This window comes from Streptomyces sp. NPDC092370 (assembly GCF_044755265.1).
Lineage (GTDB): Bacteria > Actinomycetota > Actinomycetes > Streptomycetales > Streptomycetaceae > Streptomyces.
In genome coordinates, this window is the sequence record NZ_JBIVQO010000013.1 from 208,600 (window position 1) to 265,795 (window position 57,196).

General features: G+C 71.4%; 50 protein-coding genes, 1 tRNA gene and 1 pseudogene (2 of these 52 running past the window's edge). 39 read left to right on the forward strand and 13 right to left on the reverse strand.

Annotated features, from left to right (window positions below; translation table 11 throughout):
* Together ACIQHQ_RS31605 and ACIQHQ_RS31610 are read left to right on the forward strand one after the other, a co-directional pair.
* Positions 1-1,161: the 3' portion of an FAD-binding protein gene (locus tag ACIQHQ_RS31605; RefSeq protein WP_402618423.1), read on the forward strand. It extends 501 nt beyond the left edge of the window; the window shows 1,161 of its 1,662 coding nt (coding positions 502-1,662); the start codon falls outside the window, past its left edge; it ends in the stop codon at positions 1,159-1,161.
* Positions 1,158-2,480: an activator-dependent family glycosyltransferase gene (locus ACIQHQ_RS31610; RefSeq protein WP_402618426.1), complete on the forward strand. Its 1,323-nt coding sequence runs from the start codon at positions 1,158-1,160 to the stop codon at positions 2,478-2,480. Before ACIQHQ_RS31605 ends, ACIQHQ_RS31610 begins: the two co-directional genes overlap by 4 nt.
* On the opposite strand, the gene ACIQHQ_RS31615 is transcribed toward ACIQHQ_RS31610, so the two are convergent.
* Positions 2,429-3,199, reverse strand: a complete 771-nt coding sequence (locus tag ACIQHQ_RS31615) for an SDR family NAD(P)-dependent oxidoreductase (RefSeq protein WP_402618429.1) — start codon at positions 3,197-3,199, stop codon at positions 2,429-2,431. The two genes, ACIQHQ_RS31610 and ACIQHQ_RS31615, sit on opposite strands and share 52 nt — an antisense overlap.
* A gap of 186 nt (positions 3,200-3,385) precedes the next feature.
* Between ACIQHQ_RS31615 and ACIQHQ_RS31620 the strand changes: the two genes are divergently transcribed.
* From ACIQHQ_RS31620 to ACIQHQ_RS31630, 3 genes are read left to right on the forward strand one after another with little or no spacing between them, the layout of a single operon-like run.
* Positions 3,386-4,873 carry an MFS transporter gene (locus ACIQHQ_RS31620; protein ID WP_402618432.1) on the forward strand — a complete coding sequence of 496 codons (1,488 nt, stop codon included), beginning with the start codon at positions 3,386-3,388 and terminating at the stop codon, positions 4,871-4,873.
* An 18-nt stretch (positions 4,874-4,891) separates the two neighbouring features.
* Entirely contained in the window at positions 4,892-5,857 is a 966-nt protein-coding gene (locus ACIQHQ_RS31625) for a DMT family transporter (protein WP_402618435.1), read from the forward strand.
* A 37-nt stretch (positions 5,858-5,894) separates the two neighbouring features.
* Positions 5,895-6,185, forward strand: coding sequence for an antibiotic biosynthesis monooxygenase family protein (locus ACIQHQ_RS31630; protein WP_402618437.1), 291 nt, complete (start codon positions 5,895-5,897; stop codon positions 6,183-6,185).
* A 168-nt stretch (positions 6,186-6,353) separates the two neighbouring features.
* Here ACIQHQ_RS31630 and ACIQHQ_RS31635 read toward each other — a convergent pair whose 3' ends face one another.
* Positions 6,354-7,472, reverse strand: coding sequence for a P450-derived glycosyltransferase activator (locus tag ACIQHQ_RS31635; RefSeq protein WP_402618440.1), 1,119 nt, complete (start codon positions 7,470-7,472; stop codon positions 6,354-6,356).
* Between the two features lie 186 nt (positions 7,473-7,658).
* On the opposite strand from ACIQHQ_RS31635, the gene ACIQHQ_RS31640 reads away from it, so the two are divergent.
* The 7 genes from ACIQHQ_RS31640 to ACIQHQ_RS31670 all read left to right on the forward strand — a co-directional run bounded on the left by ACIQHQ_RS31640 (position 7,659) and on the right by ACIQHQ_RS31670 (position 16,940).
* Positions 7,659-8,675 (forward strand): thiamine pyrophosphate-dependent dehydrogenase E1 component subunit alpha, encoded by a 1,017-nt coding sequence (locus ACIQHQ_RS31640; RefSeq protein WP_402618442.1) that lies wholly within the window; start codon positions 7,659-7,661, stop codon positions 8,673-8,675.
* A 12-nt stretch (positions 8,676-8,687) separates the two neighbouring features.
* The gene (locus ACIQHQ_RS31645; RefSeq protein WP_402618444.1) at positions 8,688-9,725 is read left to right on the forward strand and encodes an alpha-ketoacid dehydrogenase subunit beta; all 1,038 of its coding nucleotides are present in this window, start codon (positions 8,688-8,690) and stop codon (positions 9,723-9,725) included.
* Between the two features lie 30 nt (positions 9,726-9,755).
* Complete coding sequence (locus tag ACIQHQ_RS31650; RefSeq protein ID WP_402618446.1) at positions 9,756-10,760, forward strand: ATP-binding cassette domain-containing protein; 1,005 nt, start codon at positions 9,756-9,758, stop codon at positions 10,758-10,760.
* Positions 10,757-11,584 carry an ABC transporter permease gene (locus tag ACIQHQ_RS31655; protein ID WP_402618448.1) on the forward strand — a complete coding sequence of 276 codons (828 nt, stop codon included), beginning with the start codon at positions 10,757-10,759 and terminating at the stop codon, positions 11,582-11,584. Before ACIQHQ_RS31650 ends, ACIQHQ_RS31655 begins: the two co-directional genes overlap by 4 nt.
* A gap of 73 nt (positions 11,585-11,657) precedes the next feature.
* Positions 11,658-12,713, forward strand: a complete 1,056-nt coding sequence (locus tag ACIQHQ_RS31660; RefSeq protein WP_402618451.1) for an alpha/beta hydrolase — start codon at positions 11,658-11,660, stop codon at positions 12,711-12,713.
* Positions 12,714-12,753: 40 nt separating this feature from the next.
* On the forward strand, positions 12,754-15,657 hold the full coding sequence (locus ACIQHQ_RS31665) for a DEAD/DEAH box helicase (protein ID WP_402618454.1): 2,904 nt from the start codon (positions 12,754-12,756) through the stop codon (positions 15,655-15,657).
* On the forward strand, positions 15,654-16,940 hold the full coding sequence (locus tag ACIQHQ_RS31670) for an SWIM zinc finger family protein (protein ID WP_402618457.1): 1,287 nt from the start codon (positions 15,654-15,656) through the stop codon (positions 16,938-16,940). Before ACIQHQ_RS31665 ends, ACIQHQ_RS31670 begins: the two co-directional genes overlap by 4 nt.
* A 61-nt stretch (positions 16,941-17,001) precedes the next feature.
* On the opposite strand, the gene ACIQHQ_RS31675 is transcribed toward ACIQHQ_RS31670, so the two are convergent.
* The 4 genes from ACIQHQ_RS31675 to ACIQHQ_RS31690 all read right to left on the reverse strand — a co-directional run bounded on the left by ACIQHQ_RS31675 (position 17,002) and on the right by ACIQHQ_RS31690 (position 21,001).
* Entirely contained in the window at positions 17,002-18,447 is a 1,446-nt protein-coding gene (locus ACIQHQ_RS31675) for a PDR/VanB family oxidoreductase (RefSeq protein WP_402618459.1), read from the reverse strand.
* Positions 18,448-18,819: 372 nt separating this feature from the next.
* The gene (locus ACIQHQ_RS31680; protein WP_402618462.1) at positions 18,820-19,689 is read right to left on the reverse strand and encodes an NmrA/HSCARG family protein; all 870 of its coding nucleotides are present in this window, start codon (positions 19,687-19,689) and stop codon (positions 18,820-18,822) included.
* 34 nt (positions 19,690-19,723) lie between these two features.
* Positions 19,724-20,563 (reverse strand): NAD(P)H-binding protein, encoded by an 840-nt coding sequence (locus tag ACIQHQ_RS31685; protein WP_402618465.1) that lies wholly within the window; start codon positions 20,561-20,563, stop codon positions 19,724-19,726.
* A gap of 3 nt (positions 20,564-20,566) precedes the next feature.
* A complete protein-coding gene (locus ACIQHQ_RS31690) occupies positions 20,567-21,001 on the reverse strand; it encodes a SnoaL/DnrD family polyketide biosynthesis methyl ester cyclase (protein WP_402618467.1) in 435 nt (144 codons plus the stop codon).
* 252 nt (positions 21,002-21,253) lie between these two features.
* Here ACIQHQ_RS31690 and fabG point away from each other — a divergent pair, with 252 nt between their 5' ends.
* The 7 genes from fabG to ACIQHQ_RS31725 all read left to right on the forward strand — a co-directional run bounded on the left by fabG (position 21,254) and on the right by ACIQHQ_RS31725 (position 28,338).
* On the forward strand, positions 21,254-22,039 hold the full coding sequence (gene fabG, locus ACIQHQ_RS31695; RefSeq protein ID WP_402618470.1) for a 3-oxoacyl-ACP reductase FabG: 786 nt from the start codon (positions 21,254-21,256) through the stop codon (positions 22,037-22,039).
* A gap of 21 nt (positions 22,040-22,060) precedes the next feature.
* Positions 22,061-22,219, forward strand: a complete 159-nt coding sequence (locus ACIQHQ_RS31700) for a hypothetical protein (protein ID WP_402618473.1) — start codon at positions 22,061-22,063, stop codon at positions 22,217-22,219.
* A 561-nt stretch (positions 22,220-22,780) separates the two neighbouring features.
* Positions 22,781-22,963: an acyl-CoA carboxylase epsilon subunit gene (locus ACIQHQ_RS31705; protein ID WP_402618587.1), complete on the forward strand. Its 183-nt coding sequence runs from the start codon at positions 22,781-22,783 to the stop codon at positions 22,961-22,963.
* A 352-nt stretch (positions 22,964-23,315) separates the two neighbouring features.
* Entirely contained in the window at positions 23,316-24,890 is a 1,575-nt protein-coding gene (locus ACIQHQ_RS31710) for an acyl-CoA carboxylase subunit beta (RefSeq protein WP_402618476.1), read from the forward strand.
* 144 nt (positions 24,891-25,034) lie between these two features.
* A complete protein-coding gene (locus ACIQHQ_RS31715; protein ID WP_402618479.1) occupies positions 25,035-26,102 on the forward strand; it encodes a glucose-1-phosphate thymidylyltransferase in 1,068 nt (355 codons plus the stop codon).
* Positions 26,099-27,073 (forward strand): dTDP-glucose 4,6-dehydratase, encoded by a 975-nt coding sequence (gene rfbB / locus ACIQHQ_RS31720; RefSeq protein WP_402618482.1) that lies wholly within the window; start codon positions 26,099-26,101, stop codon positions 27,071-27,073. Before ACIQHQ_RS31715 ends, rfbB begins: the two co-directional genes overlap by 4 nt.
* A 266-nt stretch (positions 27,074-27,339) precedes the next feature.
* On the forward strand, positions 27,340-28,338 hold the full coding sequence (locus tag ACIQHQ_RS31725) for a YdcF family protein (protein ID WP_402618485.1): 999 nt from the start codon (positions 27,340-27,342) through the stop codon (positions 28,336-28,338).
* Positions 28,339-28,790: 452 nt separating this feature from the next.
* On the opposite strand, the gene ACIQHQ_RS31730 is transcribed toward ACIQHQ_RS31725, so the two are convergent.
* Positions 28,791-29,030: a hypothetical protein gene (locus tag ACIQHQ_RS31730; protein WP_402618487.1), complete on the reverse strand. Its 240-nt coding sequence runs from the start codon at positions 29,028-29,030 to the stop codon at positions 28,791-28,793.
* A gap of 204 nt (positions 29,031-29,234) precedes the next feature.
* Between ACIQHQ_RS31730 and ACIQHQ_RS31735 the strand changes: the two genes are divergently transcribed.
* Both ACIQHQ_RS31735 and ACIQHQ_RS31740 read left to right on the forward strand, forming a co-directional pair.
* Positions 29,235-30,281: a DivIVA domain-containing protein gene (locus ACIQHQ_RS31735; protein WP_402618490.1), complete on the forward strand. Its 1,047-nt coding sequence runs from the start codon at positions 29,235-29,237 to the stop codon at positions 30,279-30,281.
* A 115-nt stretch (positions 30,282-30,396) separates the two neighbouring features.
* Positions 30,397-31,236, forward strand: a pseudogene (locus ACIQHQ_RS31740) (IS5 family transposase).
* A gap of 19 nt (positions 31,237-31,255) precedes the next feature.
* Here the strand turns inward: ACIQHQ_RS31740 and ACIQHQ_RS31745 are convergent.
* Entirely contained in the window at positions 31,256-31,585 is a 330-nt protein-coding gene (locus tag ACIQHQ_RS31745; RefSeq protein ID WP_402618493.1) for a hypothetical protein, read from the reverse strand.
* A gap of 276 nt (positions 31,586-31,861) precedes the next feature.
* Between ACIQHQ_RS31745 and ACIQHQ_RS31750 the strand changes: the two genes are divergently transcribed.
* Together ACIQHQ_RS31750 and ACIQHQ_RS31755 are read left to right on the forward strand one after the other, a co-directional pair.
* Positions 31,862-32,551: a response regulator transcription factor gene (locus ACIQHQ_RS31750; protein WP_402618496.1), complete on the forward strand. Its 690-nt coding sequence runs from the start codon at positions 31,862-31,864 to the stop codon at positions 32,549-32,551.
* Positions 32,548-33,876, forward strand: a complete 1,329-nt coding sequence (locus ACIQHQ_RS31755) for a sensor histidine kinase (RefSeq protein ID WP_402618498.1) — start codon at positions 32,548-32,550, stop codon at positions 33,874-33,876. Before ACIQHQ_RS31750 ends, ACIQHQ_RS31755 begins: the two co-directional genes overlap by 4 nt.
* 6 nt (positions 33,877-33,882) lie before the next feature.
* On the opposite strand, the gene ACIQHQ_RS31760 is transcribed toward ACIQHQ_RS31755, so the two are convergent.
* Positions 33,883-34,725, reverse strand: coding sequence for a CAP domain-containing protein (locus ACIQHQ_RS31760; RefSeq protein WP_402618501.1), 843 nt, complete (start codon positions 34,723-34,725; stop codon positions 33,883-33,885).
* A gap of 571 nt (positions 34,726-35,296) precedes the next feature.
* Between ACIQHQ_RS31760 and ACIQHQ_RS31765 the strand changes: the two genes are divergently transcribed.
* From ACIQHQ_RS31765 to ACIQHQ_RS31785, 5 genes are all read left to right on the forward strand, one after another.
* Positions 35,297-35,854, forward strand: a complete 558-nt coding sequence (locus ACIQHQ_RS31765; protein WP_402618504.1) for a hypothetical protein — start codon at positions 35,297-35,299, stop codon at positions 35,852-35,854.
* A gap of 242 nt (positions 35,855-36,096) precedes the next feature.
* Positions 36,097-37,389, forward strand: coding sequence for a helix-turn-helix domain-containing protein (locus tag ACIQHQ_RS31770; protein ID WP_402618506.1), 1,293 nt, complete (start codon positions 36,097-36,099; stop codon positions 37,387-37,389).
* A 342-nt stretch (positions 37,390-37,731) separates the two neighbouring features.
* Positions 37,732-38,769 carry an SPFH domain-containing protein gene (locus ACIQHQ_RS31775; RefSeq protein WP_402618509.1) on the forward strand — a complete coding sequence of 346 codons (1,038 nt, stop codon included), beginning with the start codon at positions 37,732-37,734 and terminating at the stop codon, positions 38,767-38,769.
* Positions 38,766-39,665 carry a hypothetical protein gene (locus ACIQHQ_RS31780; protein ID WP_402618512.1) on the forward strand — a complete coding sequence of 300 codons (900 nt, stop codon included), beginning with the start codon at positions 38,766-38,768 and terminating at the stop codon, positions 39,663-39,665. Before ACIQHQ_RS31775 ends, ACIQHQ_RS31780 begins: the two co-directional genes overlap by 4 nt.
* A 530-nt stretch (positions 39,666-40,195) precedes the next feature.
* Positions 40,196-41,665, forward strand: a complete 1,470-nt coding sequence (locus ACIQHQ_RS31785) for an SAVED domain-containing protein (RefSeq protein WP_402618515.1) — start codon at positions 40,196-40,198, stop codon at positions 41,663-41,665.
* Positions 41,666-41,680: 15 nt separating this feature from the next.
* Here the strand turns inward: ACIQHQ_RS31785 and ACIQHQ_RS31790 are convergent, their stop codons facing one another.
* On the reverse strand, positions 41,681-41,824 hold the full coding sequence (locus ACIQHQ_RS31790; protein ID WP_402618518.1) for a hypothetical protein: 144 nt from the start codon (positions 41,822-41,824) through the stop codon (positions 41,681-41,683).
* A 396-nt stretch (positions 41,825-42,220) separates the two neighbouring features.
* Here ACIQHQ_RS31790 and ACIQHQ_RS31795 point away from each other — a divergent pair, with 396 nt between their 5' ends.
* From ACIQHQ_RS31795 to ACIQHQ_RS31810, 4 genes are read left to right on the forward strand one after another with little or no spacing between them, the layout of a single operon-like run.
* Positions 42,221-43,198, forward strand: coding sequence for a hypothetical protein (locus ACIQHQ_RS31795; RefSeq protein WP_402618521.1), 978 nt, complete (start codon positions 42,221-42,223; stop codon positions 43,196-43,198).
* Entirely contained in the window at positions 43,195-43,779 is a 585-nt protein-coding gene (locus ACIQHQ_RS31800; RefSeq protein ID WP_361017946.1) for a hypothetical protein, read from the forward strand. The genes ACIQHQ_RS31795 and ACIQHQ_RS31800 overlap by 4 nt, the downstream gene beginning before the upstream one ends.
* Positions 43,773-45,053 carry a HesA/MoeB/ThiF family protein gene (locus ACIQHQ_RS31805; RefSeq protein ID WP_402618525.1) on the forward strand — a complete coding sequence of 427 codons (1,281 nt, stop codon included), beginning with the start codon at positions 43,773-43,775 and terminating at the stop codon, positions 45,051-45,053. The genes ACIQHQ_RS31800 and ACIQHQ_RS31805 overlap by 7 nt, the downstream gene beginning before the upstream one ends.
* Complete coding sequence (locus ACIQHQ_RS31810) at positions 45,050-45,526, forward strand: Mov34/MPN/PAD-1 family protein (RefSeq protein WP_402618527.1); 477 nt, start codon at positions 45,050-45,052, stop codon at positions 45,524-45,526. The genes ACIQHQ_RS31805 and ACIQHQ_RS31810 overlap by 4 nt, the downstream gene beginning before the upstream one ends.
* 267 nt (positions 45,527-45,793) lie before the next feature.
* Here the strand turns inward: ACIQHQ_RS31810 and ACIQHQ_RS31815 are convergent, their stop codons facing one another.
* Together ACIQHQ_RS31815 and ACIQHQ_RS31820 are read right to left on the reverse strand one after the other, a co-directional pair.
* Complete coding sequence (locus tag ACIQHQ_RS31815; RefSeq protein ID WP_402618530.1) at positions 45,794-46,759, reverse strand: ATP-binding protein; 966 nt, start codon at positions 46,757-46,759, stop codon at positions 45,794-45,796.
* Between the two features lie 101 nt (positions 46,760-46,860).
* The gene (locus ACIQHQ_RS31820) at positions 46,861-48,951 is read right to left on the reverse strand and encodes a Mu transposase C-terminal domain-containing protein (protein ID WP_402618533.1); all 2,091 of its coding nucleotides are present in this window, start codon (positions 48,949-48,951) and stop codon (positions 46,861-46,863) included.
* 511 nt (positions 48,952-49,462) lie between these two features.
* Between ACIQHQ_RS31820 and ACIQHQ_RS31825 the strand changes: the two genes are divergently transcribed.
* The 4 genes from ACIQHQ_RS31825 (at position 49,463) to ACIQHQ_RS31840 (ending at position 52,010) form a co-directional block, all read left to right on the forward strand.
* A complete protein-coding gene (locus tag ACIQHQ_RS31825) occupies positions 49,463-49,750 on the forward strand; it encodes a helix-turn-helix domain-containing protein (protein ID WP_402618535.1) in 288 nt (95 codons plus the stop codon).
* The gene (locus tag ACIQHQ_RS31830) at positions 49,747-51,303 is read left to right on the forward strand and encodes a helix-turn-helix domain-containing protein (RefSeq protein ID WP_402618537.1); all 1,557 of its coding nucleotides are present in this window, start codon (positions 49,747-49,749) and stop codon (positions 51,301-51,303) included. The genes ACIQHQ_RS31825 and ACIQHQ_RS31830 overlap by 4 nt, the downstream gene beginning before the upstream one ends.
* Positions 51,303-51,875, forward strand: a complete 573-nt coding sequence (locus tag ACIQHQ_RS31835) for a transcriptional regulator (protein WP_402618540.1) — start codon at positions 51,303-51,305, stop codon at positions 51,873-51,875. Before ACIQHQ_RS31830 ends, ACIQHQ_RS31835 begins: the two co-directional genes overlap by 1 nt.
* Positions 51,876-51,936: 61 nt before the next feature.
* Positions 51,937-52,010 (forward strand) — tRNA-Met (locus tag ACIQHQ_RS31840).
* Positions 52,011-52,439: 429 nt separating this feature from the next.
* Here ACIQHQ_RS31840 and ACIQHQ_RS31845 read toward each other — a convergent pair.
* Entirely contained in the window at positions 52,440-52,835 is a 396-nt protein-coding gene (locus ACIQHQ_RS31845; RefSeq protein ID WP_402618543.1) for an HNH endonuclease, read from the reverse strand.
* 241 nt (positions 52,836-53,076) lie between these two features.
* Between ACIQHQ_RS31845 and ACIQHQ_RS31850 the strand changes: the two genes are divergently transcribed.
* The 3 genes from ACIQHQ_RS31850 to ACIQHQ_RS31860 all read left to right on the forward strand — a co-directional run.
* Positions 53,077-54,903, forward strand: coding sequence for an ATP-dependent nuclease (locus ACIQHQ_RS31850; RefSeq protein WP_402618546.1), 1,827 nt, complete (start codon positions 53,077-53,079; stop codon positions 54,901-54,903).
* A 373-nt stretch (positions 54,904-55,276) separates the two neighbouring features.
* Positions 55,277-56,446: an exonuclease SbcCD subunit D gene (locus ACIQHQ_RS31855; RefSeq protein ID WP_402618549.1), complete on the forward strand. Its 1,170-nt coding sequence runs from the start codon at positions 55,277-55,279 to the stop codon at positions 56,444-56,446.
* A 1-nt stretch (position 56,447) separates the two neighbouring features.
* Positions 56,448-57,196: the 5' end (the start) of an AAA family ATPase gene (locus tag ACIQHQ_RS31860; protein ID WP_402618552.1), read on the forward strand. Its footprint extends 2,254 nt past the window's final position; 749 of the gene's 3,003 nt are visible here — the first part of the coding sequence; its start codon is at positions 56,448-56,450; its stop codon lies off the right edge, out of view.

The window sequence follows — 57,196 nt, forward strand, 5'->3', positions numbered from 1 at the left end:
GCGACCGTGGGCATGGGCGGCCACATCGCCGGCGGCGGCTACGGCGCACTCTCACGCGCCTTCGGCCTGGCCGCGGACCACCTGTACGCCGTCGAAGTGGTCGTCGTCGACGCCGCCGGCCGGGCCCGCGCGGTCGTCGCGACCCGGGAGCGAAAGGACCCGCGCCGCGACCTGTGGTGGGCCCACACCGGAGGCGGCGGCGGCAACTTCGGCCTCGTCACCCGCTACTGGTTCCGCTCACCGGACGCCCCCCGCCACTGCTCCGACCCGTCCCGGCTGCTGCCCCGCCCGCCCGGCGACGTCCTGGCCGGCATGGTCCGCTTCCCGCGCGAGGGCATGGACCGGGCCTCGTACCGCCGCCTGATCCGCAACCACGGCCGCTGGCACGAGCACAACAGCGACGCCGGCTCTCCGTACGCCGGACTGTACAGCGGGCTGGTCTTCTACGGCCGCCCCCAAACCGGCGACCCCGGCCCGGCGGCCAACTGCTACGCCTACATGGACGGCACCCGGCCGGACGCCGAGCGCCTGCTCCGGGACTACCTGCGCGCCGTCACCGACGGCGTGGGCGGGTCCCCGCAGACCTCCGAGATCAGCAGCAAACCCTGGCTCACCGCGGCCGAGTACCTGGCCGGAGCACAAGACAGCGACGTCGGCCGCCACAAGCTCAAGTCGGCGTACCTGCGCCGCGGTCACAACGACGCCCAGGCCGACATCCTCTACACCTACCTCAACAGCACCGGCAACCGGCACGACCTCGCCAACGTGACCTTCCAGTCCTACGGCGGCCGGATCAACACGGTCGCCGACGGCGCCACCGCCTCCCCGCACCGCGACTCGGTCATCAAGGCGATCTACATGAACACCTGGCAGGACCCCGACGCGGACGCCGCGGCCGTCGACTGGCTGCGCCGCCTTTACCGCGACGTGTTCGCGGCGACCGGAGGCGTCCCGGTACCGGGACGCCGCGACACCGACGGCTGCTACATCAACTACCCCGACATCGACATGGCCGACCCGCGGTGGAACACCTCCGGGGTGCCCTGGCACCACCTCTACTACAAGGACGCCTACCCGCGGCTCCAGCGGATCAAGGCCGCCTGGGACCCCCGCGACGTCTTCAGCCACACGCTGTCCATCAGGGCGGAGCACGTCCGATGAAGGTCCTGTTCGTCTCCTTCCCGCACAACACCCACTACTTCTCGATGGTGCCGCTGGCCTCCGCGCTGCGGACCGCCGGCCACGAGGTCCGGGTGGCCAGCCACCCCGACCTGACCGACCAGATCACCGCGGCCGGCCTGACCGCCGTGCCCGTCGGCGTCACCGGCTGGTACGTCAACGACCCGTGGGCGCCCGACCTCCTCGGCCAGATCCTCGAAGAGGGTTCCGCACTCGTGCAGGGCTTCGACTTCACCGGCGAGGACCGCTCCCAGTGGACCCACGAGTCGCTGCTCGCCCTGGAAGCCGTCGCGGTGCCCGCCCTGTACGCCTCGGTGAGCAACGACCCGATGCTCGACGACCTCGTGGCCTACGCCCGGCACTGGCGCCCCGACCTGGTCGTCTGGGAGCAGCACACCTTCGCCGGCCCGGTCGTCGCCCGCGCCGCGGGAGCCGCGCACGCCCGCCTGCTGCACGGCATGGACATCACCGTCCGGGCCCGGCAGCAATTCCTCCGCCTGAACGCGGCGCTGCCACCCGGCACCGCCCAGGACCCCACCGCGGAGTGGCTGGGCCGGGTGATGGACCGGTACGAGCCCGGACTCGGCTTCGACGAGGAGATGGTCACCGGCCAGTGGACCGTGGACATCACCCCGCCCAGCTCCCGCTTCGACCTCGGCCTGCCCACGGTCGGCGTGCGCTACATCCCGCACAACGGCGCCAGCGTGGTACCGGACTGGCTGCGGGCACCGGCCGAACGGCCCCGCCTCTGCCTGACCCTGGGAGTCTCCGGCGAGATCGACCACGCCTCGTTCTCCTTCGCCGCGGTCCTCGACGCGCTCGCCGACGTGGACGCCGAGATCGTCGCCACCCTCGGCGCGCAGGCCCGTGAAGACCTCGGCACCGTCCCCGGCAACGCCCGTCTGGTCGACTTCGTACCGCTCAACGACCTGCTGCCCACCTGCTCGGCGGTCGTCCACCACGGCGGCATCGGCACCCGCTCCACGGCCGAACTCCACGGCGTGCCCCAGATCCTGCTCCCCTACGGCTGGGACACGGTCGCCAAAGCCCGCCGGGTGGAGGAGCTGGGGTACGGGCTGTGCCTGCCCGCCCACGAGCTGACCGTGGACGGGCTGCGCGCCGCGGTTGTGCGGCTGCTGGAGGAACCCTCCTTCACCGAGGCGGCCGCGAAGACACGCGCCGAGATCCTCGCCGAGCCGACGCCGAACGACATCGTGCCGGTCCTGGAGCGGATGGCGGCCTCGGCCCGTCAGACGACCGAGGCGCCACCGTCGACCGCCACCACCGCGCCGCTGATGTAGCCCGCCTCGGGCCGTGTCAGCCGGACGATCCACCACGCCACGTCCTCGGGCCGGCCCACCCGGCCCGAGGGCGTGCGGGCAGCCGCCTCCGCCTGGTGGCGGGCGATGTCCTCGGCACTCCAGCCCATGCGCTCGCCGATCCCCGTGTCGGTCTCGCCCGGGGCGACGCCCACGGCCCGGACGCCGCGCGGCGCGAGCTCCACCGCCCAGGTGCGGACCAGGAAGTCCAACGCGACCTTGGTGGCCCCGTACACGGACAGCCCGGGAAACGCCCGGCGGCCCAGCACGGCCGCGGTGCCCACACACACCACCGTGCCGCCGGCCGCCTCCAGGGCAGGCAGCGCCGCCTGCGTCAGGAACAGCGGCGCCAGGAGGTTCGTCTCCACCTGGGTCCGCGCGTGCCCGCGGGTGAGGGACCCGGCCGGCTCGGGCAGCACGACCGCGGCGTTGTGCACGAGCACGTCGATCCGGCCGGAGGACTCCACCGCCGCGGCCACGATGCGCTCCGCGGCGCCCGGCGCCGTGATGTCGGCCGTCAGGGTCCGGATCCCGACGTGCCCGGCCGCCGTCTCCGCGAGGGTCTGCGCGGTGCGCCCCACGACCAGGACCTCGGCACCGCCGGCGGCGAAGGCCCGCGCGGTCGCCCGCCCGATGCCCGTACCGCCCCCGGTGACGACGACCGTGCGCCGTGCCGCACCACTGCTGAGGGAATGCGTCATACCCGCGGACGCTAGCCACCCGCACTCGAAGGCGGCTCTAGCGCCCGTTGGGAAGGTGGCCGGGCCGAAAGCGCCGGCCGGACCGCACCCTCGCACGGCCGGTTCCCCCAGATCCCCGGCACCCGTTCCACCCACGCTCCGCCGATTCCGGGCGGACCCCTGTAGCACCCTTCCAGGAGGCAAGGCATGTCCGTGCACACGTCGGAACTCTCGGCGCCCCGGCCGTCACCGGCGGCACCCAGGCGCGGTGCGGTACGTGCGGGCACCGCCCTGGCACTGCTCGCCGGCTGCAACGCGATGGTCCTGCTCGACGAGTCGATGGTGCAGATCGCCCTGCCCGGCATGAGCCAGGGCCTCGGCCTCACCCCCGTCGGCCTCGGCTGGGTCATCAACGCCTACCTGCTGGCCTTCGGCGGACTGCTCCTGCTCGGCGGACGCATGGGCGACCTGCTGGGCCGCCGCAAGGTCTTCCTCACCGGCGTCGCCCTGTTCACGGTGGCCGCCGCGCTGCGCGGCGCCGCCACATCCGGAGACCTCCTGATCGCCCTGCGGGCCCTCCAGGGCGTCGGCTCCGCCCTCGCCACGCCCAGCGCGCTGGCCCTGGTGCTGAGCATGTTCGGCGAAGAGAGCGCACGCAAGCGGGCGATCGCCCTCTACCTGGCGGTCGGCGCCGCCAGCACCGCCGGCGGGCTGCTGCTCGCGGGCACGCTCTCCTCGCTCAGCTCCTGGCGATGGGTGCTGCTGCTGAACGTGCCGCTCGGCCTGCTGATCCTGCTGCTGGTGCCGCTGGTGATCGACGAGACCCGGCCGAGCCGCGGCCGGTTCGACCTGACGGGGGCACTGGTGTCCACCGCGGGCGCCGTCTCCCTGGTGTTCGGCCTGACCCGGGCCGCCGAACACCCCTGGACGGACGTGACGGTCGCCGGCCCGGCCGCCGCCGGCCTGGCGCTGCTGCTCCTCTTCCTGGTCATCGAACGGCAGGCCCAGCAGCCCATCGTGGTACTGCGGCTGTTCAGCGACCGGAACCGTACCTGGGCGTACGTCGGCACCTTCGCCGTACAGGGCGCCCTGATCGGCACGGGCTTCTTCCTCGTCCAGTTCTTCCAGCAGTTCGCCGGCTACAGCCCCCTGCTCTCAGCCGTGGCCCTGACCCCGGTGGCCGCCGCGATGATCACCATGTCCGGTGCGGCGGTCTGGCTGGAGCGGCAGCTCGGGCCGCGCAAGCTGCTGCTGGCCGGCGCACTGCTGCTGATCACCTCGAACGTCTGGCTGTCCCGCCTGACCCCGGACTTCGGCTACTGGGGGAGTGTCCTGCCGGCGCTGCTGCTGTTCGGTTCCGGCATGGCCTTCTGCGTCGTCCCGTCCGCCATCCTCGCCACTTCCGGGCTGCACAGCGACGAAGCCGGCGCCGCCTCCAGCGTGCACAACGCACTGCAGACGGTCGGCGCCTCGCTGGGACTCGCGATCCTGGTGACCGTCGGCACCCACGCCGGCCGCGGCGCCGAACAGACCCTGCCGGCCGGAGCCTCGCCCGAGCAGGCCATGGGCCACGTGTTCGTGCAGAGCATGTCGGCCAGCTTCCTCGCCGGCGCCGGTTTCGCCGCGGCCGCCTTCCTCGCCGCCTTGTTCATCCGACCTCCCGGTGCCGCCGCCGCGCGCACCTCGAACTCTTGACAGACAGGAGAAACAACCGTGCGGTTCGGTTCCATGGCACGCTTCGGCGCCGTCGGCCTGATGTGGGGCATCAGCTACTTCTGGATCAAAATCGTCTTCCAGGGCCTGAACTCGGCACAGTTCAGCTTCTTCCGGATCCTGGTCGGCGCCGTGGCCATGCTCGGCGTGCTGCTCTTCAGCGGCACACGGCTGCCGCGCCGCCCCGCCACCTGGGGCCAGCTGGTCCTCATCGCCTTCCTGGCCAACGCACTGCCCGTACTGCTGGTCGAGCTCGTGGACGACGCCCTGGGCGCCGACGCGGGCATGGTCTCGGTGTTCAACGCGAGCGTGCCGCTGTGCGTGGTCGTGCTGTACCTGGTGCGCCGCCGCACCGGCCGCATCCCGGCCACCCTGGCGGCGGGCCTGCTCGTCGGCTTCGCCGGCGTCCTAATCCTGTACGCGCCCTGGAACGCCGGTGCCCAGTGGCTCTCGGCGGCCGCGGCCGTCAACGCCGTCGCGGCACTGGCCTACGGCTGGTCCATGCTGCTGATGGAGAAGCTGATGAAGCCGGCCGCCGAGGACGGCCAGGACATGCACCCCCTGGTGCTGGCCACCTCGCAGGCGGTCATCGGCGTCGGCTGGGCCGCGGCCAACCTGCCCAGCGGCGGCTTCGACCGCGCCCCGCAGTTCTCCGCGGCCGTCATCGGAGCCCTCCTCGTGCTCGGCATCCTCAACACCGGCCTGGTGTACATGTGCTTCGCCTGGCTGATCCGCGACGAGGGCGCGGCCAAGGCCTCCAGCGTGCTGTACGTCGTGCCCGTCGTCCTGACCGTGGGCATGGTGCTGCTGGAGAACTACCGGCTCACCGGGCGCGAGGTGCTCGGAATGGCGATCATCCTGGCCGGCGTGGCGCTCGCCCGGATCCCGCAGCGCGGCGCCACCGGCCCCGCCGTCGGCGGCCGCCCGGCGCGCTCCGTGGCCGAGCCGGCCCCCGCGGCCCGCTGACCCGGCCGGCCACCCCTACCGAAAAAGGGACCACACCTTGATCACCTTCATCAACCGCTTCACGGTCACCGGACCGACCGAGCAGTTCGAGCAGGCCTTCGACGAGACCTCCGTGTTCTTCACCGCCCAGCCGGGTTTCATCCGCCACCGCCTGATGCGCCACACCGACGACCCCCACGTGTACGCCAACCTCGCCGAATGGGAGGACGAGGAATCCTTCCGCAAGGCCCTGCGGCACCCCGAGTTCGCCGCCCACCGCGCGGCACTGAAGGCGCTCAGCACCAGTGACCCCAACCTCTACACCCCGCTGTACGAACGCTCCGCCTGAGGCCGCCCGGCGGGCCCCGGCAACCGCACACGAAAGACGCTCGGCCGGGAAACCCCGGCCGAGCGTTTTCTTCCCCACCGCCAACGGCCCGGTCACACCGCCCGCGTGCTGCCGCGACCTCGCGCATCCGCCCCCGGACGGCCCCTCGGCACGTGCCCGGGGCGGAGGTCAGAACAGGACCGGGACCTTCAGCAGGCCCCCCGTCACCGGCGTCCGCGGGCACCGCACCGCGGGGCCGGCCGCCCGCATCCGGGGACGGGCCGCGGCGAGCGCCGCCACCACCGTCTCGGCGACGATCTCGGCGAAGGGCTCCAGCGACACCCCGTACGGCGTGGGGACCAGCGGCCGCGGGCCGCCGGCCGCCCCGGCCCGGTCCGGGTCGAAGACGTCCGGCCGGTCGAAGACCTCCGGGTCCCGGTTGGCCGCACCGATCAGGACGGCCACCTGCTCCCCGGCCGCGATCGGCTGACCGGCCGCCTCCGTGTCCGCCGCCGCGGTGAACACGTGCACCTTCACCGGCGGGTCATGACGCAGCGTCTCCGCCACCACCGCGGCCGCCCCCTCCCGCCCCCGGCCGGCGAGCCACGCCCACCGCCCCGGCCCGGCGACCAGCGCACCCAGCGCCCCGGCGACGAGCTCCCGCGCGGCACGCACCTCCACCACAGCCCGCACCACGGCCGCCTCGCCCAGCAGCCCGCGCAGGGCGGCGACGGCGTCCGACAGCCGGGCGGCGTCCTCGTACGACGGCGGTGCCAGTGCCGCATCGAGCGCGGGGGCGGCCGCCGCGCAGGCCCGGGCCAGCCGCTCACGGTCCGCCCCGGCCAGACCGTGCAGGTCCGCCAACACCTCGACAGGGACCCGGGCGCAGACCTCGCCGACCAGGTCCACCTCCCCGCGCAGCCCCGCCAGGATGCGCTCACAAGCCCGCCCCGCCAGGGCCCGGACCCGGTCGGCTGCGGGCCGGCCCGCAGGATCCGGGGCGGGCAGTTGCCGGTCCCAGGCCACGGCCACCTGCGGCTGGGGCACAGCCGCGGACAGCGGGCCGCCGTCCGCCACCGGCAGGGCCAGCAGCTCGGCGGCCGTGGCGTACCGGGCGCTCACCCAGGTGCCCAGGCGGCTGCGCCACAGCGGCCCCGCCTCCCGGTTGCGGGCGTACGCCTCCCGCGGATCGGGGCCGTGGTGCCCACGCAGCAGCGCGGCGTACGGGTCGCCCTGCACCCCGTACAACCAGTGGATTCCCTGTACGAGCTGGAGCCGACGGCCCAGCTCCTTCTCCGCCACAACCATCTGGGGCTCCCCTCTTCCTCTCAGGCGCGTCCGCGCCGCGAGCACGGCGCAGGCTATGCGGGCACGGCGGAGGATCGGTCGAGCGCGGACCTCACCCACCGCTCCGCTCCGGCTCCAGAAGAGCTCCACCGGGCGCGGGGACGATCACCACTCGGTTGTCCCGTCGACCCGGAGGTGACGTCGGCCGTGCCGAACCCCAACACAACCGAGGATCCGGTGGCGAATGCGGCCGCGCTGCTTCGCAGCATGGTGCGCATCCGCTGCATCGAGGAGGAGCTGGCAGACCTCTACCGCGACGAGCAGGAGATGCGCACCCCGGTGCACTTCTCCGTCGGCCAGGAGGCCGCCGCCGTCGGGGTCTGCGCCGCCCTGCGCGAGGACGACCTCGTCTACACCGGACACCGCAGCCACGCCGCCTACCTCGCCAAGGGCGGTGACCTCACCGGCATGGTCGCCGAGCTCTACGGCAAGCAGACGGGCTGTTCGGCCGGGCGCGGCGGCTCCGTGCACCTGACCGACCGGGCCGTCGGCTTCGCCGGATCGGCCGCGATCCTCGGCGAAATGATCTCCGTGGCCACCGGTGCCGCCTGGGCCATGGCCACCCAGGGCTCCTCGCGGGTCGTGGTCACCTTCTTCGGGGACGGGGCATCCGAGGAGGGCGTCTTCCACGAATCCCTCAACTTCGCCGCGGTCCACCGCATCCCGGTCGTCCTCGTCTGCGAGAACAACTCCTACTCGATCTCCTCCCCACTCTCCGCCCGCCAGCCGGCGAACTCCGCGACCACCGGGATCACCGAGCGGGCCCGGGCGTACGGGATCGCCGCCGAGCGCGTCGACGGCAACGACGTCTCCCTCGTCCACGAGGCCACCTTGCGGGCCACCGCCCACTGCCGAGCCGGCCTGGGCCCCTACCTCCTGGAACTGGACACCTACCGCTGGCGCGAGCACGTCGGCCCGGGCTTCGACACCGGCATCGACCGCCCCGGACCCGAGGTCCGGGACTGGCTGGAGCGCTGCCCGGTCCGCCGGAGCACGGCGGCACTGCGCGCCGATGTACCGGACATCGAAGAGCACATCGCCCGCTGGGACGAGGAGTTCCGCGACGAGACCCGGCTCGCGGTCACCGCCGCCAAGGCAGCGCCCTTCCCCCACGTGGACCGGCTGACCGACGGAGCCTACGGGCGCCCGGCCGACGCGAGCTGACAGGAGATCACGATGAGCCGGAAGCTCACGTACTGGCAGGCCATCGCCGAGGGCACCGTCCAGGCGATGGAGGCCGACCCGAGCATCATCATCGCCGGGCAGAACGTCGACGACCACAAGGGCTCCTACGGCACCACCCGCCCGGCCTTCGAACGCTTCGGCGCACAGCGGGTGATCGACACCCCCAACAGCGAGAACGCCGTCGCCGGCATCTGCATCGGCGCCGCCGACCAGGGCCTGCGCCCCCTCGTGGTGCACACCCGGGCCGACTTCATGTTCCTGGCCATGGACGCGATGATCAACCTGGCCTCCAAGTGGCGCTACATGTACGGGGACAAGGGCGGCGTGCCGGTCGTCATGCGCGGCGTCGTCGGCCGCGGCTGGGGCCAGGGCGCCACCCACTCGCAGAGCCTGCACGCGACGTTCGGCCACTTCCCCGGCCTGTACGTCGCCGCCCCCGCCTGCCCGGCCGACGCCAAGGGCCTGCTGGCCTCCGCCCTGCGCACGGACACCCCCGTGGTGCTGATGGAGAACCGCTCGCTCTACCCGGTCGAGGGCGAGGTGCCCGAGGAACTCACACCCGTGCCCTTCGGGGTGGGCCGCATCGCCCGGCACGGCACCGACGTGACCGTGGTGGCCGCATCCCTGATGGTCCACGAGGCCGAACGCGCCGCCGACCTGCTCGCCGAGCAGGGCGTCAGCGTCGAGGTGGTGGACGTGCGCAGCATCCGGCCGCTGGACGAGGACATCATCTGCGAATCGGTCGCCCGGACCGGCCGCGTCGTGGTGGCCGACACCAGCTGGGCACGCTACGGCTTCTCGGCCGAGGTGGCCGCCGTGATCGCCGAACGCATCCCGGGCGAGCTGCGCGCACCGGTCCGCAGGATCACTCCCCCCGACTGCCCCGCCCCGGTGTCCTGGCCACTGGAGGAGGCGTTCCACCCCAGCGCCGCGAAGATCGCCGAAGCCTGCCTCGGCCTGGTGGGCTGGGACGGGACGACCGTGCCCGCCCTGACCGGGGTGGACGCCGGGTTCATCGGACCGTACTGATCCGGACCCCTCCAACGAAAGGAACGAGACGTGAAATCGAGCAATCCGGCCGTGGCCGCCGAAGGGCTCCGCAAGAGCTACGGCACGGCCCAGGTGCTCGACGGGCTCGATCTCGTCGTACCGCAGGCAACGGTGTGCGGGCTCCTGGGACCCAACGGTGCCGGCAAGACCACCACCGTCGGCATCCTCTCCACCCTGCTGTCCCCGGACCAGGGCCGCGCCGAGGTCGCCGGCTTCGACGTCACCCGGCAGGCGGCCCAGGTCCGCTACCGCATCGGACTCGTCGGCCAGCACGCGGCCGTCGACGAAGTCCTCAGCGGCCGCCAGAACCTGGTGATGTTCGGCCGGCTCTACCACCTGTCCCCGGCCCTCGCCCGCCGCCGCGCGGACGAACTGCTGGAACGCTTCCGCCTCACCGACACCGGAGGCAAACCGGTGAAGGACTACTCCGGCGGCATGCGCCGCCGCCTGGACCTGGCGGCGAGCATGGTGCTGGCCCCACCCGTACTGTTCCTCGACGAGCCGACCACCGGCCTCGACCCGCGCAGCCGCAACGAGGTCTGGGACGCGGTCCGTGCCCTGGTCGACGGCGGCACCACCGTGCTGCTCACCACCCAGTACCTGGAGGAGGCCGACCAGCTCGCCGACAGCATCTCGGTCATCGACACCGGGAAGGTCATCGCCGAGGGCACCCCGGAGCAGCTCAAGGCCCGCATCGGCGGCGACCGGATCGACATCGTGGCCCGCCGCGCCGACCAACTGGGCAACGCCGCCGCCGCCGTGGCCCGCATCGGCGAGTCGGACCCGGTCATGAACGAGGACACCCGGCAGGTCAGCGTCCAGGTCCGCGACCGCGCCACCGCCCTCGCCCACATCGTGCGCGCCCTGGACTCCGCCGGCATCGACGCCGAGGACATCGCCCTGCGCAGGCCCACCCTCGACGAGGTGTTCCTCCACCTCACCGGAACCGACCGGTCCTCACGGGCACACGCGGACGCCGGGCAGAAGCCGAAACCGGAGGTCGTGAAGGTATGAGCATCACCATCCCGGAGCCCCCCACCAGCCCGCTGTCGCGGCTGCGCTGGGCGCTCGCCGACGGCTGGACCGTCACTCTGCGCGGACTGACCCACTGGACCCGCGAACCCGGCACGGTCATCAGCGCAATGCTCTTCCCCGTGATGATGGTCCTGATGTTCGGCTACTTCTTCGGTGGCGCGATGCAGGTCCCGGGCGGCGGCGACTACCGCGAGTTCCTCATCCCGGGCATGTTCGTCATGACCATGGTTTTCGGGATGGGCGAGACGGTGGCCGCCGTCGCCGCCGACAAGAACCGCGGCGTCACCTCCCGCTTCCGCGCCATGCCGATGGCGCCCTCAGCCGTCCTCGTCGGCCGCTGCGTCACCGACATGCTCAACTCGGTGCTCGGCCTGGCCGTGCTGTTCGCGGTCGGCCTCCTCATGGGCTGGGACGCGCACGGCACCGCCGGCGAGACCGTGGGCGCGGTCGGCCTGCTCCTGCTGCTGCGCTTCGCCCTCACCTGGGTGGGCATCTACCTCGGGCTGCTCATGAAGGGCCCGGAAGGCATCACCATGGTGCAGACCCTCGAATTCCCCGTCGGCTTCCTGACCAGCGCCTTCGTCGCACCGGCCACGATGCCGGGCTGGCTCGGCACCCTCGCCGAGTGGAACCCGCTGTCCTCCACCGTCGCGGCCACCCGTGAACTGTTCGAGAACCCCGGCTGGGGCGGCGACTCCTGGATCGCGCAGCACGCCACCCTGATGGCCCTCGTCTGGCCCGCCGTGCTGTTCGCGGTCTTCTTCCCGCTGGCCGTCAACCGCTACCGCAACCTGACGAACTGACGCGGCAACGGGCCGGCCGCACGGCCGGCCCCCCCGCCCGCAGCACCCGCATCGACCTTTCCAGGAGAACCAGATGGCCCTGCGTCCCCGAGCCCTGGCGGCAGCCGCTGCGGCCGCGCTCATGCTGTCCCTGTCCGCAAACCCCACGGCCGCCGCCACCGCAGCGTCCGCCCACTCCGGCGGGCCGGCCAGGGCGAACTGCACGCCCTTCACCTCCCGGGTGGCCCCCACCGAGGACACCCCCGCCGACCAGTCGATCGCCGGCACGCTGTGCACCCCGCGCGGCACCCGCGCCGGCACGGTCCAACTGCTGGTGCACGGCGGCACCTACGACCGGGACTACTGGACCGTGCGAGGCCGCACCAACGGCCCCACCTACGTGGAGGCCGCCACCCGGGCCGGACACGCCACGCTGGCGTTCGACTGGCTGGGCACCGGCGCCAGCTCCGCTCCGCACAGCTCCCGCTTCACCGACACCACCCACGAGTGGGTGACCCTCCAGCTCATCCGCACCCTGCGCGAGCGCGGCTACCGCAAGGTCGTCCTGGTCGGCCACTCCCTGGGCGCGACGGTGTCCCGCATGGTCGCCGTCAAGCACCCCGACGCCGTCGACGGACTCGTCCTCACCGGCGAGGGCGCCCCGCCCAACCTGGCGGCGTTCGAGGAGATGTTCCACCTGTACATGCCCGCCGGACAGCACCCGCTGCTGGCCTGGCGGCGCCTCGACGACGGCTACCTCGCCCTGCGGACCGGCGCCAAGGCCGACTGGTTCTACGACCGCCGGACCACCGAACCGCACGTCATGCTGCGCGACGAACTCACGACCGAACCGAGCCTCTACCCCACCGACCCCGCCTACGGCGGCATCTCCCTCAACGGCCGGATCCGCGTTCCCGTCCTCGTCGTCGTCGGCCAGGACGACAAACTCATCTGCGGCGGCCAGGGCACCGACTGCTCCAGCCCAGCCGCCCTGAAGGCCGCCGCCGCACCCCTGTACGGACCCCAGGCCCGGCTGGAAACCCTCCTCATTCCAGCCACCGGGCACAGCCTCAACATGCACCGCACCGCACCCGCGTGGTACGCCTATGCGCAGGACTGGACGAAACGCCGTGTGAACGGCGGACGTTGACCGGACTGCCGAACCAGGGGGCGGAACAGAAGTGGTGTGGATGTCGCGTGAGCAGGCAGGCCTGCTGGCGCAGTGCGCGGTGGTCTTCGAGGCAGGCGATCCGGCGCGGACCGGGAAACTCGCGTTCCGGTATCCCGACGTCACGGCCGGCCACGACCCCGCCGCACTCTTACCCCTGGGCGAACCCGGCGAAGCCGATGTGGTCACCACCGACGACGGCACCCTCACGGTAGGCCGCCGCCCGGTCCTGCGGCTGACCGTCGCCGAGGCACTGCCCGCCCTCACCCTGGCCCGCCGGCTCCACACCGAAGCGACCGTCGGCGCCACCGCGGACGTCACTCCCAGTGCGTCCGCCGCGTTCTGGGGCGCCGCGACCGCCCTCGGCCTGCATCTCGCCGCCCGTGAACGGCTGCTTCCCGGTGTCTCCGCCACCGGCCACGACACCTGGCGCGCCGGCCCCCTCGCCCCGCAGGACATCCAGCGCATCCGTGCACTGGCCGCCGCGGCACCGGCCGAGGCGCTCGCCGTCCCCCTGCCCGTCCCGCCGGGCGGCCCGCTGCTGCTGCCCGACGCCGCCACCCTGCTCCGCTCCTTCGTCGACGCGGTCGCCGACACCCTGCCGCGCACCGCCGCCGCCCCCGCCGCGGCCGGCCGCCAGGCCTTCGCCGCAGTCGAACCCCAGCACATCCCCCAGCTGCGCGCCTGGGCCGAGGAGATCTCCGCCGGCATCGACTCGGGCGTACGACTGGCCCTGCGCCTGGACCTGGTACCCGCCGCCGGCGACGGCCGGGCGCCCGCCGTGCGCCTCGTACCCCAGGTCTCCAGCCGGGCCGATCCGACCCTCAGCGTCGACGCAGACGAGCTGTTCGCCTCGGCCGAGGCAGCCGGACTCGGACTGCCGGCCCAGGCCGACACCATCCTCGCCGTACGACGGGCCGCCGACGTCTGGCCGCCCCTGTCCCGCCTGCTGCCGGTGCCCTCCACCCTCGAACTCGCCGCCCGCGAGGTCCAGGACCTGCTCGGCGACGCCACCGGCCGGCTCGCCGCCCACGACGTCGAGGTGCTCTGGCCCGAGGACGCCACCCGTTCCCTCACCACCCGCGTCGTCGTCGGCGGCCAGCGGACCCCGCCCACCGACATGCGCTCCTTCTTCGGCGGCGACGGCACCGTCGACCTGCGCTGGCAGCTCGACCTCGACGGACAGGCCCTCACCGAACAGGAGATGGCCCAGATCGCCGCCGCCGAACAGCCCCTGGCCCTGCTGCGCGGGAACTGGGTGCTCATCGGCGCCGACATCGCCCGCAAAGCCCGCGAACGCGACCTCAAGCCGCTCACCGCCATCGAGGCGCTCGCCGTCGCCCTCACCGGATACACCGAGATCGGCGGCAAGCAGGTACGCGTCGCGCCCAGCACCTGGCTGCTCGCCCTCCGCCGGCGCCTGGCCGAACCCGACGACGGCACCGAAGCTCTCGAGCAGCCCGCCGCGCTCGCGGCCACCCTGCGCGACTACCAGCTGCGCGGCCTGCGCTGGATGCACCGCCTCACCTCGCTCGGCCTCGGCGGCTGCCTCGCCGACGACATGGGCCTGGGCAAGACCGTCCAGCTGATCGCGCTGCACCTGCTGCGCCAGGAGCACCCGGACAGCGCCGGCCCCACCCTCGTCGTCTGCCCCGCCTCCCTTCTGGGCAACTGGCAGCGCGAGGTCGGCAAGTTCGCCCCCGGCACGCCCGTCCGCCGCTACCACGGCCCCGGCCGCACCCTGGCCGGCGCCGACTCGGGCTTCGTCCTGACCACCTACGGCACCATGCGCCTGGACGCCGAGCGGCTCGGCGCGCACCGCTGGAGCACGGTCGTCGCCGACGAGGCCCAGCACGTCAAGAACCCGCACTCCAGCACCGCGAAGGCGCTGCGGCTCATCCCCGCCGACGCCAAGATCGCCCTGACCGGCACCCCGGTCGAGAACAACCTCTCCGAACTCTGGGCCGTCCTCGACTGGACCACCCCCGGACTCCTCGGCGGCCACAGCCACTTCCGCAGCCGCTGGATCGCCGCCATCGAGGCCGAACACAAGGAACGCGCGGAGTTCGGACCACCCCCGGGCGAGGAGGGGGAGTACGGCTCCACCGCACAGCGACTGGCCGAACTGGTCCGGCCGTTCCTCCTGCGCCGCAAGAAGTCGGACCCGGGCATCGCCCCCGAACTCCCGCCGAAGACCGAGACGGACCGCCCGGTCTCCCTCACCCCCGAGCAGCGCACCCTGTACGAGACCCAGGTCCGCGAGATCATGGCGCAGATCAAGGCCACCGAGGGCATCGCCCGAAGCGGCCTGGTCCTCAAACTGCTCACCGGCCTGAAGCAGATCTGCAACCACCCCGCGCAGTTCCTCAAGGAGACGGAGGGCACCCGGCTGGCCGGCCGTTCCGGCAAGCTGGAACTCCTCGACGAACTGCTGGACACCATCACCTCCGAGGGCGGAGCCGCCCTGGTCTTCACCCAGTACGTCACCATGGCGCGGCTGCTGGAGGCACATCTGCGCGAGCGCGGCGTCCCCACGCTGCTGCTCCACGGAGGCACCCCGGTGCCACGCCGCGAGGAGATGGTCCGCCAATTCCAGGACGGGGAGGTGCCCGTCTTCCTGCTCTCCCTCAAGGCCGCCGGCACCGGACTCAACCTCACTCGCGCCGACCACGTCGTGCACTACGACCGCTGGTGGAACCCGGCGGTCGAGGCCCAGGCCACCGACCGCGCCTACCGCATCGGGCAGACGCGCACCGTCCAGGTGCACCGGATGATCGCCGAGGGCACCGTCGAGGACCGCATCGCCGCCCTGCTCGAAGCGAAGAAGGGCCTGGCGGACGCCGTACTGGGCTCCGGGGAGCAGGCACTGACGGAACTGACCAACGACGAGCTGGCCAACCTGGTCGAGCTGAGGAGCGCGGGATGAGCGGGGACGAGACGGGCGCACGGGGCTTCCCGGCCTTCGCCGCACGCCGGGGCAGCCGGGCACGCGGCCAGTCCTGGTGGGGCAAGGCCTGGGCGGACGCGCTGGAGGACACCTCCCTGGACGAGGACGCGCTGAAGAAGGGCCGCAGCTACGCGCGGACCGGCCGGCTCGGACCGATCACGGTCAGCCCCGGACGCATCTCCACCACCGGCTACGAGGGCGACACCCCCTTCAAGACGGTGCTCACCCTGGAGCAACTCGACGAGGACGACTGGGAGCTGCTCTGGGAGAAGACCGCCGAGCGGCCGGATGCCGTCGATGAACTCCTCGCCGGTGAACTGCCGCCCGACCTGCTGGAAGCCGCCGAGGACGCACGGGTCCGGCTGCTGCCCGGCTACGGCGACCTGGAGGCGGACTGCGACTGCGACGCGTTCGAGCACCCCTGCAAGCACGCCGCCGCGCTCTGCTACCAGGCGTCCTGGCTGCTGGACGAGGACACGATGCTGCTGCTCCTGCTGCGGGGGCGCGGCGCGCAGGAGGCGCAGGAGGAACTCCGGTCCGTCCTGCTGATGCAGGCGATCACCGGCGGCCTCGGGGACGAGGACGACGCCGACGCGGCGGAGGACGAAGCGGAGGGGGAAGCGGAGGCCGCTGCAGCGCAGCTGCCGGACGGCACCCCCGCCGAGGAGGTCTTCGGCCGTGAGCCGGCGCCGCTGCCCGAGCTGCCGCCGCTGCCCGGACCGCCCCCCCGGCAGGACGCCTCCTCCACCGGAGTCGGATCCGATCCCTTGGAGCAGCTGGTCACCACCGCGGCCGTGCGCGCCCGTGAGCTGCTCGCCTACACCCACGGTTTCACCGCCGAGCCGCCGGCGCCGCTCGGCCTTTGGCGGGACTGCGTACGGATCGCGGCGACCCGCCCCGACGCGCAGGTCCTGGCCCGCCTGCGGGAGGCCTGCGGCAGCCCGGAGCAGCTGGACCGCGCTGCCGAGGCGTGGCGGCTGGGCGGGAGCGCCGGGCTGGACGTGCTGGAGGAGGCCTGGACACCGCCGCAGCAGGACACCGCCCGGGCCCGTACCGCGCTCACCGCGGGCTGGGAGCAGAACGAGCTCCCCGAGCTGGAGGTGCGGGACAACCGCTGGACACTGGCCGGCAGCGGGCTCCAGCTCCGCTACGGCCGGGACGGCCGCTGGTACCCGTACCGGCAGGAGGACGGCCGGTGGTGGCCGGCCGCCGCACCGCACCACGACCCGGCCGAGGTCCTCGCCGAGCTCCTCGACGGCTGAACCGCCGGGCGCCGTCCGCGAGGCGGGCCGGGACGGACAGGGGTCCGTCCCGGCCCGCACGCTACAGGTCCACCACGATCCGGCCGCCGCGGGCCCGCGAGACGCACGGGTACATCACGTCCGTACGCCCGCGCTCGGCGGGGGAGAGCACGTGGTCGCGGTGGTCGGGGGTACCCCGCAGCACGCGCAGCTCGCAGCTGCCGCACAGGCCGTCCTCGCAGGAGGCGGCAAGTCCGGGCGCCTCCTGCCGGAGGGCCTCCAGCGCCGACTGGTCGGCCCGGACGCTCACCACCGCACCCGTGCTGCCGAGTTCCACCTCGAACGGCAGGTTCTCGCCCACGGCCGTATCCGCGGCGGCCGTGAACCGCTCCAGGTGCAGGACTCCCGCCGGACAGGCGGTGTCCATCAGCTCCTCGACGGCCCGCATCAGCCCGTCCGGGCCGCAGCAGTACACCGCCGTGCCCGCCGGGCCCGCCGACAGGTGCGCGGCGAGGTCGGGACGGCCGGTCAGATCGCGCGCGTACACGAAGACCCGTTCCGCACCGTACCGCTCCAGCCGTGGCAGGAACGCCATGGAGGCGCGGCTGCGGCCCACGTACAGCAGCCGCCAGGGGGTGCCCCGCCGCATGGCCTCCTCGATCATGGGCAGGAAGGGGACGATCCCGATGCCGCCCGCGACGAACAGGAAGGCGGGGGCGTCCACCAGCGGGAAGTGGTTGCGCGGACCGCGCACGCAGAGGCGGTCGCCCACGGACAGGCCGTGGACCTCGACCGAGCCGCCCCTGCCCTTCGTATCCCGCAGCACCGCCACCTGATACGCCGAACCGTCCGCGGGGTCGCCGTGCAGCGAGTACTGGCGCACCTTCCCCGAGGGCAGGACGAGGTCGATGTGCGCGCCCGGACGCCATGGCTCGGTGGCCGCCCCGGAGACGGGAGCCAGCCGCAGACTCACGACACCCTCGGCCGGCCGGTCGACGGCCTCGACGGTCACCGGGACGTCCGTGGCCCGGGCCGGGCCGGCGCCCGAACCCGAACCCGAGGAGGACGGGGCAGGAGCACCCGCGAGGGCCTGCGCGTAGCGGAGCCCCCGGCGGGTACGCCCCCACGGCTTGTAGACCGAGACGACGCCCACGAACACCAGCACACCGAAGACCGGCGGCACGGTCCAGGCGAGCAGCGTCCCCTCCGGACTGGGCCGAAAGACCCCGCCCTCGGTCGCGGCCGCCTTCTCGGCGGCGGTCAGCACCAGCGGATGGGTGTACACCCAGGCGAACACCCCGACGCCCAGGGTGAGGACCCACTTCACCAGCAGCCACCAGTGGCGCAGCAGGCCCCAAGGCGTTCCGCACCCCAGCAGTACGCCGGTGGCCCCGCAGACCAGGCTGACCAGCGAGACGGTGCTCTCGTCGAAGATGTACATCGCGTAGTAGGCGCCCTCGGCCACACCGGGGTCCGATGTGAGGTAACCGATGAGCGCGAGCGTGGCCATCGACAGGGACAGGCCCAACCAGCCGACCGATGACAGGATGTGCAGGGTGAGGGTCAGCTTTCGCCCCCTGGTGCTCAGCCGGAACGGCTTTCGTGCCGCTGCGGCCGGGGCCCTGGGCGCTGGCCCCTCCTTCCCGAATGCTTCCTCGGGCTCGTCGACTCTGGATAAGGGCCGGTGCCGAGTCGGGGTTGCCAAGGCTGCCTCGCTTTCGTTTCGCGTTCCGTACCGGTTGTGCGCGTCGCGCACCTTCCGCTGGGCGGCCGGCGCGCTCGACGTCCTTTCCAGCGTCGCGGCCGTCACTGGAGTCCCGCTCGCGCGCACGCCGACAGGGCCGGAAACCGCCTTTGCGGTCTCCGGCCCGCCCGGCGCCTCCCGGCCGTCGTCCGACCGTCAGGCCGCGGGCACGGGGATGCCCTCGAGGTACGTCGCGAAGGACCGCAGCCCCGGGTGCACGGCCCGCAGCGCCTCGATGTCCGCCCGGTACCCGTGACTCTGGAACCACTCGAACATCAGGGCGATGTCGGGGGCATTGGGGATGTACGGGTTGTTCGCCACCGCGTCCAGCGGCAGCTCCTCGAACCGGGCCGGCAGGCCCGAGCGGGCCGCGAACGCCCCCGCGATCTCCGTCGCGGTCAGGGCGTCGCCGGCGATCTCCACCGCCCGGCCCACGTACGCCTCCGGCCGGTCGAAGGCCTCGGCGGCGAACCAGCCGATGTCGTCGACCGCGATGAACTGCACCCGGGTATCGGGCTTCAGCGCCAGCCGCACCACCAGCGTGCCGTCCACCCGCTCAGGCCCGTGGGTGGCGAAGTTGTCCATGAAGAACGTCGGGCGCAGCACCGTCAGCGGCACACCCGTGCCCTCCAGGTACCGCTCGATGCCCCGCTTGGAGTCGAAGTGGGGGACCCCGCTCTCCCGCTCCGCGCCACCCACCGACGAGTACACCACATGACCGATTCCGGCAGCCTTCGCGGCCCGCGCGAGCGCCCGGCCCTGGCGGACCTCGCCGCCCAGCCCGGCCGGGGTCATGAAGTTCTGCACGGCGAACAGGCCGTGAAAGCCCTCCAGCGCCGACCGCAGCGAGGACTCGTCGTCCAGGTTGCCGCAGACCAGCTCCACGCCCAGGCCCGCGAGCGCCCGCGCCCGCTTCGAGGCCGGGTCCCGCACCAGCGCCGCCACCGGCCGGCCGCGGCGGACCAGCTCACGGGCCACCGCCCCGCCCTGCAGACCGGTCGCACCGGTCACCAGGATCCTGCTCATCTGACCATTCCCTTCGGATGCGTTGCCCGGCTGCTCAACCGAACAGGGCCACGTTCTCCACGGCCCACTGGCGGTAGGGGCGCGGCTCGCGCCCGGTGAGGTCACGCACCACACCGGTGGGCCTGGCCCACGGCACCTCGGGGCTGCGCAGGGCCGCCACGTTGGTCTCGGCGGCCGCGCGGTCCCCGGTGATCCCGGCGAACACGTCCACCACCTCCTCGGGCGGCGCCACCGAGAACTCCAGGTCCCGTCCCAGCACCGCGCCCAGGATGTGGGCCTGCTCCTGGGAGGTCAGCGTCTCCGGGCCGGTGAGCAGGTACGACTTCCCGAGGTGGCCGTCCTGCGTGAGCGCGACCACCGCGACCGAGGCGATGTCGTACTCGTCGATCGGAGCCCCGGGGTTGTTGCCGATCCAGCAGCGCACCGAGCCGGTACCCCGGACCGTACCGATCCACCAGGAGGTGTTGGCGTGGAACGGGCCCGGCCGCAGGAAGGTCCACGGCACCCCGGACTCCTCGATCACCACCTCGGCCGCCCGATGCTCCTCGGCGATGCCGTGCGGCATCGGGTGCTCGATGCCGGCGGAGGACAGCAGCACGATCCGGGAGGTGCCGGCCGCGCGGGCGGCGGCCGCCACATTGGCCGCCTCACCGCCGACATCGCCGGAGAGCACCACCAGGGCTGCCGTGACCCCGTCGAAGGCGGCCGTGAGCGAGGCGGGGTCGGCGGGGCTGCCCGCCGCCACATCCACCCCTTCGGGCAGGTTCGCCTCCTCGGGGTTGCGGCTCAGCGCGCGGACCGGGTGACCCAGCGCGAGCAGCTGGTCGACGGCCTCACGGCCGACCTTGCCAGTGGCTCCGGTGACCAGGAACATGGTTCAGTCCCTCCAGCCCCGCGGCTCCGGCCACGGGGAGCCGAGCTGCCGGTACGTGCCCTGGTAGTCCGGCCAGTCCCGGTGGTCGCGGATCTTGCCGTCGACGAAGCGGATGAGGTGGATCTGCTCGCCGGAGAAGACCCGGCCGGTGGCGGCCATGCCGACGAGTTCGCCCACGTGGCGGCCGTACAGGACGAGGTACGCGCGCACCCACTCCCCGCGCTCCTCCAGCTGCACCTCCTCCAGCCGGGCCTCCTCCGAGAACGTCATCCGCAACCACTTGACGGCCATGGCGAAGGAGTCGGGACCACGCAGGTCCATGTGCTCCATCGCGGCCGGATTGAGGTAGTCCGGGTGGATGTATTCCGCCACGTCGTCGGTGTTTCCGGTGTTGTACGCCTGGATCATCCGACGCACAGCATCTAACTGACTGCTCATCTCATTCCTTCCGAAGAATGTGTCTTCAGCCCCAAGGGTTTTTCACAATATTGATGGGCTGGAAGCCGTCCCGGCAACCACCGGGAATATCCCGGAAAGGAATTCGACGGAGCGTGCAGCAGGAATCGAGTGAATTTTGAGCAAGGCTCTGCGGCCGCGCCACGGAGGGCCTCCCTCAAGCGCCGCTCGGGCAGCCGTCGAGCGCGCCGGGAAAAAGTCGGACGCATCCATGTCCTTGACGGAGGTAGACCCATGACGACACAGACCAACACGGCGGCCCTCGTCACCGGCGGCACCAGCGGAATCGGACTGGCCGTGGTGCGCGACCTCGCCCGCCGCGGTCACCGGGTCTTCCTCTGCGCCCGGACCGAGCAGCAGGTCAAGGAGACGGTGGCGGAACTGCTCGCCGAGGGCCTGGAAGCGGCCGGCGCCGTCGCCGACGTCCGCGACCCCGACTCGGTCAAGGCACTCGTCGCGGCCGCCGTCGAAGCCTTCGGCCCGATCGGCATCCTCGTCAACAACGCCGGCCGCAGCGGCGGCGGCCACACCGCCGACCTCACCGACGAGCTGTGGGACGACGTCATCGCCACCAACCTCACCAGCGTCTTCCGGCTGACCCGAGAGGTCCTCAAGAACGGCGGCATGCAGGACTCCGGCCGCGGCCGGATCATCAACATCGCCTCCACCGCCGGCAAGCAGGGCGTCGTCCTCGGCGCCCCCTACTCCGCCTCCAAGCACGGCGTCGTCGGCTTCACCAAGGCCCTCGGCAACGAACTCGCCCCCACCGGCATCACCGTCAACGCCGTATGCCCGGGCTACGTCGAGACCCCGATGGCCCAGCGTGTGCGCTCCGGCTACGCGGCCGCTTTCGACACCTCCGAAGAGCAGATCATGCAGAAGTTCACCGCCAAGATCCCGCTCGGCCGCTACTCCACCCCGGAGGAGGTCGCCGGCCTGGTCGGCTACCTGACCACCGACATGGCCGCCTCCATCACCTCCCAGGCCCTCAACGTCTGCGGCGGCCTCGGCAACTTCTGATCCGGCAAGGACGATCCCGCGGTGTCCACCGGGCGGGTGCACCACACCACCCACCAAGCGGCAACCGCCCCTGCCGGCGTGGTCCACGACCTCGCCGCCGAGGCGGCCCGGCGGCCGCCGCCCCTCCCGCCGAACGTCCGCGTCGAGCAACGGAGCCGGACGGCCCCCATGGGCGGCTGAGCACGTGGGCCACCGCCGACGGAGTTCGTCCCGCACGCCGCCCGGCTCGACCAGACCGAGCCGGGCGACGCGCGGGTGGTGGCCACGGACATGCGTACTGGTTTTCTCTGTCTGCCGCCGCAATTCCGCCCGGCACCCGCTCGAATTCCCGTGGAATTCCACTTGAATTCACACTGGTAAAAGCAGTCCGCGGGTAGGCCCGAGGCTGATGAAAGGTGATATGGGCCAGCCGTTGTGTAACGATCCGCAGGCAGAAACCGAGTCAGGATCGAGCGTTCCGGCCGAACCTGGAGCATGTGACGCCGGATGTTTCCGGAAAGTACTGCCGAAAGGGCCCGCATGAGCATCGTCGAAGAACGACCGCCGGCGTCCGGCAGCGCCCGCCCGCCCGTCCCGCGCACCCCCGCGGACGCGCCGGACCGCCCACCCCGGCCACAGCCGACCGGGCCCGCCGTTTCGACCGGGCCCGCCGTTTCGACCGGGCCCGCCGTTTCGACCGGGCCGCCCGCGCCGACCGGGCCGGCCTCGCCCGCCGGCAGGTCGGCCTCGACGGCGCTGGCGATGGCCTCGATCCGGATCTCCAGGGGGAACCCCACGTCCGAGGAGACGGCCGCCGTGGCCGCTCTGCTCGTGGCCTGCCTGCGCCGGCTCCACGAGACCGGCCCGTCCACCGAACCCCCCGCCCGCAGGCTTCCCCACCGGCCCGGGCCGGCCTACCGTGCGCCAGGCTCGTGGGCCTCCTGACGGCGGACGGCCCTCCGACCCGCCGGCGCGGCACGCGATGCGGACGTCGACCCCCGGGGATCGAGAACACGATCGCCGAGATCTTCGACCTCCGCCCGGCCGCGACCACCCGCGACCTCGAGCTGCCGCGCCCGGTCCACTCCCCAGACCGCCGCCCACGGCCATCTCGGCCCGCGAGCTGCCCGGCCCCGGCCGGGAGCGCGCCGACCGCGTCGACGCCCTGAAGAACGCGCCGGCCTTCCGGGCCCGCGAGGAGGCGGTCCGCAACACCCGCCGACCGTGGCGGAGCGCGACGTCCCTCGGCGTCGGACCCACCAGTCAGCAGACCTCCCCACAGCCCTGGAGGAATCCAGTGACCATCAGTGACGTCTCCCCGGCCCGCATCGAAGACCGTGCCGCGGAACTGGCCGAGATCAGGGCCCGGGCCGTCGCCGGGCCCGATCCCGAGGCCACCGAACGGCAGCACGCCAAGGGCAAGCTGACGGCGCGGGAACGCATCGAGGCGCTCCTCGACGAGGGCTCGTTCCACGAGATCGAGGCACTGCGCCGCCACCGCGCCACCGGATTCGGCCTGGAGGGCAAGAAGCCCTACACCGACGGGGTCGTCACCGGCTGGGGCACCGTCCACGGCCGGACCGTCTTCGTGTACGCGCACGACTTCCGCATCTTCGGCGGCGCCCTCGGCGAAGCCCACGCGCAAAAGATCCACAAGGTGATGGACCTCGCGGTGTCCGCCGGTGCCCCGCTGGTCTCCCTGAACGACGGCGCCGGCGCCCGCATCCAGGAGGGGGTCACCGCCCTCGCCGGCTACGGAGGCATCTTCCAGCGCAACACCCGTGCCTCCGGGGTCATCCCGCAGATCTCCGTGATGCTGGGTCCGTGCGCCGGCGGCGCCGCGTACTCCCCGGCCCTGACCGACTTCGTGTTCATGGTGCGCGACACCTCGCAGATGTTCATCACCGGCCCGGACGTGGTCCGCGCGGTCACCGGCGAGGAGATCACCCAAAACGGGCTCGGCGGCGCCGACGTCCACGCCGCGGTGTCCGGCGTGGCGGCCTTCGCCTACGACGACGAGGCAAGCTGCCTGGAGGACGTGCGCTACCTGCTGTCGCTGCTGCCCTCCAACAACCGTGAGACCGCACCCCGCGAGGAGAGCGACGACCCCGCCGACCGGCGCAACGACGCCCTCCTCGGCCTCGTCCCGGCCCACCCGAACCAGGCCTACGACATCCGCGCGGTCATCGAGGAGATCGCCGACGACGGCGAGTACTTCGAGGTCCAGCCGGCCTGGGCGCAGAACGTCGTCTGCGCGCTGGCCCGCCTCGACGGCCACGTCACCGGGATCGTCGCCAACCAGCCCTCCGCGATGGCCGGAGTGCTCGACATCCACGCGAGCGAAAAAGCCGCCCGCTTCGTCCAGTTCTGCGACGCCTTCAACATTGCGCTGGTCACCCTCGTCGACGTACCCGGCTTCCTGCCCGGCGTCGACCAGGAGCACAACGGCATCATCCGGCACGGCGCCAAGCTGCTGTACGCGTACTGCAACGCCACCGTCCCGCGGATCCAGTTGATCCTGCGCAAGGCCTACGGCGGCGCGTACATCGTCATGGACTCGCGCTCCATCGGCGCCGACCTCTCCCTGGCCTGGCCCACCAACGAGATCGCGGTGATGGGCGCCGAGGGCGCCGCCAACGTCATCTTCCGCCGGGAGATCGCGGCGGCCGAGGACCCGGACACCGAACGCGCACAGAAGATCAAGGAATACCAGAGCGAGCTGATGCACCCCTACTACGCGGCCGAACGCGGCCTGGTGGACGACGTCATCGACCCGGCCGAGACCCGCTCCGCGCTCATCGGCGCGCTCGCGATGCTGCGCACCAAATACGCCGACATCCCCTCCCGCAAGCACGGCAACCCCCCGGTATGACGGTACGAGGGCGAGAGGGCGGCACGTGACCACCGGGCGGCGGCGGCACCACCGGCCACGCCGTCGACCGTCCGGCCCGGCCGGCCGGCCCGGTTCGACCGACGTCCCAGCGGGGCTTGAGCCAATCCGCCTAGCGTGGGACACATGAAGGCTCTCGTCCTCTCCGGAGGGTCCGGTACCCGCCTGAGGCCCATCACCCACACATCGCCCAAACAGCTGGTGCCGGTGGCGAACAAGCCGGTTCTCTACTACGTGCTCGAGGACATCGCGGCCGCCGGCCTCACCGAGGTAGGGATCGTGGTGGGGGAGACCGCCGACGAGATCCAGGACGCGGTCGGCGACGGCTCGAAGTTCGGGCTGCGGGTGACCTATCTGCCCCAGCAGATGCCACTCGGCCTCGCGCACGCCGTACTGATCGCCCGGGACTTCCTCGGCGACGACGATTTCGTGATGTACCTCGGCGACAACTTCGTCGTCGGCGGCATCGTGGGCCTCGTCGACGAGTTCCGTGCCGAACGGCCCGACGCCCGCATCCTGCTCACGCGCGTTCCCGACCCGAGCGCCTTCGGCGTCGCAGAACTCGACGCCGAAGGCCGGGTGGTGGGGCTCGAGGAGAAACCCAAGCAGCCCAAGAGCGACCTCGCCCTCGTCGGCGTCTACCTCTTCACCCCCGCGGTCCACGAGGCCGTGCGCGCCATCAAGCCCTCCTGGCGCGGCGAGCTGGAGATCACTCACGCCATCCAGTGGCTGATCGACCACCGGCGTGACGTCCGCTCGACCACCATCCGCGACTACTGGAGGGACACCGGGAACGTCACCGACATGCTCGAGGTGAACCGGGCCGTCCTGGAAGGCATCGAGGCCCGCACCGAAGGCAGCGTCGACGAGGCCAGCGAGGTGATCGGACGGGTCAGGATAGACGCGGGCGCCCAGATCCGCGGTTCCCGCATCGTCGGCCCCGCCGTCATCGGCGCCGGCACGCTGATCAGCAACTCCTATGTCGGCCCCTACACCTCCATCGCCGATGACTGCCGGATCGAGGACACCGAGATCGAGTACTCCATCGTGCTGCGCGACGCCCACCTGGACGGAGTGCGCCGGGTCAGGGCCTCCCTCGTCGGCCGCAGCGTGAGCGTCACCCCCGCCCCACGGGTGCCCTCCAGCAACAGGCTCGTCCTCGGCGACCACAGCGAGGTGCAGATCGCGTCATGAGTGCCACGTCCCTTCTGGTGACCGGCGGCGCGGGATTCATCGGCTCGCACTACGTCCGCACCCTGCTCGGCCCGCACGGCGCCGACGACGTGACGATCACCGTCCTCGACAAGCTCACCTACGCCGGGCGCCTCGGCAACCTGGCCGCCGTGACGGGCGACAGCAGGTTCACCTTCGTTCACGGTGACATCTGCGACGCCCCGCTGGTCAACGAACTGGCCGCCGCCCACGACCAGATCGTGCACTTCGCCGCCGAGTCGCACGTCGACCGCTCCATCGCGGGCGCCGCCGACTTCCTCCACACCAACGTGACCGGAACCCACACCCTCCTCGACGCCGCACTGCGGCACGGCGTCGACACCTTCGTCCACATCTCGACCGACGAGGTGTACGGCTCGATCGACGCGGGCTCCTGGCCGGAGACAGCCCCGGTCAGCCCCAACTCCCCCTACTCGGCCACCAAGGCCTCCAGCGACCTCATCGCCCTCGCCCACCACCGCACGCACGGCCTGGACCTGCGCGTCACCCGGTGCTCCAACAACTACGGCCCCCACCAGCACCCCGAAAAGGTCATCCCGCTGTTCATCACCGCACTCCTGAACGGACAACCGGTGCCGCTGTACGGCGACGGCGGCAACGTCCGCGACTGGCTGCACGTCGACGACCACGTACGCGGCATCGAACTCGTACGCCGCGGCGGTCGCGCCGGCGAGGTGTACAACATCGGCGGGGGCACCGAACTCACCAACAACGAGCTGACCGGACTGCTCCTGGAGGCCTGCGGAGCCGACTGGGACAGCGTGCGCCACGTCCCCGACCGCAAAGGCCACGACCGACGCTACTCCGTGGACTGCACGAAGATCACCGAAGAACTCGGCTATCACCCGGCCAAGGCCTTCCCCACCGGCCTGGCGGAAACCGTCGACTGGTACCGCCACAACCGCACCTGGTGGCAGACCCCGGCGAACTGAACCCCCGCCACGGCACCGCCGCCCCTGCCGCGCACCGTCTGCCGGCCGGGCTGTAGGACCCACCGTCCATCTGTGCGTCCGCCGGGCAGCACCACCTGGCACGACACGCCGGTCCCGCCGGACGCGCACGGCCCGCCCGCGTTCGGCGCACCACAGCAGGTCTGGGAGGATGGCCGGCAGCCGTCCGTACCGGGTCCGGGAACCCCCTGGGCGGCGAGAGGCGGGCGGGTACGGGCAGCGGGCGGGAGAGCGGAGCGGTGCGGCACATGCCGGAGTACCCGGAGTACCTCGCCGCGGTCGTGTTCGCCGCGGGCGGCGTCGTCAACGCCCTGCTGGCACCGCACCGGTTCTCCACCGCCGTCCTGTTCTGCCTCGCGGTGACCTCTGCCGGGCTCGGCGTGGCCGCTCGCAGCGCGGCAGCCCACCCGGCCATCGCCACCGTCCTCGCCGTCGCCGCTCTGTTCCTGGCGCTCGCGCTGGGCCTGCTGCTGCTGGCCGACGGCGTCCTCCTGGTGCGGCGCTACGGACCCCAGGCAGCCCTGCTGGCGACCGGGGCAGCCGGCTGCGCGGTGCTGGCGGTGCTCGGCCTCGACGCGGTCTTCCACACGGTCGGCGGCGAGGCGTTCGGTGCCCTCGTGGTCGCGGTGAACGCGGCCGCGGGATACCTCACCCTGCTCTTCCTGGTCTTCGCCGGCTACGTGTTCGTCCGGGGCCGCAGCACCCCGCTGCCGGAAACCACCCATGTCGTCGTCCTGGGCGCCGGGCTCAACGGCGACCGGCCCGGCCCGCTGCTGACCCGCAGGCTGGAGCGCGCCCTCGCGATCGACGCCGCCCGCGCACCGGGCACGCCTTGTGTGGTGTTCGTCGTCTCGGGCGGCCAGGGCGACGACGAGGTCCGCTCCGAGGCGGACGCGATGGCCGACTATCTGCGCGGACGCGGAGTGCCCGCCGAGCGGATCGTGCGGGAAGACCGCTCCGTCAACACCGGGCAGAACCTCCGTTTCAGCGCGGCCCTCGTGGAGCGCACCACTCCCGGCCACCGTGCCACGGTGGTCACCAGCGGCTTTCACGTCTACCGCACGAGCCTGCTGGCCCGCCGCGTCGGCGTGCCCGTGCACGTCGTGGGCGCGCCGACCTCCCCCGCCTACTGGCTGGCAGCGACACTGCGCGAATTCGCCGCCATCCTGTGGCTGGAGCGCCTCCCCCTGATCGGACTCAGCCTGCTGCTGGCAGTTCCGGTGGCGACGGCGGTCTTCGAGCACTGAAGCGCCGGCCGCCCACGCTGCAGGGCGGAGTCCACCAACTGGTACGCCACGGTGCGCAGGCCGTCGTCATGGTGGGACGGCCCAGCCAGGCAACGAGTCTTGGTCCAGGTGCTGCCGGCGGCGAACCTGAGCGTCAGGGCCTTCGACGGCCGCCTCTTCGCAGCCCGCCAGTAACCGCAGGAGTGGGGGTTACTCGCTTCGCTGATACCGCGGGCTGCGACGGTCCGGCCGCGGGCGCGCCTTCCCCCGGCACACCCTGGACGGTGCCGCGGTCCGCGCCGCCCTCCTCGACCCTGTCGTCCGCCTCGCGCCCCTTCGGTGGCTGAAGCCGCCGTCGACCGCTGCGCGACAAACGCGGGGCGGACGTCATCGCTCCGGCCGCCGCCTTCCGCCACGCCTCATGACCCGGCCCAGCGGGCCGAGGTGAGGCACCTGCGGCACGCACGCCGATGTCAGCGTCGGAGGCGCCAGGTGCCGTAGAGGGCGGCGACTGCGCCGGTGATGACGGAGAAGCCGGTGGTGCCTGCGATGCGGTAGACGCCGGCGCACATGCCGAGGAGGGCGAAGAGGATCACCCCGTCGAGGACGGGACGGCGGCTTTCGCCCGTTTCGGCTGCGGGGTGTGGGCGTGGGGCGAGTGGGTTGGGCGGGGTGGAGTGGGGTGTCTGGTCGGTGGGTTCGATGTCGCTCATGGCATCAAGGACAGCGCGTCGGCGGGCTGGATCCCAGCGATCCGTACGACCTCGCATGGACCCGGACATGGCAGGTCAGGCGCGGCTCACACCGCACGGGAGCTGAACGGGTGGGGGTGTCCGGGAACGTTCGGCATCCTTTCGTGACCGTTCAACCGACGGCTCCTCTACCCTTGGCCATCCACAACGGGGAGGAGTCACCTGGTGGCTGAGAGCAATCCGGGGGCGGAAGGGGAGGCCGCCATCGCCGCCTACCGGGAGGCGTTGCGCGGGTTCACCGAGGCCCTGACCCTGCTGCACATTTCCTGTGGCGCTCCTTCCTACAGGGATATGGGCCGGGCGTCCGTTGCACCGAAACTCACCGGCGCGGGCATCACCGAGGCCCTCACGGGCAGGCGCCTGCCGTCCCAGGCGGCACTGCTGGAATTCGTACGGGTCGCAAGGGCTCTCGCTCCTGAACAGAGCGCCGCCACCCTGCCCACCCAGGCCGAACTGATGGAGGAATGGAGCGGCCGGTGGCAGAAGACCAAACTGCTGCAGCGCCAGGCCCAGGCACCGCTGCAGCATCTGCGGGCCACGGTGAACGACACCCTTCACGAGGCCGAGCAGGCCGCGCAAAAGACGCGCAACCAGGCACGCGAGGAGGCCGCCGGTCTCCTGGACAGCGCCCGGACGGAGGCTGAACGACTGCGCGCCCAAGCACGCGACGATGCGCACGAACTCCTCCGGCGGGCACGGCAGGACGCCGCCGAACTGAGCCGTTCAGCCAAAGAGCGAGTCAGCCCCGGCCGGAGTGTCGGCGGGGAGAGAAAGGCGGGACGGGCGCGGCGGCTGGTGGGGCGCCTGCCTCGCCGGCGTGTACTGCCCGTGGTCGTGGCGGGCACCGTGGTGCTCACGGGCAGCGCCGTCTACATCGGGGTGGACGCGTTCGGCGGGCACAGACCGGGTTCGTGCACGTCGGCTCTTGACCGGCCGTCCCGGGTGATGGTGGCCCAGGCCGGCCCCCGGACCGCCGGCGTTGTGGAGCAGGCGGCGGGGCAGCGTCTGCCGGACTCCTTCATCACCGTCCTTCCCGGAGGCGCTCCGTTCGCCGGCTCCCCGTCTGCCTCCCCGACCTTGTCCTCCTCCTCGTCTCCCGGGCCTGCCTCGCAGGCGTCATCGTCGAGCTCCCCTGCTCCTTCCGCCAGCACGTCGCGGCCCCCCACGCAAGGTGCCGCCGCGGTGTCGAAGGCGGGCGGCGGATGCGAATAGCGCCTGGCCATGGGCCGTGAACGGCGTCTGTCTGCGGCCGCACGGGGATCCATCCGGGCGGCCGACTGCCGCTGCGGGACACCGATGGTCGGGCACAGGTGCCGACCGCCCTTGAATCCCGGGGGGACCGCCCGGTGCCGCACGGCGGAAGCCGTGGGAGGCCGCGACGAACCGTGGGCGGTGACCGAGCCGCTGCTGCCGAAGTGTGAACGGCGCTTCCGGCATCCGGGACGCAAGCGGATCGATGACCGCAAGACGCTGCAGGGTGTGCTGTTCGTCCTGTACACCGTCATCCCATGGGAGCAGCTGTCGCAGGAGTGGGGGTTCGGTTCTGGCCCCACGCGCCGGCGGCGGCTGGCCGGATGGGAGCACGCGGGGGAGTGGGAGGAGGCCAGCGGGTGCTGCTGGACCGGTTGCGGGCGGCGGGCCGCCTGGACTTCTCCCGCGTCATCGTCGATGCCTCGCATGTGCCGGCAAAGCGGGGGCGTGGCAGCCCAAACGTCGGTCCGCGTCCGGTTGACCGTGCCCGGCCGGGCTCGAAGCATCACGTGCTGACCGACGCCCACGGCACCCCGCTGCGGGTTTCCCTGGCCGGCGGCCACCGCAACGACCTCACCCAGCTGTCGCCCCTGGTCGACGGGCTGCCGTCGGTGCGGGGGAGACGAGGCCGGCCCCGGCGCAAGCCTCAAGCCCGCTATGCCGACCGCGGTGACGACCACGACGTGTACCGCCGTCGGCTGCGTGAGCGCGGCAGCGTTTCGCAGATCCCCGGGCGGGGGCGTCCCCACGGCTCGGGCCAGGGCCGCAACCCGGTGGGCCGCCGAGGCCGCCATCGCCTGGCTCCACGGCCCCCGCTGTTTATCCACCCGCTGGGAGACCCCGGGACGACATGCACGACGCTCTCCTCCAGCCCGCCCACCGCATGACCTGTGCCCGCAAGATCCCGGCATCCTGAAAGGACCCCTCAGGGGGCGTCACCACGACACCTCGCGGACGTCGGCCCGGCTCTGCGGCTGGATCGTGGCGGTGATCTGCGACCGGTGGCGGCTCGCCGAGAACGTCACCGTGAGCGTCTGCGCCTCTGTCCGGCTCGTACTCACCGTGAACCCCCGGTTCGGCACCGCCGAGATCAGGCACACCGCGTCGTCGCCGAACCGCACGGTCGCCTTGCCGCCCTCGGACGGCACCGTGTAGACGCCGGCGCCGCCTTCCCGGCACCCCGAGCCGTCCGTGCCGGTCGGCGCCCCCGGGGTACTGGTGCGGGCGGTGGGCGTCGGCGGTGGCGTCGGGCTGAGATCGGTCACCGGCGCGCTGCTTTGGGGCGGCGGGCTCGGCCTGCGGCTGCTCACCGACTGACTCGGGGAGGGCTTGGCGGTGGTGGGGCTCGGCCGCGGGGGCTTCAGGGGCTCACTCGGCGCGGACTGCGCGACCGGCGCGGTCGGCCGGGTCGACCCCACCACGAAGTGAATCGTGAGGATGACAGCGGTGACACTGGCTGCCGTGCAGGCCAGCCATATGATCAGGTAGCGCAGGAGGCGGGACACGGCACCATAGTGACGGACCGGCTAACGTGCCTGCTCATGGCCTCTGTACTTGTCGTCGAGGACGACCCCGTCATCCGGGCCGCGCTGATCGAGGTCCTGACCGGGCACGGCTACGCGGTCAGGACCACCCACCAGGGTTTCGAGGCGTTGCGCGAGATCACCCAGAGCCCGCCGGACATCGTGGTGCTGGACCTGGGGCTGCCCGATCTCGACGGCCTCGACGTGCTGCGCATGATCCGGGGCATCTCCCGCGTGCCGGTCCTGGTCGCCACCGCCCGTGACGACGAGAGCGAGATCATCCGGCTGCTCAACGCGGGGGCCGACGACTACCTGGTCAAGCCGTTCTCCGGCGGCCAGCTCGCCGCCCGGCTCGCCGCCGTGCTGCGCCGATCCGTGCCCGCCGACGTAACCGCGGCCCGGCGGCCCGTCCTGCAGGTGGCAGACCTGCGCATCGACCCGACCGCGCGCACCGCGCACCTGGCCGGCCGGGAACTGCCCCTGACCCGCCGCGAGTTCGATCTGCTCGCCTACCTCGCCGCCCACGCCGACCAGGTCATCACCCGGCAGCGCATACTCGCCGAGGTGTGGCAGCAGCCGTACGTCGAGGACCAGACGGTCGACGTCCACCTCTCCGCGCTCCGCCGCAAAATGGGCGAGAAGGCGCGAAAGCCTCGCTATCTGCGCACGGTTCGTGGCCTGGGTATCAAGTTGGTCAGCTCGCCATGAGACGTGCCCTCGCAGGGATCGCCCTGGCCGTCACCTCGATGGTGGCTCTGTCCTTCCTCATCCCCCTCGCCCTCCTCGTGCGCGAACAGGCACGGGACCGGGCCACCACAGCTGCCGAGCAGCGGGCGTCCGCCCTGTCTCCGGTGCTCGCCCTCACCACCCGGCGCGCCGACGTGCAGCAGGCCGTCGCCGAGCTCGGCTCCTCCGACCAGCTTGTCGTGCGTCTGCCCGACGGCGGCTTCGTCGGCACCCCGCGCGCGCCCCGCAACGCGCTCGAGCGGGCCGTGCGGGGGCGCGAGACGCTGGCCGTGGACACCGCCGGCGGCTGGGCCTACCTCCAGCCCGTCGTCCTGCAGGGCGACCGGGTCGCGGTCGTGGAAGCCTTCGTGCCGTCCGCAGATCTCACCCGGGGCGTGGCCGCGTCCTGGGGCGTCATGGCGCTGCTCGCGCTGGGTCTGGTCGGCGGTTCGGTACTCGTCGCCGACCGGCTCGGCGCCCGCGTCGTCCGGTCGTCGCGCAGTCTCAAACGCGCCTCACTGGCTCTCGGCTCCGGCGACCTGGACGTGCGGGTCGAACCCGACGGCCCGCCCGAACTGCAGGAGGCCGGCGCGGCGTTCAACACCATGGCCGACCGCGTCCTCGACCTGCTCGCCGTGGAACGCGAGCTGGTCGCCGACCTCTCGCACCGGCTGCGCACCCCGTTGACCGCTCTCTACCTGGAGGCCGACCGGATGGGGTCGACGCCCAGCGCCCGGCGGGTCGCGGAGGCGGCCGCCCAGCTGGAGAGCGAACTGGACTCGATCATCGCCGCGGCCCGTACACCGCTGGCATCGGCGCAGCGGGCCCGTGCGGCGGCCGGCGCGGCGAAGGCGTGCGACGTCGCCGAGGTGGTCGCCATGCGCCTGGACTTCTGGTCGGTCCTCGCCACCAAGCAAGGACGGCCCTACGAGCGCTCCCTCACACCGCGATTGGTGCCCGTCGCCTTCCCAGAGGACGACCTCGCGGCCGTCGTCGATGCCCTGATCGGCAATGTCTTCCGGCACACCCCGGAGGGCACCGCCTTCGCCGTGCGCGTGGAGCGGACGGACCGGCACGTGTTCCTCACGGTCGACGACGCGGGACCGGGCGTGGCGGACCCCGACGCGGCGCTCACGCGGGGTGTGAGCGTCGGCGGTTCGACGGGGCTGGGCCTGGACATCGTGGCCCGGGCGTCCCGCGCGGCGGACGGCGAACTGACGATCACCCGGGCGCCATTGGGCGGCGCCCGGGTGCGGGTGTCGTTCGTACTGGCCGACACGGGCGGGGCCGGCGGCGGGGTGCGGTGACCTCGGTCAGCGACCGGCGCCGAAGTTCTGCGTCCACCAGGGGCCGCCGTCGCCGACGTGGACGCCCACGCCCAGCTCCTTGAAGGAGCAGTTGAGTATGTTCGCCCGGTGCCCGGGGCTGTTCATCCAGGACTTCATCACCGACGCTGCGTCCGCCTGGCCCCGGGCTATGTTCTCGCCCAGGGTCGACCACTGGTACCCCGCGGCCTCGACCCGGGTCGTCATCGTCGAGCCGTCGGGGCCGGTGTGGGACATCACGCCGCTGCTCGCCATGACGTCGCTGTAGTCGTCGGCGGCCCGGGTGAGCCGGTCGTTCGCCGTGACCGGCGAGCATCCCGCCGCGGACCGCTCCTTGTTGACCAACGCGAGCACCTGGGCCTCGAACCCGCCACCGGACTCGGAACCCGGCCCGGAGCCCGGTCCGGTGCTGCCCGAGCGCATGCCGCCGGATCCGTTCGCCGCCCCGCCGCCGCTGTTCTTCGCCGTCGTCTTCGCGGGTGCCTTCGACGCGGGGACGGCCGTCTTCCGTGCACGGGGGGCAGGGCTCGCCGATGGCTTGCGCTTCTCCTTCGGCTTCGCGCTCGGCGAGCTGCTCGCCGTGGTGCTCGGGCTCGCCGAAGCGGAGGCGAGCGGCGCCGCACTGCCGGCTGCGTCCCCGGCGCCCGGCGTCCTGTCCGTGCTGTTCGCGACCACCCGGCCCGACGCCTCGCCGCTGACGACGGCCACGGCGATCCCGACGCCCGTGATCGCAGCGACGGCTCCCATGGCCAGCGCGGGACCGCGCGTTTTCGGCCCGTTGCGGGGGCGGGCGTGGAAGCGGGACGAGCGAGCGGCTCGGCGGGAACCCATGAAGGACACCTCGGTCTGTCGGTCGGCTGACTCGGCCCCGTGTCCGGTGGCCGCGATCGCGGCCACCGGATCCGTGGGGGGTGTTCGAGAGCCTAGGACCCGGCCGGGGCGGAGATCTCTGTTCGAAGGTCATCTTCAAGAAGCCTTAAGAGAGCCGCCAAAGTCCGCTGAGGAACGGTTGGAAGCGTCCTGGCCCCTCACGCGCCGGCCTGGCCTTGGCCACGTGTCCCAGGGCATTCTTGATGCTCCCTTTTCCGCAGGTCAACGGGGGTGGGACCGTTCCGTCGTCGGGGATGGGGGAGCTGCTGTTGTGGGGGACCCCGGGCGTCCTCGAAGCTCTGGGTGTCGCACCGGCCGAGGAGCAAGCACCTCCCCGGCACCGGCACGGTGACGACATCCACCCCGCACCTTCGCACCGGGCACCTCTGTGTCCGGGCACCGCAGGTGCACAGTTCGGCAACCGGATAGGGATCGGGCGCGGACGAGGTGGTGCACGGCGGCAGACGTCTTCGGGGCGAACGCCGGAGCCTGCCGCGAGCCATCACACACGGACCAGAGAAAGAAGACGAACATGAACAGGAAGTCCCCCGCACGCCGTCGTCCGAGCAGCCTCCGCGTGGCTGCCGTCGGCCTCGTCCTGGCCGTCGGGCTCGGCGTGCCGGCGCAGGGGCCGGCGCAGGCGTCCGGACATACCGCCGCCAAGGTACCCGCCGCCGCGAAGCCGGCCACGGCCGCGCAGCCGGCCACCGCACCGAAGTCGGTCACCGGTACGTCCGGACACGTGGTGACCCGGGTCGCCGACTTCTATGGCGCGTACATCGACGCGAAGGGCGACTACGACAACCCGGACGCCGCGCTGGCCAAGGCGCTCCGCACGCACTACCTGACGCCCGACTTCGCCAAGCGGCTGGCTGCCTGGGAGGAGAAGAACGGGGCGGACGGGGTTCTGCGTGCCCAGAACGTCCCCACGCGGTGGACGGTGACGGACAACGACACCCTGGGGCACGCACACGAGGTCACCGTCACGCTGACCTTCGGCAGTGGGAAGAACACGCAGGAGACCAAGCTCTTCGTACTGGTGGAGCGGTACAACCACATCAGCGACATCGCGACCAAGAGCGCCCACTGACGGCGGAGCCCGCCCCGCCCGGCCGGACGGGGCGGGTGCCCCGTCCGGCCGGGCAGCGGCCAAGGCCGGCGCGCGGCGGCCATGAACGCGGCCGTCGGCGTCTGCGTATCGGACGTCGTCGACCATCGGGGCCGGCGCGACGACTGCCGTCCTTCGGGCAACAAGGAACCATCCCCGCCCACCTGACGTGCAGTGATATCAAGGCCTGGGATGCCAGATCGCGGGCGGACGACAGGGGAACGATGCCGGTTCGGGATGATGCCGAGGAGTTCGCGGCGTTGCTGCGTCAGCTCAAAGACCGCACCGGTCGGAGTTACGGCTCCCTCGCCCGCCAGATCGACATGAACGCCTCCACACTGCACCGGTACTGCGCGGGCGAGGGCGTTCCGCAGGACTTCGCGCCCGTCGAGCGGCTCGCGACCTTCTGCGGGGCGACACCTCAGGAGCGGCTCGAACTGCACCGACTGTGGCTGTCGGCGGTGGCGGCCCGGCAGCGGGTGCGTACGGCCGGCTCACCAAGGGCGGCAATTCCGGCACCCGCACCGGACACGGACACGGACACGGACAGGGGCAAGGGCGGGGAGACGGACACGGATGCAGACGGAGGCGGAGGCGGGGGCGGAGGCGGGGGCGCGGACGGGGACGGCGGCAGGGACCGAGACAGGTACGGCGACCGCGCGGGCTCCGCGCATCACCGTCGACGGGTCCTCGCCACCGCCGTCTGCGCTCTGCTCGTCATCACCGTCGCGGGTCTGTCCGCCGTCTCGGACGGCCACTCTTCTGGGGCGGGCGCGTCCTCCCGCTCCGTGAGCCCCGGGGGGACCGCCGGCGGCGCACCCGGCCGCTCGGCGCAACCGTCGGCCACGCAACCGTCGGCCGCCGAGCCCGCCGCCGACCCGCCCCTCACCTGGAGCGTCGACCCCCTGGTGTGGGACAAGGGCTGCGACCACGACTACGTCATCGACAAGCCGTCCGCGCAGGTGCCTCCGCCGCCGTTCCCGCAGGACGCCGAGGTGTGGGCGGCGACGCAGGGCGCGGTGCACGGGCGGCGGACGAAGGTGCAGATCTCGGTGCAGGGGCGGTCGTCCACGGCCGTGGTCCTGAAGGCGATCCACGTCCGGGTCGTCAGCCGCGGCGTTCCCGCCGGCGGGAGCGCCTACTCCATGGGCCAGGGCTGCGGCAGCGATCTCACTCCCCGTCGCTTCACCGTGAACCTCGACGAGGACCGCCCCCTCGCCGAGCCGAAGGACGGCGCGAACGGTGCCGACGGCGGGCACGTCATTCCGGCCGTGCGCTTCCCGTACCGTGTCTCCGCCGAAGACCCGCAGGTGCTGGAGGTCCATGCGGGGACACAGACCTACGACGTCCGCTGGTACCTCGAACTCGACTGGTCCTCCCAGGGCCGCACCGGCACGATCCGCATCGACGACGACGGCCGCCCGTTCCACACCACCAGCATCAAGGGCATGGCGCACTACTGGTACGGCAGGAACGACGCGGGAGAGCGAGCCTGGGTCCCGCTCGGCAGCCACTGACCTTTTCCGGTTGCCTTCGGGTGGTGCCGGTGGGTGATTCCTGCGGTATGCCGGTGTGATGCGCCACGCGGACGGTGGGGGCCTGACTGTTGAGCGGCGGGCTGCGCGTGAAGGGACCGGGCTGGAGGCCGGGCGGGGGTTCGCAGGAGGTGACAGGAATTCGGTCATCGCCAAGGACCTGCGAGTGAGCGAGCGTTCGGTGGAGCGATGGCGCCGCACCTGGCCATGAAGGCGCTATGGAGGGTCTCGAGCCGAAGGAACCCGCGCCCACCTTTTTTCGTCCTCTTGACGATAATCGTGGCGTCCGGTTATCGTCGCCCAGACGAAAAGCGAGGGGATTCCATGGCTGACATCACCCGGCGCCTCGGCCTGCGCCACCTGCGTGGCGCGCCGACGGCTCACATCCGGCACCACCGCGCCGGCCGCCTGCTGCACGACGGGCCGGGTCTGAGCTTCTGGTTCCGCTCGCTGACCGCCGCCCTGTCGGAGATACCGGTCGACGACCGGGAACTGGCGATGACGTTCCACGCCCGTACGTCCGACTTCCAGGACGTGACGGTGCAGGCGACGGTCACCTACCGCATCGACGACCCGGGCGTCGCCGCCGCCCGCCTCGACTTCTCCATCGACCCCGACACCGGCGTGTGGCGGGGCGCGCCGCTGGAGCAGCTCGCCACACTGCTCACCGAGACCGCCCAGCAGCACGCGCTGGACGTCCTGGCGCGTACGCCGCTGGCGGCCGCGCTGGTCGACGGCGTCAGCTCGGTGCGCGAGCGGATCGCAGCCGGTCTGGAAGCCGAACCCCGGCTGCCCGCGACCGGCATCGAGGTGGTCGCCGTACGCGTGGTGGCGCTGCGACCGGAGCCCGAGGTGGAGCGCGCGCTGCGCACCCCGGCCCGTGAACAGATCCAGCAGGAGGCCGACCGGGCGACGTACGGACGGCGGGCCCTCGCGGTGGAACGGGAACGGGCCATCGCGGAGAACGAGTTGGCCAGCAAGATCGAACTCGCCCGCCGCGAGGAGCAGCTGGTCGACCAGCGCGGCACGAACGCCCGGCGGGAGGCCGAGGAGCACGCGGCGGCGGACGCCGTACGGGCACAGGCGGAGGCGGCACGGACGGTGCGGCTCGCGGAGGCCGAGGCGGCTCGTGCCGTACGGCTGTCCCGTGCCGAAGCGGAAGGGGCGCGCGAACTCGGCGAGGCGCGGGCCCAGGCGCAGGCCGCCTGGCTGCGGGTCCACGCGGAGGTGGACGTGGCGACGCTGCACGCGCTCACCGGGACACGGCTCGCGGAGAACCTGCCGCGCATCGAGAGCGTGACGGTGTCACCGGACGTGCTGACCGGACTGCTGGCCAAGCTGGGCGCGCGGGAGCAGGCGTGAGCCTCGCCCCCCGGGTCGTGCTCGTGCATCGCACCACGGAGTACGAGGAGTTGGTGGCCCGGCACGGCACGCACGGGCAGGCCGCCTTCTTCCTGTCCTCCCGGGGCCGGGACATCGCGGAGCTCGCCGAGCGGTACCGCCGGACGCGACAGGCGCTGAGCGAGGTCGGCTCGGCGGTTCCGCTGACCTGGCGTCAGGCACGGGTGGAGCGGGCCGACCTGGACCGTTTCCTCTTCGCCCCCGAGGACGTGGTGGTCGTGGTCGGGCAGGACGGGCTGGTGGCGAACGTCGCCAAGTACCTCGCGGGGCAGCCGGTGGTGGGCATCGACACCGACCCCGGACGCAACCCCGGGGTGCTGGTCCGGCACCGCCCGCACGACGCGGCCGCTCTGCTTCCGGCGGTCCTCACCCGCTCCGCCGGCGTCGAGGAACGCACCATGGTCGAGGCCGTCGCCGACGACACCCAGCGGGTCGTCGCCCTCAACGAGATCTGCCTGGCAGCCGTCGGACATCAGACGGCCCGATACCGCCTGGGCCTGGAGGGCGACGGGGGTGCCGTCGAGGCTCAGGCCTCTTCCGGGGTGCTCGTGGGCACAGGCACCGGGGCGACCGGGTGGATCCGGTCGGTGTGGCAGGAGCGCGGCGGCCACTGGCCCCTGCCTTCGCCCACCGAGCCGCGCCTGTTGTGGTTCGTACGTGAGGCCTGGCCGTCCCCGGCCACCGGCACGTCGTCGGTGGCCGGGGAACTCACCGCGTCGTCCGCTCTGCACATCACCGTCGAGTCGGAGCGGCTCATCGCCTTCGGGGACGGGATGGAGACGGACGCGGTGGAGCTGACCTGGGGGCAGTCGGTGCGAGTGGGGGTTTGCCAGGAGCGGTTGCGATTGGTGGGGTGAGGCGACACCCGGCGCCGCGTCAGCCGCCGGGCTGGGGCTGAAGCCGTTCGGGCCGGGCCGGCAGGCGGCGCGCCGTGCGGCCGGGGTGGAGGGGGCGCGGGCGACCACCTGGAAGGCAACCCCCGCCCACCCCAGCGCAGCCGGTGCCGTCACCGTTCCGGTGTCACGACCAGCCAGAGGTGAGGCCTGCGTCGACGACTTGAGAGCCTCTGGCCTGCGGGATCTCGACTAGGGCCGGACGACTCTTTGAAACGTCTGACCTGCTGCTTCTCTGATTCGAGGTCCTCTGACCTGGCACGCCGCAACTTGATCCGGACACACATCAACTGCTCTCGGACGCGGTATGAAGCAGCGACCGAGAAGGCTTTCGGGGTCCTGGGCGGTATGCCGGTGGGCGGGCGATCGCCTGTGGCCCCGCCTGACTGCCGGTGGGTGCGAGGGCTTCCCACTTGGCCTTGCTTGCGGCGATGATCGGCTGAGCATGCCGATGGCCGTAAGCGCGGCGGCCCGACGCCTGGGAGATCGTTTCAGTGCGAGACCTGCCTGCCCCGAGCTCGACGGGTGTCCGTATTGCTGGTGACCGCTATCAGTGGCTGGCTGCGTGGCAGGGGTGTGTCGCCGCTGTCCGGGATGCGGCGCTGCGTGCGTCCAACCCGGTGGTGGCGGTGGGCGTCGAGGTCGACGACGCGGGGAACTTGGACGATGTCGTCTTGTACCGGCAGGTGCCGCCGCACACCTACATGCAGGTCAAGTACGCCGCAGACAACTCTACCCCCGTCAACGGTGACTACCTGCTCAAGCTCAGCGATCGCGGCGGCCCGTCGATCCTGCGGAAGATGGCGCAAGCCTGGGAGAAGCTCACCGAGGGCGGCACTCCGGTCGATCTCGCGTTGCTGAGCAACCGGTCCCCGGATGCGGAAGACCCGCTGATCTCGCTGAGGGACTCCCGCACTCAGCTTCTGGTTCCGAAGGCGGCGCAGCAGGGCCCGGGCTCCAAGAAGGGTCAGGCACGCAGGCGTTGGGCCGACGGTGCCGGGCTGAGTGAGGACAGGCTGCTGGACTTGCTGAAGGTGCTGCGCTTCGACCTGGCACGAGACGTGATGCACCTGCATGAGCACTTGCAGATGCTGATGTTCGCCGCAGGGCTGCGGTTCAGCGAGGAGGCCATGCACTCCGGCGCGGACTGGGTGGCCCGTCAAGTCGCCGACGGGCAGCGCCGCCTGTCCCTGGCGGATATCAGGGAGGCGATCCGGGCCCTGGGCCTGGAAGCCGGCTCATCGCGTCCGGTGCTGTCCATCGCCACCCTGAAGCCGGATCCCATGGCGGAGGACGCCGATTACGCATTGGACTGGGTGGATCGCTTCGAGGGAGCCTCACCGTATGTGAAGCGGCGTCCGCTGGCCCCGGCCACCTGGGCGCAGTTGCAGGCGGACATTGAGGCCGCGCCGTACCGGATGCCGCCGGGCACCACCACGGTCGCTGTCACCGGCAGCCTGCGTCTGGCACCCGCTTTCGTGGTCGGTGCCGCCTTCCGCATGGTGGCCGGCTCCGACCTTGCCGTGGCTCAGCGTGAACAGCTGTGGTCATCCACCGCAGCGTACGACTCTCCGCTGACGCCAGCCGTCGATGAGCACACCCTTGACCTTGGAACGGATCTCGCCGTGGCCGTCGCGGTCGCCACGGACCCCACGCAGGACGTGCTGGACTTTTTGCGCGAGCATCGGGTGCCCGTCTCCCGGCTGCTGGTCTTGCGCCCGCCCGGAGGGGCGAAGGACAACTCCATCCCGGATGCCGCGACGGCCAGCGCGTTGGCCGTCGGTATCCGGGACCTGCTGCGCCGTGCCTGCCGCGCACATCCCGCGATCCACCTCTTCCAGGCCGGCCCCATGGGCCTGGCCCTGCTGCTGGGCAACCGGTGGAACCGGCTGCGCCCCACCACCGTGTACGAGGACGTCAACGCACAGCAGGTGTATGAGAAGGCCTTCGTCATCGACGCATGAGGGCTCGCTAAGCCCCTACGGTCCCGCCGCCGGAGGCGTCGTGGTGCCGCGTGCCAAGCGCATGTCATGGTGGATCCGGGCGAGGCGGTCGCGGGCCGTGAGCCAGCCCAGCGCGACGGCGACCGGCAGCGGGCCGTGGAAGAACAACAGCCCCTCCACCGCAGCGGTCCCGCCCAGACGCTGAGCCCGCTCCCCGGGCTGTCCCTTCGGGGTATGCCCGCCGGAGATGCGAGGAGTGTCGTCCCTGGCCGGCTGTCTCGTCCCCCTGCCGTTAGCCGAGGTTTGCATCGGTCCTGGGCCCGGCCCGGCGGGTCCTCGATGCGAGGCAGCGGCTCAGACGCTCCCTCTCCCTGCATCAAGCACGCGGCTCCGATGCGGATGGCCGCTGCCGTAAATGATCAACTAGTCCTGGTGGAGGAGGGTTTGTCAGTGGTGGGTCTTACTGTGGTGAACGAGCAGCCATAGATGCCTGTTTGTGGCCGCCGCGCCCCAGCCCGGGGTCGGCGGCCGCGGCGTGCACCCGGGCTGGACGACGCGCCCGAGGAGGCACACCGCATGGGGATCGACGACGCATTCGACGCGTTCCAGAAGACCGTCAACGAAGACATAGACAAAACCAGACTGGCCCGCGAGCGCAGGGACCTGTTCAAAACCGCGCTGTTGAGCGAGCCGGACGTCGTGGAGACGTTCGGCTCGGGTTCTCTGAGCCGCAGCACGCAGCTCAAGCCCATCCACGATGTCGATGTCGTGATCGTCTACGACCCCGACGAGCACCCCGAGTGGGGGAACGACGGCCCAAGTGCCCAGGACGCTCTCGAGCACGTCCGCACCCAGGTCAACCGGCTGCTGAGCCAGACCAACGGCACCCACGCCAACGAGGTCCGGCACACTCTCGTGCGCAATCACGCAGTCAAGTGCTTCCTGGACGACCCCGAGGACCCGGAGGCCTTCACCGTCGACGTCATGGCCGCCCTGCGCCAGGAGGACGGCTCGCTGCTCATCCCCGAAAAGCTGAACACCCGGTGGGTGCCGGCCAACCCGGAATACCTCATCGGCCAAGTCGCCGATCACCAGCGGGACTGGCCGCACTTCCGGCCTCTGGTCAGGGTCCTCAAAGAGTGGCGGCTCACCGCCCCGGTCCAGGGAGGCATCAAGTCTCTCGTCATGGAGGTCCTCGCCCTCAACTGCATGCCCAGGTCCGGCAACCGCTCCCAGGCACTGAAGACGTTCTTCACTGCCGCCGCGGTCCGCGTCCACGAGGGCGTGTGGGACCCGGCGGGGCTGTGTGGTCAGATCCAGCCGGACCTGGACCATGCAGGTCTGTCCGATGCCTTCGCCGACGCAGCAGACCTCGCGGAGCGGGCCTGCGTTGCTGCTGCCGAGGGAGACACCGACAACGCGCTGCGGCTGTGGCAGAAGATCTTCGGCGACGACTTCCCGGCCCCTGCCGCTCCGGCCAAGCCAGCCTCACTGATCACCGGGATACCCGCGCTCATCACCCCGCGGCCCATCAAGGACGCACCCCAGGGATGACGACCGCACACACGCCCAACGGCCGTACGCACCACACCTGGTGGACGTGCGAACCGCGCCGACTGCACCGTGACCATGCGGAGATCACCGCTCAGTTCCCCGGCCTCGTCTGGAACGAGGCCGGAGCAGGGAGTTGGGAGGGCAGGCTGCCCCGCTGGCCTTTCGAGAGGCCCGAGCCCGAGCATCTCACCGCCTGGATCGGCGAGGAAGGGCTCCTTGTGCGTCTGGAGTACAGCCAGGCCTACCCCATGGTGGCGCCCCGGCTCGTTCCCGTGGATCCACTGCCCGAACCGTTTGAATGGACCCAGCACCGCTGGCACGTCAACGGCGACGCCAGCCTGTGCCTTCTGCGGGACGACGTATGGACGGGCCGCGAGTCGGTTGTCGATCTGTTGCTGAAGGCCGCCGGCTGGCGGATCGAGTACGCGTTGATGAAACACCAGACGATCGAGCAGATGACCGGCAGCGGCATCGTCACCGACGATCGCCTCGACCACTTCCTGGCCCAGCCCCCGTCACCCGAGGACACCACTGACCACCCTGAGCTGGACACCGGCGGACAGGACGGTCCCTCGTGCTGATCCTCATCCCACAGGACGCCGCGACCACACTCCGCGCCTCGGGCGCGTGGGGCCGACTGTCGTTGCGTATCAGCCATCCGGACGACCTAGCGGTGGTGGGCGGCATCTCCGAGGGCGGCGGCTCCATCATCTCGGTCGACCCGCCGCCCCCTGCCCCTCGCCTGCTCGCTGGCTGCGACTCCCGTCCTACCGGCTACTGGTACCAGGCCAACAGTGAACTGCACGCGCTCTGGTACCTCCTGCGGGCACGGCGGGGCACATCCATGAAGCTGGACGCGTTCAAGGACGCGGTGCCCAGCGGTTTCAAGACGCCGGGCGACGGCGGCTATGTGGCCATCACCCACGCCCCCGGCGTGAAGGACGCCTTCCCCGAAAGCGGTCTGCCCGACCTCGTCGCCTGGCACGTCACCCGCGCGGGCTTCCAGCCCATCGAGGCGTCGGCTGAGCCCGAAACCACCGGGATTCGGCAGCTCGGCGGTCACTGGCCCGTAAAGGAACTGCAGAACACCCGCATCATGCTGGTCGGAGCGGGGAGCATCGGCTCGGCCACCGCCCACGCTCTGGCCGGCTACGGCGTCGGCCATCTCACCCTCGTCGACCCCGACCGCCTCGGCTGGCACAACCTCGTCCGGCACACCAGCGCCCGCCGACACATCGGCCGACACAAAGTCACCGCCCTCGCCGAGGAACTCGCCGCACTGCGCCCCGACACCACCGTCAGCGCTCTGGCCCTCGACGTCATCGAGCACGCCGACCACATCCGGGCCCTCCTCGCGGACACCCACCTCGTCGTATGCACGGCAGACGGAGTAGCCCCGCGCCGCGTCACCGGCCACTTGGCCCGCCGCGCCGGCCTCACCGCAGTGCTCGCGTGCGTCCTGCAGGACGGCGCCCTCGGCGAAATCCTGCGACTGCGCCCCTGGCCCCAGCACGGCTGCCTCACCTGCAGACGCCGGACCCTCGCCGAGGCAGGCGGCCTCGACCCCGAGCCCGCCCTGGACGCCGGGTACGGCACCGGCACCCGCCACCGGCCGATGACCGCCGTCGGCTCCGACCTGCATCTGGTGGCCCAGCTCGCAGCCAAAACCGCCGTCGCCACCGTCCTCCAACGTGCCGGACACCCCGACCAGCGACTGCCGGGAGAGCATGCCCTGCTCGGCCTGCGTCGCCAACCCGACTGGGCCCCACCCTTCGACCTCGGCCACACCGCCGAGCTGCGCTGGCTTCCCGCCACACCACCGAGATCCGGCTGCCCCACCTGCGAAGCCCCATGACCCAGCAGCCCGTCACCGCCGTGCACCTCACCGCCCCGGCCACACGAATCGTCACCACCGAACTGCGCACGGCCGACCACACCACGGAGACCGGAGGCATCCTGCTGGGCCACCACACCCACGACATCGTCACCGTCCACCACGCCGGAACCCCCGGACCTGCCGCCGTGCGCACCCCTACCTACTTCCTCCGCGACCTGGCACACGCCCAGGCACTGGCCGACGAGGCATTCACGAGCGACGGCAGCGTCTGGGTCGGCGAATGGCACACCCACCCCGCCAGCCGCCCCATCCCCAGCGCTCGCGACGCCGCCACCTACAGGAAACTTCTCAACGATCCGGAACTGGGCTTCCACAGCGTCATTGCGGTGATCTTCGCTCCTCGGGCAGGCCGTTGGGAGGGCGCAGCCTGGGCATGCCGCCTCGGCCGCATCGAGCCGGTGCAACTGCACCTCTCCCGCTCTGTCGGATGAGACGCCGAAAGAAGCTCGGGTGCTCAGAACGGGGGCGCCAGAGCACGTCACCGTTCACCGGTGGCTGGCCAGCCGCACCGTAGAGCTCTCAGGCGACGGCTGCCTCTGCGGCAGGGCTCTCACCATCGGCGTCCCGGCCGTCGGGCGGCGCCACGGATGCGGGGCCGCCGAACGCCCCGATGGTTCGACGCCGAAGCAACAGGCTGCCCGCAGCAGCCGGGCCGGTCGTGCGCGCTGCACAGGACGGCGCGCCTTACCGGCGCGGTGTCAGTCGTCGTCGGGGTCATTGCGGCCGACGAACATGTCGTCGAGGGCTTCTTTGGTGATGGCTTCGGTCTCGTCTTCGATGGCTTGCTGGGCGGTCTGGCAGATGAGCTGGTCGAGGGTGTCCATATAGCCGCCGGTGCGCTCGTGGAGTTCTTCCTCGAGGTCCAGGAGCGAGCCGGGCTCGTGGCCGTAGAGCCGGAGGTTGGAGTCGTAGGCCCGCAGCACGGTGCGCCATCCCTCCTCCTGTCCCGCGTGGAAGGGGATGGGGTTGATCCGTATGACAGGCAGGCTGCTGCGGAACTGCTCGGAGGTGCGGGGCCGTTCGGTGCGGCGGCGGTTGTGCAGGCCCTCGTTGACGATGTCGGTGGCGCCGCGACCGCTGTAGATGACCGAGAGGCGCAGGCGGGCCTGGAGGCAGTCGAAGTAGTCGAAGGCACCGGCCAGGTGGCTGTCGTGGATGCGGTCGATTCCGTCGATGAGGAGCAGGGAGGTACGGCTTTCGCGCATGGCGTGGATGACCGGTTCGGTCATGTCGGTGCTGCGGTAGGTCCGCTTGTCGATGTTGACGGTGTGGTCCATGCCGAAGAAGTCCGCGAGCGGCAGGGACCAGTCCATGTTGCTTTCATGGCGCGGAGGGACGTTGATGTAGACGACGGGGGTCCACTCGCTGTCCGGCCTGCGCTCGGTTTCCAGTAGTCCCTGGTAGGCGCGTCCGATCTGGAGCAGCAGCGTGGTCTTGCCGGCACATCCATCGATGATCATGCTCATGCGTTTTCCGGTGGGGCGGAATCGGTTGGTACGCAGGGTGCGCCGCGCGTCCTTCAGCCCCTGGGTCACATCGGGGGTGGAGACGGGGATCATCTCTCCGTGGTAGATCATCCGCGGGTCGGTGTCGGTGACCTTCGTGCCTTTGGGGGCGCAGTCCTGCAAGTCCGGCGGCTCGAGTTTGCGGTGCACGAAGTCCATGAACCCCTCCCGCGCTGTGAGCAGTTCGGGATCCAGCGGCGACCACCGTGCAGCGAGAGCTGCGGGGGCGGCTGGTTTCGGGGCGGTGCGCGCAGCGTCCATCACGTCTCTTGCGGGTCTTGGCTGGGTGGGGGCGGGTCCTGATGGGGCCGCGGCGCAGGCCGCTCGGACGGATCCGCTGCCAGTTCCCGGAAGATGTCGCCGGCTGATCCGCCCAGGCTGTGCGCTCCCGCCGGAGCGGGACGGCGCCGCGGGGGCCGGGGCCGGCCCGGCGACGTCGGCGGGGCGGCGGGTTCGGGCACAGCGGCCGGCAGCGCGGCACGGCGGCCCGGGAAGAGGTCCTTGGCATCGACGTTGAGGGACGGTGCGGGCGTCACGCTGCCGGGTTCGGCCCGGGTGATCCCTGCATACGGGTTGGCCGGTGTTTCGGCGATCTCCAGGGGCTGCGGAACGAACGCGGCCACCGGCTTGACGGAGGTGGAGGTGGGGGAGGGGCCGCGCCGTGCGCGGGCCAGGAGATCGTCCATGGCCCGGGCGATTTCTTCCTCGCCGCCTTCCCGGCCGACGAGGCCGGCGACGAGGTCGGCGGCCTTCTCCCACAGGTACTGGGTCCACGAGTCGCGGATCAGGTGCTGGCACTTGAAGTCGAAGGGCACCCACGGACTGCGGGCGGGGTCCTTTTCGACCGTGTGGTCGTACAGCCACACCCGGCTAGGCTCGTAGGGGTTGTAGTAGACCGGACAGCGCCGGCCCTGTCCCTTGATGCCGGTGTGCCGGTTCTTGAACTCCCGGATGCGATGGCTGACATACGTACGGTTGCCGATCTTGATGCCGTCGCGGGTCACGGTCCGCTTCGCCTGGAGGAGCAGCTTGCGGCTCTCATCCGGTGTGACCGGCCGCGGCACGGCGCCTTCCACGGCGACCGCCGCCGCATACATCTGGTTCGGGGTGAGGACCAGAGAAGGAAGGAAGGGGGAGCGCAGTCCTTCGTGCGGCCGCCGCTGCCATTCGGTGACCACCCACTCGTGCCACAAATCCTGCAGCTCGTTCAGCGTCCACAACCGCTCCTTGTCGACGTCGTCGCCGCGCGTGGCCAGGCTGTTGCCGGTGTAGCCGGCGACGAACTGGGAGAACATGCTCTTGACCGAGGCGTTGGTGCGTTCGATGACCGCCTTGTCGGTGGGGGTGCGCTCCCGGGCGGACTCCACCTCGATGCCCAGCATGCTGCACACGTCCTTGAAGTGCCGGGCCTTGAAGATCTTGGCGTTGTCGACGACCACCGTCTTCGGGCGGATCACCGGCCGCGCCGCGGCACCGGCCATCCGCGGATCGCCGGCCAGCATCTTGGCGTAGGGCAGGTCCGAGTTGGCGGCCAGCGCCTGCGGCGACCAGCCGGGGCGCGCCGCGAGCGGCGCCATCGCCTGACCCAGCAGCAGCGCGGCATCCAGCGACTTGGTGCCGCGGCCGCCGCAGCGCCGGCTGCCCGGCCCCTTCTTCCGGCCCGAAGCCTTGGGAACGATCATCCCGGCGATGAAGCTGCGGCTCAGAACGTCCAAGGCATAGGTCAACTCCACTGCCACGGGACGCCCGTCGTCGCCGAGCGCCAGGACGTCCAGCCCGGTGCCGTCGATCTCCACGCGCTCGCCCAGCAACGACACAGGCGCCGGATGGTAGGGAGGCTCGGGCGGGGCGGTGGCATCACTGCCCCGCCCGGGCGCCGCCTTCAGCGACTCCGCCGAGATCCCCAGCCGCTTGAGCAGGTCGTAGAAGGTGGTACGGGCCGGCATCAGGTCGCGGTACTCATCCGGATGCGCGCGTCGCAGCGCCGCGCGCACCCGTTTGTACAGCCGGGAGAAGGTGCCCGCCGACGCGCCGCGCTGGGCTTTGTCCTCCTGCTGGATCAGCGCCACCACCCGCTCGTCGACGTTGCCGTGGACGGTGCTCGTGCGCAGCCACCGCTTGTCGACCAGACCGAGCAGCCCGTGAGCTTCGTAGGCCAGGCATTTGCGCTGCACGGTAGCGACCGACCCGGTCAGGCCGGCCGCCTTCAGCTCGGCCGCCTTCAGGGCGTAGCGGGCGGTGCGGGTGGTGGTCGCCAGATCGTAGCCGCGCCGCGCAGTGAAGGCGCCGTCCCGGGCGCCGACAGGGCGGCCGGTCAGCACCTCCCGGCAGGCTTCTTGAGCTATGGACATCAGCTCGCCGGGCATCGCACGGCACAACAAGAAGACGCCGCGCTGCGAACACCACGACGCCCTCCTCCAGCCAGAGCAGCGCACCGAGTTCGCGGCCCGGTTCCCGGCCGGCCACCAGGCGCAGATGGCGTTCCTCCTGGCCACTACGCCAGCAACGCCTCCCTGGTCGCCGCGCTCTTGGGCACTGGAGTGCGTACGGTGCGCCGCCACTGCCGTGGGTGGCCGCCACCGCCCGGGCTCCGGCTGCGCCGGGCCCTGCGCCGCCGTGTCGTGGACCTCGTGTGCCCGCGGTGCCTGTCCGATCGTGCGGTGGAACAGGCGCGCCAGGCGAATCGGGAAGCCCGGCGCGCGACCCGACGGCTTCCGCGTGATCCCGGCGGCGTGGATCGCTGACACAACGGGTGCCCGAGAACCTTCAGCCCCCTCAGAACTCTGAAAGCTTTTATGCATTAGTGATAGTGAAAAGCTGATGTAGATGCGGAAGTTGCATGGATTCAGGTAAGATGGTGGCATGGGATTGCGCTTGGAGGAGTCGCTGCGGCTGACGGTGGCCGCGTTGATGCAGGTAACGGGTGAATCGCAGCGGTCGGTCGCGGGGGTGCTGGGACTGACGCAGACACAGGTGTCGCGCCGGCAGTCGGGCGCCATCTCCTGGAGCCTGCGCGACGTCGACGTCCTGGCCGAGTACTACGGCATCGGCGCGCTGGACCTCCTGGCGGGTCCGACCAGAGCATGCGAGGCGCTGCCCGCCGACAGGCGCCGTACCGTGCGGACCGAAGCAAGGGGGACGGGCCGGTGAGCGACTTCGACGCGATCGACTCGCTGCTTGACGCCGTCGGCCCCCAGGCCGAACTCCCGCCCTGCCACGTGCGCCGCGAGCTGCGGGAGCGGGCTCGGCTGTCCAAGGCACAGGTGGCACGCGCGCTCGGCGTGAGCCCCTCAACCCTCAGCGGGTGGGAAAGCGGCCGGGACCCGACCGGCGAGATCCGCACCAAATACGCCTACCTGCTGGACGGACTGAACGCTAAGCTCGCCACCGAGACCGAGACGGCGCCGGCTGCGGAGCAGCCCGTCACGTCAGGCACGGCCGCGACTGTCACCCCTTTGTCTTCGCCCGACCTCGGCCAGGACGAGGACGAGGACGATGTGGAGCTGCTCGTCGCCCCCGAGCCCTGTGTGCTGTGCGGCCATCCCGCCGGACAACGCGTGGCGGGGTTCGCTCAGCACCTGACCCCGGCCGACTGCCGGCCCACCGCCACCGGGGCCCCAGCTGCCCCACCAGCCGGACAGCCCACCGCGCACACCTCGAAAGCGCCGCTGCGCACGACACGTCCGGCACGTGCGACGGAGCGTTCCAAGGGCCCGGCCCGCCACGCGTTCCAGGAGACGTCCGGCCCGGTCGACTTGATCCGCGAGGCCGTGCAGGGTGCGCTTGCCGAGCACCGGGGCGACGTCGACGCAGCCACGGCGGCGCTGGTGAAGCGGGCCATCCCGGACGCGATGCGACTGCTGGACGAGACCCGTAAGGGCGCCCGCTACGACGTGATCGCGCACCCCTGGATCCCCGACATCCTCAAGAAGCAGACCGCGCGCGGCGCGGACCAGATCTGGGAAGCCCGGCCCAAGTGGACCCGCCACGAACTCCCGCCCGGCCGACATCAGGTAACCGCGCTCGACATCAACGGCGCCTACCTCTCCGCCCTCAAGACGCACCTCCCCCTGGGCCAGCTCGAGCACTCCACCGGCCTCGCCCACGACCGCCGCCGCTCTGGAGTCCACCTGATCACCCCGCCCGAGTGGGAGCACGAGGCGGTGCTGCCCAACCCGATCGGCCAGCGGGACGAGCCCGGCCCCCTGTGGGTCACCGAGCCGACGCTCCGCCTCCTGCTGCGCCTGTCCGGCCCCAAGCACCAGCTGTGCGAGCCTCCTCAGATCCACGAGTCGTACACCTCCGGGGCCACGGAGAACCTGCTGGAGAAGTTCCGTATCGCCCTGAAGGACGCCCGCGACACGGCGATCGAGCAGGGCGACAGGGTGACGCTGGAGTATGTGAAGGCGATGTACTCGAAGTTCGTCTCCACCATGGGGGAGTCGAACTACAACCGGGAGCTCTACCGCCCGGACTGGATGCACCTCATCCGCAGCCAGGCCTTCGCCAACCTCTGGCTCAAGGCACTCAAGGCCCATGACGAGGGCCTGGCCGTCGTCCGGGCGATGGGCACCGACGAACTCCACGTCATCGGTGACTGGCGCCGTGTCTTCGCCGAAGGCCGAGCTGTTACCGAGGTCAAGGTCAAGGACACGTACACCGCCGGAACCGACGACGCTGAGCACGAAGGCGAGGGGGAGTAGTGCCGGAGAAGAACATCGACTTCGGGAGGTTCGGCGCCCGGGGCATCAAGGGCAGCGACGCCGTCGCGCGCAAACTCGAAGAACTCGCGGGCGGCATCGCCACTCCCGTGACCGCCAAGCGCGGCTGGATGGCGCGCCTGCACTACCTGACGAAGTCGACCCAGACCCTGAAGGCCGCGCAGGACGCCGGACTCACCGTGACCCACCGGACGCTGAAGGCCTGGCTGGAGGGCAAACGCCGCCCCTCCAAGACCAGCCTGGAACGCATCGACCAGGCGTACCGGACGGTGCGCCGGCACAACGTCGCCCGCCATCTCCTCAGACGCCTCAACCGCGACGGACGCGGCACCCGGGTGGAGATCCACCCGCTCAACCAGTCCCAGGTGCCGCAGCAGCTGCAGCGCGTGGTGGAGTACCGGACGATGAACGTGCGCCGCTGGGACCGCATCGTCGGCTCCTGGGCGGCCGGCGACCATCAGGGCCTCGACGCCGCGTGGCAGGACACGATCGTCGACCTCGGCTCGCAGTGGGGCCAGTACGAGTACGTCACCAACGTCGGCTTCGCCGCATAGAGCCGGCGCCGAAACGTGGTCTTCGGCGCCTGCTGGGATGGCGTACGGTGGGGGACACCGACGCGGGGTGGAGCAGCTCGGTAGCTCGCTGGGCTCATAACCCAGAGGTCGCAGGTTCAAATCCTGTCCCCGCTACTGCCGAAGAAGCCCGGATCTACACGATCCGGGCTCTTTCGCGTTCCCTGGACGATCCTCACCGCGCCATCTGTTTTCTCCCGCCTGGCGCCGCCGCGTCGGCACAGGTCACCATGGATACGCGGGCGTCTGCGGCCGTGATATCCCCTCAGCGGCCGCTCAGCCCTGCACACAGTGAAGAAGGTGGTGGGGTGTGGTCGGCGTGGCTGCTTCGGGGACCGGGGGTGGCAGGTGCGCGGACTGAGCGTCGGCACGACCCCCGCGCCGTCCGCAACTCGATGGGCTGCACGAGAGGCCCGGCACTGAATTCTCGTACAGTTCGGACCTCTGCGAACGACGTTGGTAGGCGATCCGCTCCGGTCGCCGCCAGGCGAACTGGTCGGCCTCCTTGGCCGTGCCCGGCCGACTGCCGTCCGGCAGACGGACGGACTACAAGTCCGCTGGAAAGTAGTCGCCTTTGTGGAGATTGCAGATCCAGTGGGCGAGCTGGACGTTGAGCAGCGTGTGCTCGCCGCCTGCAGTGAGCGGGATGCGGTGATCGAGGGTCGCGCACCACATGTCGGGCCAGGACCGCTCGCGCTCGACGGCCGCCTTGCATATCTGGCAGATCCAGCCGTCGCGTTCGTACACCGCGAGAGGATCCAGACGCTCGACGGTGGCTTCCAGGCCCAGCTCGCGCATCCGGGCGGCGTAGCTGTCGGCCGCACGCGACACGCGCTGCAGGCGCTCGGACCGGGCTGCGTAGGCGGGTGTCCACAGCCGAGGCACGGACTCCTTGCCGCATACGAAGGCTGTCCAGGTGTACTCCTGGTCCGCCTCGTCCACATCACGGATGATTTTACCGCCGTGTGGCATGCGCCCGGCCTGTACGCACAGTGATCGACCGACCGTGAGCCTCACAGCAGGGAGACGCCAACTGGCGCAAAAGGGGGAGCTGTTGCTTTGTGTCCCTCTAGGATGACTGCCTGCGATGAGTGCTCAGGTGCCTCATCCGCACGCGTAACGCCCGCACGCCACAACCCTGTCCGTCGCCCGGCGGAGCGGGGAGATACGGAGCAGCTCGACTGTGCACCTCATCCGCTTCTCCGCGTGCGGGTTCCGCTCGCTGACTCATGTACAGGACATCCCGGTCAGCAGCCCGACGATCCTGGCCGGCCGCAACGACGGCGGCAAGAGCGCGGTCCTGGCCGCGCTGGCCTTCTTGCTGGGCGAGCACCGTCTGACGGACGAGGACCGCACCTACCAGCAGGACGAGGGCGTCAAGGGACAGCGCTGCGCGGAGACATGGGTGGAGGGCGTCTTCCGCCTGGACACGGCCGAGCAGGCCGCAGCCGCCCCCTTACCGGCCGAGCTGCGCATCCGGCGCCGCTCACGGGCCGGCGAGGCGGCGTGCTGGGAGTTCTTCGGATCGCAGCCCGCCGACAGCCGTCTGCAGGGCCTGGGCCGGCTGCTGAAGAAGGACCTGGCCGAACTGGTCGCCGAGTTCGGCCTTGCCCCGTCGGGCGCGCTGAAGGAAGACCTGCTGGCCGCGCTCACCGCGCACGCCACGACCGTCCCGCAGACCGACCAGTGGCAGCCGCTGCCGAAAGACATCGAGGCACGTCTGCCGCGGCTGCTGGCGTTCGGCGGCAAGGATGAGAGCCCGGACGACGCGGTGCGCACCGCCTTGAACAGCTGCTACGAGACCCATCTGGAGGACGAGACCCTCCAGGGACAGGTCCGGGAGATCGAGAAGGAGATCACGCAGCGGCTGGAGAAGGAAGCGGACTCCCTGTGCCGGCACATCCGCCAGCACTGCCGTGAGTTCGTCGGCGTGGAGGTCAAGCCCGAGGTCTCCTTCAAGGGCGGCTTCAAAAGAGCGCCGCTGGAGGTCTCCAAGGCCGACGGCGAGCCCGTGGACCTGACCCGCTCGGGCCAGGGCAGCACCCGGCGCATCGCCCTGGCCGTGTGGGAGTGGACCAGCAGCCTCCTCGAGAGCAGCGAACTCGCCGCGACGGGCGAGCAGGACGAGCCGCAGCCCACGCAGACCATCGTCGTCTACGACGAGCCCGACACCCACCTCGACTACCGCCACCAGCGCACCGTCATGGACATCATCCGCAAGCAGTGCGCCCTGCCCCACGTCAGCGTCATCGTCGCCACCCACTCGATGAACCTCATCGACGGCGTCGACATCGCCGACGTCGTCCACCTCAAGCTCAGCGACAGCGGCCGCACCCTCGTCGAGCGCCTCGACGACGACACCCACGACGGCATTGACTTCCACCTCGGCCAGATCGCCGCCGCAGTGGGACTGCGCAACTCCGTCCTGCTGCACGAACGCTGCTTCCTGGCAGTCGAAGGCCCCACCGAGCAGCAGTGCGTGCCCCTGCTCTTCCGCCTCTCGCAGGGACTGCCCCTGCAGGCGGCCGGCATCGCCCTGTGGGCCTGCGACAACAACGAAGGAGCACTCCACCTCGCGGGCTACCTCGTCAAGCACCACCGCACCGTCATGCTGATGGTCGACGCCGACAGCCGCACCAATAAGCACTTCAAGACCGAGAAGCTCATCAAAGCCGGCCTCGACCTCACCACCCAGGTCGCCTACGTCGGCGAGAGCGACGGCTACAACGAGCTGGAGGAGCTCTTCAGCGACCTCCAGTGGGCGGCCGCCGCCAACGCCCACTGGCCCCGCCCCCAGGGCCAGCTGTGGAGCGCCGACGACTTCACCGAACACCGGGGCGGCAAGTTCAGCGAACGCATCCTCTACATGATCAAACAGCGGGCCGCAGAGAGCAGCCCCAACGGCAAGGCCGACATGCTCTACGCACTGGTGTCCATGCTCACCACCCCCGAAGAGGTCCCCCAGCAGCTACGGGACATCTTCACCGAGGTGCAGGCCCTCGCCTGCTGATCTGCTGCTGCGTTCGCCGCTGCAGCATGCGCTCCTTGCGCTGCTCAGTGGTCGGCGCCGTCCAGGCGTGCCATCCGGCCTCCGCAGTCCATTGCCGCGCGTGCGCGCGGGCTTCGATTCCGCACCACCGGCAGCCCCCGGGCGCCGCAGTGTGCTCGGTCCTGGCAGAACGCGATAACGACATCACATCCTCCTTCCCCCACTGTTTATCTTGCCTCCTGCCACTGACAATCACCCCGCGAGCCGCGTCCGGCTCCGCCACCCGGCCACGCAGGCGAAGAAACCTTTCCCTCGCGTGTCGCGCCTCCGAAACAAGACCGTTTATCGGGAAAACCGCCCGTAGCTCCCACCACTCTGGTTACGGTCTGTGCCCATGAGGTTCCTGCACACCTCGGACTGGCATCTCGGCCGCCGGTTCCACGGGGAAGATTTGATCGACCACCAGCGCAAGGTCCTGGACCACATCTGCGCCACCGCCCGCACCCAGAAGGTGGACGCCCTGCTGATCGCGGGCGACATCTACGACCGTGCCATCCCGAGCCTGGACGCTGTACGCCTGTTCGACCGGGCTCTGCACCAGCTCGCCGACCTCGGCATCCCCACCGTCATGATCAGCGGGAACCACGACTCGGCCCACCGTCTCGGTACGGGCTCCGGCCTGTACGCCAAAGCCGGCGTCCACCTGCGCACCGACCCCGCCGACGCCGCCCGCCCCGTCCTCCTCGACGACGAGCACGGACCCGTCGCCGTCTACGGAGTGCCCTACCTCGAGCCCGCCCTGGCACGCACCCAGCTGGACGCCGAGACAGCCTCCCACCAGGCCGTTCTCACCTCAGCACTGGACCGCATCCGCGCTGACCTCGCCACCCGACCGGGCACCCGCTCCGTCGTCCTCGCCCACGCCTTCATCACCGGCGCCACCACCAGCAAAAGCGAACGCGACATCAGCGTCGGCGGCATCGCCCACGCCGGCGCCGACCTCTTCGACGGCATCCACTACACCGCCCTGGGCCATCTCCACCGCCCGCAGAGCGTCAACGACCGCATCCACTACAGCGGCTCCCCACTGGCCTACTCCTTCTCCGAGACCAACCACACCAAATCCCTTTCGCTGGCCGACCTGCCGGCCGACGGCGCCCCCACGATCACCCGCCACGACATCCCGGCCAGCCTCCACCTGCCGCTGGCACGGCTGACCGGCCGCATCGAAGACCTGCTAACGGATCCCGCACACGAACCTCACAGCGAAGCCTGGCTGCAGGTCACCCTCACCGACACCGCCCTCCCGTACGAGGCGATGGCACGACTCAGACAGCGCTTCCCCAAGACGCTGGACATGCGGCACGTACCCGCCGGCATCCCGGCACAGGCCACCGACAGCCCCACCTACCGCGAACGGGTACGCGGCCGCGGCGACCTCGACATCGCCCACGACTTCATCACCGCCGTGCGCGGCACCCCACCCACCACCGCAGAGGCAGACCTCCTGCAAGAGGCCGTCGACGACATGCGCGTGCGCGCCCAGGAGAAGGAAACCGTCTGACATGCGTCTGCACTCCCTGCGCCTGCAGGCCTTCGGCCCCTTCGCCCGCCGGCACACCGTCGACTTCGACGCCCTGTCCGCCGACGGCCTGTTCCTCCTGCACGGCGACACCGGCGCCGGCAAGAGCACCCTGTTCGCCGCCATCTGCTTCGCCCTCTACGGCCTGCCGCCTCACGAACGCAACATGCGGCTGCGCAGCGATCATGCTCCCGCGAACCTGCTGACCGAAGTGACCCTGGAAGTAACCCTCGCCGGCAAGCGCCTGCAGATCCGCAGAATCCCCGCCCAGAAGCGACCCCACCTGCGCAACAGCGCAGAACTCGTCGACCAGAAGCCCGAAACCTACCTGCACCAGTGGGTCCTCGACGAACACGGACACGGCCAGTGGGAAGGCATCATCAAGTCCCACAAGGAAGCCGGAGAAGAGATCAAGTCCCTCCTGCGCCTGACCCGGCAGCAGTTCTGCCAGGTCGTCCTGCTCCCGCAGAACGAGTTCACCAAGTTCCTGCGCGCCGACGCATCCGAACGCCGCATCCTGCTCGGCACCCTCTTCGGCACCCGCCGCTTCGGCCTCATCGAAGAATTCCTCGCCACCCGCAAAACCCTCACCGCCAAGACGCGCGACGAGGCCCGCGCCGACGTCCTGCGCCTGGCCGAACGCATCCAGCAGGCAGCCGGCGACGACCTCGAACCCGCCCAAGACGCCCCCCGGGCCGACGACCCCACCACCCTCACCGCACCCGCCCGCGC

Bases quoted from the DNA above. Each gene is read 5' to 3' on its own strand.
- ACIQHQ_RS31760 (WP_402618501.1), bottom strand. From the start codon at position 34,725: ATGGGTTCCCGCCGAGCCGCTCGCTCGTCCCGCTTCCACGCCCGCCCC.
- fabG (WP_402618470.1), top strand. From the start codon at position 21,254: ATGACGACACAGACCAACACGGCGGCCCTCGTCACCGGCGGCACCAGC.
- ACIQHQ_RS31670 (WP_402618457.1), top strand. From the start codon at position 15,654: ATGAGCGGGGACGAGACGGGCGCACGGGGCTTCCCGGCCTTCGCCGCA.
- ACIQHQ_RS31655 (WP_402618448.1), top strand. From the start codon at position 10,757: ATGAGCATCACCATCCCGGAGCCCCCCACCAGCCCGCTGTCGCGGCTG.
- ACIQHQ_RS31800 (WP_361017946.1), top strand. From the start codon at position 43,195: ATGACGACCGCACACACGCCCAACGGCCGTACGCACCACACCTGGTGG.
- ACIQHQ_RS31635 (WP_402618440.1), bottom strand. From the start codon at position 7,472: ATGGTTGTGGCGGAGAAGGAGCTGGGCCGTCGGCTCCAGCTCGTACAG.
- ACIQHQ_RS31765 (WP_402618504.1), top strand. From the start codon at position 35,297: ATGAACAGGAAGTCCCCCGCACGCCGTCGTCCGAGCAGCCTCCGCGTG.
- ACIQHQ_RS31725 (WP_402618485.1), top strand. From the start codon at position 27,340: ATGCCGGAGTACCCGGAGTACCTCGCCGCGGTCGTGTTCGCCGCGGGC.
- ACIQHQ_RS31680 (WP_402618462.1), bottom strand. From the start codon at position 19,689: ATGAGCAGGATCCTGGTGACCGGTGCGACCGGTCTGCAGGGCGGGGCG.
- ACIQHQ_RS31750 (WP_402618496.1), top strand. From the start codon at position 31,862: ATGGCCTCTGTACTTGTCGTCGAGGACGACCCCGTCATCCGGGCCGCG.
- ACIQHQ_RS31620 (WP_402618432.1), top strand. From the start codon at position 3,386: ATGTCCGTGCACACGTCGGAACTCTCGGCGCCCCGGCCGTCACCGGCG.
- ACIQHQ_RS31775 (WP_402618509.1), top strand. From the start codon at position 37,732: ATGGCTGACATCACCCGGCGCCTCGGCCTGCGCCACCTGCGTGGCGCG.
- ACIQHQ_RS31795 (WP_402618521.1), top strand. From the start codon at position 42,221: ATGGGGATCGACGACGCATTCGACGCGTTCCAGAAGACCGTCAACGAA.
- ACIQHQ_RS31815 (WP_402618530.1), bottom strand. From the start codon at position 46,759: ATGGACTTCGTGCACCGCAAACTCGAGCCGCCGGACTTGCAGGACTGC.
- ACIQHQ_RS31615 (WP_402618429.1), bottom strand. From the start codon at position 3,199: ATGACGCATTCCCTCAGCAGTGGTGCGGCACGGCGCACGGTCGTCGTC.
- ACIQHQ_RS31825 (WP_402618535.1), top strand. From the start codon at position 49,463: ATGGGATTGCGCTTGGAGGAGTCGCTGCGGCTGACGGTGGCCGCGTTG.
- ACIQHQ_RS31685 (WP_402618465.1), bottom strand. From the start codon at position 20,563: ATGTTCCTGGTCACCGGAGCCACTGGCAAGGTCGGCCGTGAGGCCGTC.
- ACIQHQ_RS31660 (WP_402618451.1), top strand. From the start codon at position 11,658: ATGGCCCTGCGTCCCCGAGCCCTGGCGGCAGCCGCTGCGGCCGCGCTC.
- ACIQHQ_RS31715 (WP_402618479.1), top strand. From the start codon at position 25,035: ATGAAGGCTCTCGTCCTCTCCGGAGGGTCCGGTACCCGCCTGAGGCCC.
- ACIQHQ_RS31810 (WP_402618527.1), top strand. From the start codon at position 45,050: ATGACCCAGCAGCCCGTCACCGCCGTGCACCTCACCGCCCCGGCCACA.
- ACIQHQ_RS31610 (WP_402618426.1), top strand. From the start codon at position 1,158: ATGAAGGTCCTGTTCGTCTCCTTCCCGCACAACACCCACTACTTCTCG.
- ACIQHQ_RS31855 (WP_402618549.1), top strand. From the start codon at position 55,277: ATGAGGTTCCTGCACACCTCGGACTGGCATCTCGGCCGCCGGTTCCAC.
- ACIQHQ_RS31755 (WP_402618498.1), top strand. From the start codon at position 32,548: ATGAGACGTGCCCTCGCAGGGATCGCCCTGGCCGTCACCTCGATGGTG.
- ACIQHQ_RS31770 (WP_402618506.1), top strand. From the start codon at position 36,097: ATGCCGGTTCGGGATGATGCCGAGGAGTTCGCGGCGTTGCTGCGTCAG.
- ACIQHQ_RS31705 (WP_402618587.1), top strand. From the start codon at position 22,781: ATGGCCTCGATCCGGATCTCCAGGGGGAACCCCACGTCCGAGGAGACG.
- ACIQHQ_RS31690 (WP_402618467.1), bottom strand. From the start codon at position 21,001: ATGAGCAGTCAGTTAGATGCTGTGCGTCGGATGATCCAGGCGTACAAC.
- ACIQHQ_RS31665 (WP_402618454.1), top strand. From the start codon at position 12,754: ATGTCGCGTGAGCAGGCAGGCCTGCTGGCGCAGTGCGCGGTGGTCTTC.
- rfbB (WP_402618482.1), top strand. From the start codon at position 26,099: ATGAGTGCCACGTCCCTTCTGGTGACCGGCGGCGCGGGATTCATCGGC.
- ACIQHQ_RS31820 (WP_402618533.1), bottom strand. From the start codon at position 48,951: ATGTCCATAGCTCAAGAAGCCTGCCGGGAGGTGCTGACCGGCCGCCCT.
- ACIQHQ_RS31645 (WP_402618444.1), top strand. From the start codon at position 8,688: ATGAGCCGGAAGCTCACGTACTGGCAGGCCATCGCCGAGGGCACCGTC.
- ACIQHQ_RS31730 (WP_402618487.1), bottom strand. From the start codon at position 29,030: ATGAGCGACATCGAACCCACCGACCAGACACCCCACTCCACCCCGCCC.